Source organism: Burkholderia sp. BCC1993, from assembly GCF_905339865.1.
In the GTDB taxonomy this organism is placed as follows: Bacteria; Pseudomonadota; Gammaproteobacteria; order Burkholderiales; family Burkholderiaceae; genus Burkholderia.
Genome location: NZ_CAJPGZ010000032.1, coordinates 1 through 45739, shown reverse-complemented (window position 1 = coordinate 45739; position 45739 = coordinate 1). Strand labels below are relative to the sequence as shown.

Sequence of the window (45739 nt, the reverse complement as noted above, 5' to 3'; positions counted from 1 at the left end):
CGCGTGCCGTAGTGGCCTTCGTAATACAGGTAGAGCAGCGCGGTGATCAGGCTGAACAGCACGAACACTTCATAGAGGTTCGACACGGGGATGTGGCCAACGTCCACACCGATCAGGTAGGACTCGTACCAGCGCACCATCAGCCCCGTGAAGCCCATCAGCACGGCAACCCAAGTGAGCTTCTGGCCGATCGCCGCACCCGTTTCCGAGCGCGCGAGCAGACCGATCCAGTAGAAGATCGTCGCGAGCACGAACAGCGCGCTCATCCACAGGATCGCGGACTGGCTCGACAGGAAGTACTTGAGGAAGAACGCCGCATCGGCGCGCGCGAGATCGCCCTGGTAGATCTGGATCGACAGCAGCGACAGCACGGCGATCGACGCCATCATCAGCCGCGCCGGCTTCCAGCGCCAGCCGAGCACGACAAGCGCCGGCACGGTGCCGATCATCACCGCCTTGTCGTAGTAATTCATGTGTTCGTTGTAATGCACGAACGCATAGCCCGCGCCGACCACGAGTGCGAGGGCGAACAGCCAGTCGATGACCGACAGGCGCGCGAGGAACGGACGGTCGTCGAACAACGGCGCCGGATTCGAGGCCTGGACCGGCCCCGAACGGGAAGAGGAAACTTGCGTGAGATCCATGATGTTACCGGGTGGAATTCTCGGAATCGCCGCCGGCAGGCGGACGGGCAGTCGCTGCCGCACCGGCGGGCGCGGCGTCGCGCGGTGCGGCGCGCAAGACGGCGCCGGCCGCGTCGCGCGTCTGCACGAATTCTTTCTCGAAATCGAAGGTCTTGCGGGCCGTGGACATCGCCATCACCACATCGACGCCCGAACCGGCATCCTTGAGCCAGAACCAGAGGCGCCGCTCGCGCACGTAGAACATCGAGAAGATGCCGGCGACCAGCAGCAGGCTGCCAAGATACACCAGATTCTTGCCGGGTGCGCGCGTCAACTGAAATACCGAAGCTTGCACCTGCTTGAAGGAGTCAAGCTGCAAATAGACCGGCGATCCATACAAGAAGCTGTCCGATAGCGCATTGATCGCGTTCTGCACGAAGCGGATCGTGTCGGCGCCCTGTTGGGCGGCCGGCTCGCCGGCGCGCTCGCGCGCGATCTGCCAGACCTCCCACATCGAACCCTCGAGCATGCGCAGCAGCAGGCTGGCCGCCTTCTCCTGCTCGGCTTTCGGCACCGAACGATCGATGAAGGTCGCCACCGCCTGGAAGCCGCCCACCGGCTGGCCGTCGGCGCCGCGGCCGACGCTGTCGTCGCTCGCCGCAAAAAGGGTCAGCACCTTGAACGCGCTATCCTGCAGGCGACCGCGCAGCGACGCTTCGGTCGTCGGCAGCGAACGCTGCGCGAAGCGCGCGGCGGCGTCGGCACGCACGGCCGGATCCTCGAGCGCGGCGCGCAGGCGCATCCATTCGCCGATCGAATCCTGGCTGTCGGCCGGAATCCGCATGTAGCGGAACGGATCGTTCGGGCTCGCGCGCACGCCGGCGAGGAACACGCGCGTGCCGCCCATGTCGACGGGCAGCATGTAGTTGTTGAATTCGCGCGCCTGGCCGTCCTTGCCGCGAATCTTGTACTGCACCGACGGGCCGATGTTGTGGAGCTGCACCGGCTTCGACGTCTTCGCGCCCGAACCGAGCCGCTCGTCGAACGCTTCCTTCAGCGACGCCGTCTTCGCGACGCCGCGCACGTCCGGCTTGCCGTTCGCGTCAGCCATGTTCTCGACGTTGATCGCGCGGAAGTCGGAGAACTCGATCGTGTCGCCGTCGCTGCCCGGCATCTGCAACGGCGCCGTGCTGCCGATCGTGCCCTTCACCGCGAAGGTCTTCGCGTTGCCGCCCGTCATCGGGTAGGCCGTCATCTCCATCTGCGAGCCGCCGTCCTGGAAGCTCGACTGGTAGATCGACACGCCCTTGTACGTGAACGGCTTGTTGACCTCGACGCGCGCCGGGATCTTCTGGCCCGTCTCGCGATCGATCACGACGATGTCGCTCGCGAACAGCTTCGGCATCCCCGTCGTGTAGTAGTCGACGATGAACTTGTTGAGCTGGATCGAGAACGGCAGGTCCTGGATCAGCGAGCCGCTCGGCTGGTTCAGGATCGCGGTCGACACGAACTGGCCTTCCGGCACCCACGCGTAGCCGCGGAACGTCGGGTTCGACACGGACAGCCGGTGGTCGGGCGAGATTTCGCTGATCGTCGCGCTCGTGTTGACCGGGCTCTTGCCGAACATCCACATCTGGAATTTGATCGGCAGGTTGCTGTCCAGCAGGCCGCCGATACAGATCACGACGATCGCAAGGTGCGCGGAGATGTAGCCCCACTTCGTCAGCGCGCCGCGCTTCGCGGAGATCAGCGTCGCGCCGTCGGTTTCACGCACGACGTGCTTGTAGCCGGCCTTGGTGACGAACGTGGCGAGCGTGGCCGCGACGGTCGCGCGCGTGCCGGACGCCGAGTATTCGGCCTTGTGGTGGAACGCGCGCAGGCTGCCTTCGCGGACCTTGTCCTTCCAGCTCTTCGCATCGGCCAGCATCTTCGGCGCATTGCGGATCACGCACAGCGAGATCGACACGACGAGGAAGATCAGGATCAGCATGAACCACCACGCGCTGTACACGTTGTACAGGCCCAGCGAGCGGAAGATGTCCGCCCAGAACGGCCCGAACTGGTTCACGTAGTTCGGATACGGGTCGTCCTGCGTCAGGACCGTGCCGACGATGCTCGCGATCGACAGCACTACCAGCAGCGCGATCGCGAAGCGCATCGAGCTCAGCAGCTCGATCGCGCGCCTGGACGCACTTTGACCCGACTTCGACTGCAACCCCGACGTGGTAACGCTCATTCAAACTCCGACTAAGGGGAAACAGCCCCTACGCTCACTATGTTCGTTGCCCCCCAAGGGGGCGGTCAGCACGCTTGGGACGACCCGGCGAGTGCTGACAAAAAAGGGCGAGGCAACCGCAATCACGCGGCGCCCCACCCTTTTTCTTGTTCTGACTCCGGCCGCCCTTCGGGCGCCCGGTCATTCCATTCGCGGCCGTCCGTTCAACGCAGGCCCGCGATGTAATCCGCGACGGCCTTGATCTCGTTGTCCGACAGACGCGCTGCGATCTGATGCATCGCCTCGTTGTTGTTGCGCGCGCCGACACCCTGCTGGAACGCGGTCAACTGGGCAACCGTGTAATCGGCCCATTGCCCCGACAGACGCGGGTACTGGACCGGAATCCCCTGCCCCGTCGGCCCGTGGCAGCTCGCGCAGGCGGGTACACCCTTTTCCGCGATGCCGCCGCGATAGATCTTCTGGCCGATCGGCACGGTCGCCGCGTCGCGTGCGGTGCCGAGCTTCGTCGTCTGCGATCCGTAATACGCAGCGACGTTGCGCATGTCGTCCGCGCTCAACGCGCTCGCGAACCCGACCATCACCGGATTGGTCCGCGCCGGCCCCTTCGCGCCCGGCTGGGCCTTGAAGTCGTTCAACTGCTTGACCAGATAGTCGGGATGCTGGCCGGCCAGCTTCGGGAAACTGCCCGACGCGCTGTTGCCGTCGGCGCCGTGACACGACGCGCAAACTTGCCCGGCAATCGCCTTGCCGCGGTCCAGATCCAGCTTTGCCGCATCCGCCGCATTTGCCTCCGCTACGAAACCTACGAACCCTGCTGCAACCTGAAGCACCATCAGAGACTTGCACAGTCGATTCATTCGCACACCCTGTTTCGTCTTGTGGGAATTTGAGGTTCTGCAAAAAACGACGTCGACCAGTCTACCGCAGAAGCTGCATAAAAGCGCGAGGCAGGCGCCCGCAGCCCTTCGGCAAAACCGCCGTATTGTACAATATCGCGCTGAAAGCTCCCGCGCCTATCGGGGCTACCCCGCCTCCACCAAGCGGCTCGCGCCGCCCCGTCCCACCGGTTTCCCCATGGCCTTTTTGCTCCACCAAGCCCGCTTCTACACGACCGTCAACCATCTGCGCGACCTGCCGCCGACGGTACAACCGGAAATCGCGTTCGCGGGCCGCTCGAATGCCGGCAAATCGACGGCGATCAACGTGCTGTGCAACCAGAAGCGGCTCGCCTTCGCGTCGAAGACGCCCGGCCGCACCCAGCACATCAACTACTTCTCCGTCGGCCCGGCCGCCGAGCCCGTCGCGAACCTCGTCGACCTGCCCGGCTACGGCTACGCGGAAGTGCCGGGGGCCGCGAAGGCCCACTGGGAAATGCTGCTGTCGTCCTACCTCGCGACGCGTTCGCAGCTGTGCGGCCTGATCCTGATGATGGATTCGCGCCGCCCGTTGACCGACCTCGATCGCCGGATGATCGAGTGGTTCGCGCCGACCGGCAAGCCGATCCACACGCTGCTGACGAAGTGCGACAAATTGACGCGCCAAGAGAGCATCAACGCGCTGCGGAACACGCAAAAGGGGCTCGACGCGTATCGCGACCAGGGCGTGAAGGGCAAGCTGACCGTCCAGCTGTTCTCGGCGCTGAAGCGCACGGGCCTCGACGACGCGCACGAGCTGATCGAGAGCTGGCTGCGGCCGTCGGTCGCCGACGAAAATAGCGCGCCTGTAGCAAAATGAGCGGACAACGCGCGGCCGGGTTCGGTCGCGCGCGCCTGACGGTGCCTGCGGATTCGGCCGGCTCATAAAAAAACCCGCCGTTGAACGGCGGGCCAAACAGCCTAATCGAATAACGACAGGCACCCGCTCAGGGAGGAGAAGCGGGGAGCTGCACGCGACGCGTGCCGCTCGATCGCTATCATATACCAACGGTCTCGAAAATGACCTAAGGGTTCCGTAAGGTTCTTCTTGCCCTGATTTCTGCCAAATCGCCATGAGCTTCCATCCGCTTCACCGTCCGCGCCGGATGCGCCGCGACGACTTCTCCCGGCGCCTGATGCGCGAAAACCGCCTGACCACCGACGACCTGATCTACCCGGTGTTCGTCGTCGAGGGCACCAACGAACGCCAGAGCGTCCCGTCGATGCCCGGCGTCGAGCGCGTGTCGGTCGATCTGCTGATGCAGGTCGCCGAGGAGTGCGTCGAACTCGGCGTGCCCGTGCTGTCGCTGTTCCCGGCCATCGAGCCGTCGCTGAAGACGCCTGACGGCCGCGAAGCGGCCAATCCGGAAGGCCTGATCCCGCGCGCGGTGCGCGAGCTGAAGAAGCGCTTCCCCGAACTCGGCGTGCTGACCGACGTCGCGCTCGACCCGTACACGAGCCACGGCCAGGACGGCGTGCTCGACGAGAACGGCTACGTGATCAACGACGACACGATCGAGATCCTGGTCGACCAGGCGCGTGCGCAGGCCGAAGCCGGCGTCGACATCGTCGCGCCGTCGGACATGATGGACGGCCGTATCGGCGCAGTCCGCGAGATGCTGGAAAGCGACGGTCACATCCATACGCGCATCATGGCCTATTCGGCCAAATTCGCGTCGGCGTTCTACGGCCCGTTCCGCGATGCGGTCGGCTCGGCGTCCAATCTGGGCAAGGGCAACAAGATGACCTACCAGATGGATCCGGCGAACAGCGACGAAGCGCTGCGCGAAGTGCGCCTCGACATCGACGAAGGCGCCGACATGGTGATGGTCAAGCCCGGCATGCCGTATCTCGACATCGTGCGCCGCGTGAAGGACGAGTTCCGCTTCCCGACCTATGTGTACCAGGTGAGCGGCGAATACGCGATGCTGAAGGCCGCCGCGATGAACGGCTGGCTCGATCACGACAAGGTCGTGCTCGAATCGCTGCTCGCATTCAAGCGCGCAGGCGCCGACGGCGTGCTCACGTACTTCGCGCTCGATGCCGCGCGTCTGCTGAAAGCGCAGCGCTGAGCCGCGCGCCGGCCGGCACAAGGAAAAACGGCGGGACACTTCGGTGTCCCGCCGTTTTTTTGCACCGTCCGGCCGGCGCAGCAGGCCGCCCGTGCGCCGACGAGCGCGCGTTACACCGTCGGCACCGCCGCGCGATCGAGGCTGCGCAGGAACGTCTCGGCCGCCTGATAACCGACCACGCGGCCGATCTCGTTGCCGTTGCGATCGAAGAAGATGATGCCCGGCGGCCCGAACAGGTTGAAGCGCTTGAGCAGCGCCTGGTCGTCCGGATTGTTCGCGGTGACGTCGGCACGCACCAGGTGAAGCTGCGCGAGCCGCGCCTGCACGCGCGAATCGGTGAACGTCAGATGCTCCATCTCCTTGCAGCTCACGCACCAGTCGGCGTAGAAGTCGAGCATCACGGGCTGGCCCGACGTCTTCAGCAGCGCGTCGAGTTCGCGACTGGAGCGCACCGACGCGAACGCGGGACCCTGCCCTCCGGCCGCCGCACCGGCCGCCGACGCATCGCCCGACGCAACCGTGCGCGCCGCGAGCACGGCCAGCGGCTTCACGGGGTCGTTGGAGCCCGCCGCAAGACCGACGAGCAGCGTTGCAGCCCAGATCGCGAGCGCGGCACCGAGGCCGCGACCGAGACGGCGCCAGATCGATGCGGCGCCGGCATGCGGCGTAAACAAGCCGAGCGCCGCGGCCGCGACGAGCAGCCACAATGCGGCGAGCACCATCTTCAGAGCCCCCGCGAGCACCGGCCACACGATCCACAGCGCGGCGGCAAGCAGCACGATGCCGAAGAACACCTTCACGCCGTCCATCCATGCGCCCGCGCGCGGCAGCACTGTACCGGCTCCGATGCCGACGACGAGCAGCGGCACGCCGAGCCCCAGCCCCATTGCGAACAGCGCGGCGCCGCCGAGCAGCGCATTGCCGGTGTGCGCGATGAACGCGAGCACCGCAAACAGCGGCGCCGTCATGCATGCGCCGACGACCAGCGCCGACAACGCCCCCATCGCGGCGACCGCGACGAAGTGGCCGCCCCGGCGCGCGCTCGAGGCTTCGGCCGCGCCGTTCTGCCAGCGCTCGGGCAGCGCGATGTCCTTGCCGGAAATCAGCGATACGGCGAATGCGGTGAGCAGCACGCCGAATGCGCCGAGCACCCACGGGTTCTGCAGCCACGCGCCCAAGCTCTGGCCGACCAGCGCCGCCGCGATGCCCAGCACCGTATAGACGAGCGCCATGCCGACCACGTACGTCAGCGACAGCGCGAAGCCGCGTGCATGCGTCGCGCGCGTGCCCTGGCCGATGATGATCGCGGACACGATCGGAATCATCGGATACGAGCAGGGCAGGAGACTCAGCACGACGCCGGCGACGAAATACAGTGCGACGATCGTGAAGAAGCCGTGCCCCTCGAGCAGCGACTGCGCGAAATCCGCGCTCGTGACCGTGTCGAACCAGCTGCCCGAAGCCGCCGTGCGATCGACCGGTGCGGCCGCGCCCAGCGCTGCGCCGTCGACCTTCACGACGTGCTCCGCAGGCGGATAGCAGATTCCTTCGTCGGCGCATCCTTGCGACGTCACCGCGAGCTGGAACGGCCCCGCCGCCTGCTTGACCGGCACGTGAATCACGACCTCGTCGCGATAGGTCTCGACTTCCTTCTGGAACGTCTGGTCGAACTTCACGTGGCCGGCCGGGAATTGCGGATCGCCGAGCGTCGCCTGCCCGCCCTTCACCGCGAACGCGAACCGCTCGCGGTACAGGTAATAGCCGTTGGCAACCTTGAAACGGACGTCCACCTGCCCCGGCGATTCGCTCGCGCTGAACTTGAACGCGACCGACGGATCGAGAAAATCGTCGGCCGCGCGCGCGACCGACAGGCCGCCCAGCACGAACATGAACGACATCAGGACTGCGAGGAACCGCAGCGCGCGCACGCGCACGGAAAGCGCCATACCGTTAAACATGAAATAGACGTTGAGTTTCGCTGGTCACCCACTGGCCGTACGCGGCCGTGGCCGTCGCCTGCCACGAGACGATTTCCGGCGTCTCGTACGGATGATGCGCGAGAATAAATCGCTCCAGTTCGAGCGAGCGTCCGGGGCTCGTCTTGAACAGCAACTGGATCTCGTCGGCCGTCTCGACCTTGCCCTGCCAGTGATAGCGCGACTTGATCGCACCGAGCTCCGACACGCACGCGGCAAGCCGCGCGTCGAGCGCGCCGTCGGCGAGCGCCGCGGCCGTCGCCGCATCCGGCACCGTCGTCAGCATCAATACCACCACCATACGCGCCCTCCTGACTGGCCTTTACCGGCTTCCGCCGCCACGAATCGCCCATCGAGGGCCCGCGCCGACAACGTCATATCGTAGCGCAGCCCGCGCGACGCTGCCGGCACCGCGCTGCGACAATCGATCGCAGCCGGGGCGCCGCCAAAAAACAAAAAGGGCCAAGCAATTGCTCGGCCCTTTCGGATACTGCTGCGTACCGGAAGCTTACTCGGCTTCTTGCACGTTTTCCGTTTCGTCGACTTCCGGACGATCGAGCAGCTCGACCAGTGCCATCGGTGCGTTGTCGCCGACGCGGAAGCCGAACTTCAGCACGCGCAGGTAGCCGCCCGGACGGTTCGCGAAACGCGGACCGAGCACGTCGAACAGCTTCGCCACCGAGTCACGATCGCGCAGGCGGTTGAACGCCAGGCGACGGTTTGCCAGCGACGGCTTCTTGCCGAGCGTGATCAGCGGCTCGACGACTTTACGGAGTTCCTTCGCCTTCGGCAGCGTCGTCTTGATGACTTCGTGCTCGATCAGCGAGTTGGACATGTTACGGAGCATAGCCAGACGGTGGCTGCTCGTGCGGTTCAGTTTCCGCAGACCATGACGATGGCGCATTTCAGTTTCCTTGATTCAAAGTTTTGATCCAGCTCTTCTATCGCACCGCTGGGGTGCACGGGCCGGTAGAGAAAAAAGCAAGATGCGGATTTTAAAGGAAAATCCGCATCTTTGCCAACTACAGCGATACCCAGGCTACAACCGGGCTTACTTGTCGAGACCAGCCGGCGGCCAGTTTTCGAGCTTCATGCCCAGCGTGAGACCGCGCGAAGCGAGCACTTCCTTGATCTCGTTGAGCGACTTGCGACCGAGGTTCGGCGTCTTCAGCAGCTCGTTTTCCGTGCGCTGGATCAGGTCGCCGATGTAGTAGATGTTCTCGGCCTTCAGGCAGTTCGCCGAACGAACCGTCAGCTCGAGATCGTCCACCGGACGCAGCAGGATCGGATCGATCTGCGGTGCGCGCGACGGTGCCTCGGCAGCCGTTTCCGTGCCTTCCAGTGCCGCGAACACGGACAGCTGGTCGACCAGGATGCGGGCCGATTGACGGATCGCCTCTTCCGGGGTGATCACGCCGCTCGTCTCGATGTTCATCACGAGCTTGTCGAGGTCGGTACGCTGCTCGACACGTGCGCTTTCAACGGCGTAGCTCACGCGGCGAACCGGCGAGAACGATGCGTCGAGGACGATGCGGCCGATGATCTTGGCCGTGTCTTCGCCGTAGCGACGGACGTTGCCGGGCACATAGCCGCGACCCTTTTCGATCTTGATCTGAACGTCGAGCTTGCCGCCCTTCGACAGGTGTGCGATCACGTGATTCGGGTTGATGACTTCGCAATCGTGCGCCAGCTCGATATCGCCGGCCGTGACGACGCCTTCGCCTTCCTTGCGCAGGGTCACCGTCACTTCGTCACGGTTGTGCAGCTTGAACACCACACCCTTCAGGTTCAGCAGCAGGTTGACGACGTCCTCTTGCACGCCATCAAGCGTCGAATACTCGTGCACCACGCCAGCGATCGTGACTTCGGTCGGCGCGTAGCCAACCATCGACGACAGCAGCACGCGGCGAAGCGCATTGCCCAAGGTGTGGCCGTAACCGCGTTCGAACGGTTCCATGACCACCCTCGCGTGGTTCTCGCCCAGCGATTCCACGGCGATGATCTTGGGTTTCAGCAAACTGGTTTGCATGGGCTTTCCTTTTCAATACCCTCGGCTCGTTACACCGATAAGGCTGACCGGTAACAACCAGAAAATAAACAGCCGAGGCCCCTCCTTGCATAACGCAATCGGGGTACCTCGGCCGTCAATCGGATTAACGCGAATACAATTCGACGATCAGGCTTTCGTTGATGTCGCCTGCGATTTCAGCGCGTTCCGGCATTTGCTTGAACGTGCCTTCGAACTTCTTCGCATCGACTGCAACCCAGCTCGGCATGCCGCCTTGCTCGGCCAGCGACAGCGCTTCGACGATACGCGCCTGCTTCTTCGCCTTTTCGCGGATCGCGACGACGTCACCCGACTTCACTTGCTGCGACGGCACGTTCGCGACGACGCCGTTCACCGTGATCGACTTGTGGCTCACCAGCTGACGCGCTTCAGCGCGGGTCGAGCCGAAGCCCATGCGATACACGACGTTGTCGAGACGCGACTCGAGCAGTTGCAGCAGGTTTTCACCCGTGTTGCCCTTGCGGCGGTCGGCTTCAGCGAAGTAGCGGCGGAACTGACGCTCCAGGACGCCGTAAATACGCTTGACCTTCTGCTTTTCGCGCAGCTGCGTACCATAGTCGGACGTACGTGCGCCCGAGGTACGGCCGTGCTGACCCGGCTTGCTGTCGAGCTTGCACTTGTCGGCGAGCGAGCGGCGCGCGCTCTTCAGGAACAGGTCGGTGCCTTCACGGCGGGACAGCTTGGCCTTAGGGCCGATATAACGTGCCACTTTGCATTCCTTTATCAATCAGTCACGCGGACCGGAATCCGCGCTAGTTCGCGCCCTTTGGGGCGAACGGTGGGCTTAGTCAATCAAAAAAGCAACGCCCGTCGACGCTACGCGGCGACAGGCAAATGCGCCAGCACGAACGTGCCAGCAGCATTCTTAGATACGACGGCGCTTCGGCGGACGGCAGCCGTTGTGCGGAATCGGGGTGACGTCCGAAATCGCGGTGATCTTGATGCCGAGGCCATGCAGTGCACGCACTGCCGACTCACGACCCGGGCCCGGGCCCTTGATCCGCACTTCCAGATTCTTCACGCCGTATTCCATCGCCACGCGACCGGCCGACTCAGCAGCAACCTGAGCAGCGAACGGCGTCGACTTGCGCGAGCCCTTGAAGCCCTGGCCGCCCGACGTCGCCCATGCCAGTGCATTGCCCTGGCGATCGGTGATCGTGATGATCGTGTTGTTGAACGACGCGTGAACGTGAACCACGCCTTCAGCGACGTTCTTCTTAACCTTCTTGCGAACGCGTTGCGCCGCGGTGTTCGAAGCCTTAGCCATTACGTTTTCCTGTAACTGTCAGTTCCGCTTACTTCTTCAGCGCTTGCGCTGCACGACGCGGACCCTTGCGGGTACGTGCGTTCGTACGCGTACGCTGACCGCGCATCGGCAGGCCCTTGCGATGACGAACGCCACGGTAGCAACCGAGGTCCATCAGGCGCTTGATGTTCATCGTCACTTCACGGCGCAGATCGCCTTCAACGATGAACTTGCCCACTTCTTCACGCAGCTTTTCGAGGTCTGCGTCGGTCAGGTCCTTGACCTTCTTCGAGAATTCCACGCCAGACGCCACGCAGATGCTGCGCGAGCGCGTGCGGCCGATACCGAAGATTGCCGTCAGGCCGATCTCGGTATGCTGGTGATTCGGGATGTTAACCCCTGCGATACGAGCCATTGTTTTTCCTCAAACAAAAAGCGCAAACAAACGCGCGGTCAGCCTTGGCGCTGCTTGTGGCGCGGATCCGAGCTGCAGATCACGCGAACGACGCCTTTGCGCTTGATGATCTTGCAATTGCGGCAAATGCGCTTAACCGATGCCATCACTTTCATGATAATACCCTTTTTTCAAATCACTTCGCCCGGAACACGATCCGCGCACGAGACAGATCGTAAGGCGTCAATTCAACCGTCACCTTGTCGCCCGGCAGGATGCGGATGTAGTGCATCCGCATCTTCCCGGAGATATGCCCCAACACGACATGGCCGTTTTCCAGCTTCACACGGAAGGTCGCATTCGGGAGGTTTTCGATCACCTCACCCTGCATCTGGATTACATCGTCTTTGGCCATAGTCCTATTTAACGCATTGGGATGTTGCCGCCCTTGAAGTTTGCCTTCTTGAGCAGTGACTCATACTGTTGCGACATAACGTACGACTGCACCTGCGCCATGAAGTCCATCGTGACGACGACAATGATCAGCAGCGACGTTCCACCAAAATAAAACGGCACGTTCCAGCGCAGCACCAGGAATTCCGGCAGCAGACACACGAAGACGATGTAGATCGCACCGGCCAGCGTCAGACGCGTGAGGATGCGGTCGATATATCGCGCGGTCTGGTCGCCCGGACGAATGCCCGGAACAAACGCGCCGCTCTTCTTCAGGTTGTCCGCGGTTTCCCTGCTGTTGAACACCAGCGCGGTGTAGAAGAAGCAGAAAAACACGATCGCCAGCGTGTACAGCAGCACATAGACCGGCTGGCCCGGCTTCAGCGCCTCCGCGACGTTATGCAACGTGTTGGAGATCCAGCTTCCCGACGGCTGACCCGTGCTGAACCAGCCGAGAATCGTGGCCGGGAACAGGATGATCGACGATGCGAAGATCGGCGGAATCACGCCCGACATGTTCAGCTTCAGCGGCAAGTGCGACGACTGTCCACCGTAGATCTTGTTACCGACCTGGCGCTTCGCGTAGTTCACGAGGATCTTGCGCTGACCGCGTTCGATGAACACGACCAGGTAAGTCACCGCGGCAATCAGAACGACGATGATGATCGCCGAAATGATGCTCATCGAACCCGTACGCACCAGCTCGAACAGCCCACCGACGGCATTCGGGAACCCTGCTGCGATCCCGCCGAAGATGATGATCGAGATGCCGTTGCCCAGACCACGCTCGGTGATCTGCTCACCCAGCCACATCAGGAACATCGTACCGGTAACCAGCGTCACGACCGTCGTCAGCCGGAACAGCATGCCGGGGTCGATCACGAGGCCCGGCTGGTTTTCCAGCGCAGCCGCGATACCGAACGCCTGGAAGGTCGCGAGCACCACGGTGAAATACCGCGTGTACTGCGTGATCTTCCGTTGCCCTGCCTGCCCTTCCTTCTTCAGCGCCTCGAGTTGCGGCGAGACGATCGCCAGCAACTGCATGATGATCGACGCCGAGATGTACGGCATGATCCCCAGCGCAAAGATCGTGAAGCGGGAAAGCGCGCCACCCGAGAACATGTTGAACATGCCCAGGATGCCGCCCGCCTGGCTCTGGAACAGCTTCGCCAGTTGATCCGGATCGATGCCCGGCACGGGGATGTGCGCGCCGATGCGATAGACGATCAGCGCCAGGAGCAGGAACATCGCTCGCCGACGCAGATCGCCGAATTTCGCCGTGCTTCGACCGGGTTTTGCAAGACTCGGGCTGTTAGCCAAGTACCTTCTCCGATGAATGCAAGTAACGACGCGCTACGCGTGTCACTCGGCGAACGAACCGCCAGCCGCTTCGATCGCAGCGCGCGCACCCTTGGTGGCGCCGAGACCCTTCACGACGATCTTGCGCTTCAGTTCGCCCGTCGCGATGATCTTTGCGCTCTTCGTCAGCTCGCCGACCAGGCCGGCTTGCTTCAGTGCGAGCAGATCGATTTCATCGACCGGCAGCTTCTCGAGGTCGCCCAGGCGCACTTCACCGACGAATTCCTTCGTCAGCGACGTGAAGCCGCGCTTCGGCAGACGACGTTGCAGCGGCATCTGACCGCCTTCGAAACCGACTTTGTGGAAGCCGCCCGAACGCGATTTCTGACCCTTGTGACCACGGCCAGCCGTCTTGCCGAGGCCCGAACCGATGCCGCGGCCGACACGACGCTTGGCGTGCTTTGCACCAGCGGCCGGCTTCAGGTTATTCAATTCCATATCAACTCCTTGATCCGTAGGGCCGCTTACGCGATGACCTTAACGAGGTACGAGACCTTGTTGATCATGCCGCGGACCGCCGGCGTATCCTGAAGCTCGCTAACCGAGTTGAGTCGGCGCAGGCCCAGGCCACGCACGGTCGCACGGTGCGATTCGCGGGTCCCGATCAGGCTCTTGACGAGCTGAACCTTGACAGTTTTTTCAGACATGGTGACCACCCGGGCTTAGCCCAAAATATCTTCGACGGACTTGCCGCGCTTCGCCGCGATGTCTGCCGGGGTGGACTGCTTGCGCAGACCGTCCAGCGTGGCGCGAACGAGGTTGTATGGGTTCGTCGAACCGTGGCTCTTCGCCACGACGTTCTGAACGCCCATCACGTCGAACACTGCGCGCATCGGGCCGCCGGCGATCACGCCCGTACCTGCCTTCGCCGGAGCGAGGAGGACAGCGGATGCGCCATGCTTGCCGTGCACTTCGTGCTGCAGCGTGCCGTTCTTGAGCGGCACCTTGAACATGTTGCGGCGAGCTTGTTCCATTGCCTTCTGGACAGCGACCGGCACTTCCTTCGCCTTGCCCTTGCCCATACCGATGCGGCCATCACCATCGCCAACCACGGTCAGTGCGGCGAAGCCGAGAATACGGCCACCCTTCACGACCTTGGTCACGCGATTGACCGAAATCATCTTTTCACGAAGGCCGTCGTCGCGCTCGTCAGCCTGAACTTTCGCTTGCATCTTTGCCATGACGAATTCCTTCCTTAGAACTTGAGCCCAGCTTCGCGAGCTGCCTCAGCCAGCGCCTTGACGCGGCCATGGTAGCGGAAGCCCGAGCGGTCGAAGGCGACGGATTCGATGCCGGCAGCCTTTGCCTTCTCGGCAATACGCTTGCCGATCAGCGTCGCGGCATTAACGTTGCCGCCCTTGCCCGACTTGTCGGCCAGTTCAGCGCGCACTTCTGCTTCGAGCGTCGACGCGCTGGCGAGCACCTTGGTGCCGCAGGGCGAGAACACTTGAGCGTAGATGTGCGTGTTCGTGCGATGCACGGCGAGACGCGCGACCTGCAGCTCAGCGATCTTGATACGCGTCTGGCGAGCGCGGCGCAGGCGAGATTGAGTCTTATCCATGATTGCGCACCCTTACTTCTTCTTCGTTTCTTTGAGGATCACAACCTCGTCGGAATAGCGCACGCCCTTGCCCTTGTAGGGCTCCGGCGGACGGTAACCGCGGACTTCCGCAGCCACTTGACCGACTTGTTGCTTGTTGATCCCCTTGATCACGATTTCGGTTTGCGTCGGGGTTTCAGCCTTGACGCCTTCCGGCATCTGGTGCACCACGGGGTGCGAGAAACCCAGCGACAGGTTCAGCTTGTCGCCTTGCGCTTGCGCACGATAACCGACGCCAACCAGCGTCAGCTTGCGCTCGAAACCCTTGGTCACGCCGTGCACGGCATTCGCGATGATCGCGCGCATCGTGCCCGACAGTGCGTTTGCTTCGCGGCTTTCGTCGACCGGCGACAGATTCAGCGTGCCGTCGTTGTTCGCCACGTTCACGAGCGGATTGATCGCTTGCGTGATGGTGCCCAGCGGGCCCTTGACGGTGATCGCACCGTCGGCCAGCTTGACTTCCGCGCCTTGCAGCGCGATCGGGCTCTTACCTACTCGAGACATGTTTCTCTCTCCTCGGCTTTAAGCAACGTAGCAGATGACTTCGCCGCCGACGCCGGTAGCGCGCGCCTTGCGGTCGGTCATCACGCCCTTCGGCGTCGACACGATTGCCACACCCAGGCCGTTCATGACCTGAGGAATGTCGTTACGGCCGCGGTACACGCGCAGACCAGGCTTCGACACGCGCTCGAGGCGTTCGATGACCGGGCGACCTGCGTAGTACTTCAGCGCGATATTCAGTTCGGACTTCGCACCTTCCGCCTTGACGGCGAAATCGTCGATATAACCTTCGTCCTTCAGGACTTGCGCGATTGCAACCTTGACCTTCGACGAGGGCATCGCAACCGATACCTTCTCGACCATCTGCGCGTTGCGGATGCGAGTCAGCATATCGGCGATAGGATCACTCATGCTCATTTACGTTTCTCCTATTACCAGCTCGCCTTGGTCAGGCCAGGAATCTCGCCACGGAATGCGATTTCACGAATCTTGTTACGCGCGAGGCCGAATTTACGGAACGTGCCACGCGGACGGCCCGTGATCGCGCAGCGGTTACGCTGGCGGGTCGGGTTTGCGTTGCGGGGCAGTTGCTGCAGCTCAAGGCGTGCTTCGTAGCGCTCTTCTTCCGACTTGCTTTGGTCTTCGACGATCGCCTTCAGCGCTTCGCGCTTTGCTGCGAACTTCGCGACCAGGCGGGCGCGCTTCTTTTCACGTTCGATCAGTGCCAGTTTAGCCACGGTAACCTCAGTTTCTGAACGGGAACTTGAAGCTGGCGAGCAGAGCCTTTGCTTCGTCGTCGGTCTTCGCAGTCGTCGTGATGCTGATGTTCAGCCCACGCAGTGCGTCGATCTTGTCGTAGTCGATTTCGGGGAAAATGATCTGCTCTTTCACACCGATGTTGTAGTTGCCGCGGCCATCGAAGGCACGACCCGACACACCGCGGAAGTCACGCACGCGGGGCAGGGCAACGGTCACGAAACGGTCGAGGAATTCGTACATCGCCTGGCCACGCAGCGTCACCATCGCGCCGATCGGGTAACCCTGGCGGATCTTGAAGCCTGCGATTGCCTTGCGTGCCTTCGTGACGACCGGCTTCTGACCAGCGATCTTCGTGAGGTCGCCAACGGCGTTCTCGATGATCTTCTTGTCAGCGATCGCTTCGCCAAGACCCATGTTCAGCGTGATCTTGGTGATGCGCGGCACTTCCATGACCGACTTGTAACCGAACTTCTCGATCAGGCCGGGCACAACCTTTTCTTTGTAAAACTCTTGAAAACGAGCCATTTTTTACTCCGCTGCGTCAGGCGCTCAGTACGGCACCGGTCGTCTTCAGGAAGCGAACCTTCTTGCCTTCCTCGACCTTGATGCCAACACGCGACGCCTTGCCATTCGCGTCGACCAGTGCGACGTTCGAAATATGCAGGGGCATCGTCTTCGCTTCCACGCCACCCGTCGTACCCTTCATCGGGTTCGGCTTCACATGCTTCTTGACGAGGTTGATACCCTCAACCGTCACATGTTCTGCACCGACAGCCAGCACGACGCCGCGCTTGCCCTTGTCTTTGCCAGTGACGACGATGACTTCGTCACCTTTGCGAATCTTGTTCATCGCGACTCCTTACAGCACTTCCGGCGCCAGCGAAACGATCTTCATGAATCGTTCGCTACGCAGCTCACGCGTCACCGGCCCGAAGATACGGGTGCCGATCGGCTCAAGCTTGTTATTCAAAAGCACAGCGGCGTTGCCGTCGAACTTGATCAGCGAGCCGTCTTGACGGCGAACACCCTTGGCGGTGCGGACCACCACGGCGTTGTAGATTTCGCCTTTCTTCACGCGCCCGCGCGGCGTTGCTTCTTTGACGGTCACCTTGATGATGTCGCCAATGCCGGCATAACGACGCTTCGAGCCGCCGAGCACCTTGATGCACATGACTTCACGTGCACCCGTGTTGTCGGCTACTTCGAGCCGAGATTCGGTCTGGATCATGGTTTGTCTTTCCCAACTTAATCCGATTGCACCACCATGATGCATTCGGTCAGTCTTGGTCCCGTCAGCCAATCGGCTGCTTGGGTTGGAACAGCAGCGACGGCAAACGAAACCCGCCATCGCAATTCGGTGAATCTTTCGGACAGGCTGGCGCCAGTCCGCTTCCCCCACCAACTTCGCCCGCGACGGGGCTCCCATAAAGAGGGAAGACCAGGATTATAACAAATAATCCTGGTCACGCAAGCAAAAACTTTGCGATTTCAAGCACTTCGTGGCGAAGTGCTTGTTACTGCCTACTGCGCTGCCCGCTTAGATGACGCGAGCTGCTTCGACGAGGCGCGACACCGTCCAGGCCTTCGTCTTCGAAACAGGACGAGTTTCCTGGATTTCGACGAGATCGCCTTCGTTGCAGGTGTTCGCTTCATCATGCGCGTGGTACTTCTTCGAGCGCACGACATACTTGCCGTAGATCGGGTGCTTGACGCGGTGCTCGATCAGCACGGTGACGGTCTTGTCCATCTTGTTGCTGACGACCCGACCGACCAGCGTCCGCTTCAGCGAGGTTTTCACGCTATCGTTCATTTCTGGTTCGCCTTCTGAGTCATGACGGTCCGCACACGTGCGATGTCGCGACGAACCTTCTTCAGCTGGCTCGTGTTCGTGAGTTGCTGGGTCGCGAGTTGCATGCGCAGGCCGAATTGCGCCTTCAGCAGGTCCGCCAGCTCCTTGTTGAGCGCGGCCTGGTCTTTCTGGAGAAGTTCGGAAGCCTTCATGTTTTCTCCTTAGGCGCCGAGCTGGCGCACGATGAATGCCGTCTTCAGCGGCAGCTTGGCTGCAGCCAGACGGAACGCTTCGCGTGCCAGTTCTTCGGTTACGCCGTCCATTTCATAGAGCATCTTGCCCGGCTGGATCTCGGCGACGTAGTACTCCGGGTTACCCTTACCGTTACCCATACGCACTTCTGCCGGCTTTTGCGAAATCGGCTTGTCCGGGAAGATCCGGATCCAGATGCGGCCGCCACGCTTGATGTGACGCGTCATTGCACGACGCGCCGCTTCAATCTGGCGTGCGGTCAAACGACCGCGACCGATAGCCTTCAGGCCGAAGTCACCGAACGACACTGCGTTGCCGCGCGTCGCCTTGCCGGTGTTACGACCCTTCTGCTCTTTACGATACTTTCTGCGTTTCGGTTGCAGCATCGTTATTCTCCAGTCTTGCCGTCTTCGGGCTTGCCGGCGCCACGGCGCGGTGCGCCACGGCGAGCACCCGGAGCGCCGCCTTCGCCATCACGGCGCGGACGACGGTCGCCCGGACGCGCATTGCGACGCGGACGCTTGTCTTCGGCTACTTCTTCCACCACCGGTGCGTCGTTGCGGCCGAGCGTATCGCCCTTGTAGACCCACACCTTGACGCCGATGATCCCGTAAGTCGTCTTCGCTTCCGAAGTCGCGTAGTCGATATCAGCACGCAGCGTGTGAAGGGGCACGCGACCTTCGCGATACCACTCCGTACGAGCGATTTCGATACCGTTCAGACGGCCTGCGCTCATGATCTTGATGCCTTGGGCACCCAGACGCATCGCGTTCTGCATCGCACGCTTCATCGCGCGACGGAACATGATCCGGCGCTCGAGCTGTTGCGTGATCGAGTCAGCGATCAGCTGAGCATCGGTTTCCGGCTTGCGGATCTCTTCGATGTTGACGTGAACCGGCACGCCCATGCGGCGTTGCAGTTCCGTCTTCAGCTGTTCGATATCCTCGCCCTTCTTGCCGATGACCACACCCGGACGCGAGCTGTAAATCGTGATGCGCGCGTTCTTCGCCGGACGCTCGATGACGACCCGACCGACCGAAGCGTTCTTCAGCTTCTTCTTCAGGTATTCACGAACACCGATGTCTTCCTGCAGCATCGCCGCGAAATTGTTGTTGTTCGCGTACCAACGCGAAGCCCAATTGCGGCTGACAGCCAGGCGGAAGCCAGTCGGATGAATTTTCTGTCCCATCGTATGGCTCCTTAATTCCCGACCGTCACAGTGATGTGACAGGATTGCTTCTCGATGCGGTTACCGCGGCCCTTGGCGCGCGCGGTGAAACGCTTGAGCGATGCCGCCTTGTCGACGTAGATGCTCTTGATCTTGAGCTCGTCGATATCAGCGCCTTCGTTGTGCTCCGCATTCGCGATTGCCGACAGCACAACCTTCTTCACGATGCCAGCCGCCTTCTTCGGCGAGAACGTCAGAACGTTCAGCGCCTTGTCGACCGGCAAACCGCGGATCTGGTCAGCCACAAGGCGCGTTTTTTGCGCCGAGATGCGGGCACCGCGATGAATTGCTTTCACTTCCATCTTGATTGCCCCTTATTTCTTGGCCTTCTTGTCGGCCGCGTGACCCTTGAACGTACGGGTCAGTGCGAACTCGCCAAGCTTGTGGCCGACCATGTTTTCCGAGATGTACACCGGAACGTGTTGACGGCCGTTGTGAACAGCGATCGTCAGGCCGATGAAATCCGGCAGAATCGTCGAGCGACGCGACCAGGTCTTGATCGGCTTTTTGTCGCGCGAAGCTGCAGCCGCCTCAACTTTCTTCAGCAAATGGGCGTCGCAGAACGGACCTTTTTTAACAGAACGTGCCATTGCCTACTCCTTAACGCTTGTGACGGCGCTGGACGATCATCGTCGTCGTGCGCTTGTTGCTGCGGGTACGGTAACCCTTAGCCGGCGTACCCCACGGGCTCACCGGGTCACGACCTGCAGCCGTCTTGCCCTCACCACCACCGTGCGGGTGATCAACCGGGTTCATCGCAACGCCACGCACCGTCGGGCGGATACCGCGCCAGCGGTTCGCGCCAGCCTTGCCGATTTGGCGCAGGCTATGCTCTTCGTTGCCGACTTCACCGATCGTTGCACGGCACTCGATGTGCACGCGGCGGATTTCGCCCGAACGCAGACGAACCTGCGCGTAGACGCCTTCACGTGCCAGCAGCATGGCCGACGTGCCAGCCGAACGCGCCATTTGCGCGCCCTTGCCCGGCAGCATCTCGATGCAGTGGATCGTCGTACCGACCGGAATGTTGCGGATCGGCAGCGTGTTGCCTGCACGGATCGGCGCTTCCGAACCCGACATCAGCTGTTGGCCGACCGTCAGGCCCTTCGGGGCGATGATGTAGCGACGCTCGCCGTCTGCGTAGAGCACCAGCGCGATGTTCGCGCTACGGTTCGGGTCGTACTCGAGACGTTCGACCTTTGCCGGGATGCCATCCTTCGTGCGACGGAAATCGACGATACGGTAGTGCTGCTTGTGACCACCACCCTTGTGACGCGTGGTGATACGACCGTTGTTGTTACGGCCGGCGGTCGAGCTCTGCGAGTCGAGCAGTGCCGCGAACGGCTTGCCCTGGTGCAGATTCTTGTTGACCACCTTGACCATCGCGCGGCGACCCGGCGATGTCGGCTTAACTTTAACGATTGCCATGATTACTTGGCCTCCGCTTCAAAGTTGATTTCCTGGCCGGGCTTCAGGCAAACGTACGCCTTCTTCACGTCCTTACGGCGGCCCATCGAACGGCCGAAGCGCTTTTGCTTGCCCTTCTGAACCAGCACGTTGACCGAATCAACTTCAACCTTGAACAGCAGCTCGACAGCCGCCTTCACTTCCTGCTTCGTGGCGTCCGGTGCGACTTCGAACACGACTTGCTCGTTCTTGTCGGCAACCAGCGTCGCCTTTTCCGAGATCACCGGTGCGAGCAGGACCTGCATCAAACGATGATCGTTCTTGCGAATCTCGCTCATGACAGCAACTCCTCGATCTGGGCGACCGCAGCCTTCGTGACCAGCACTTTCTTGAAGTAGATCAGCGACAGCGGGTCTGCGTAGCGCGGCTCGACAATCGCCACGTGCGGCAGGTTGCGCGAAGCCAGGTACAGGTTCTCGTCGACCGTGTCCGTGATGATCAGAACGGAGTCGAGACCCATGGTCTTGAATTTGTCAGCCAGCAGCTTGGTCTTCGGCGCTTCGAGGATGATGTCCTCGACGACCGACAGACGGCCTTCGCGGGCCAGCTGCGAGAAGATCGAGCAGAGACCTGCGCGATGCATCTTCTTGTTGACCTTGTGCGAGAAGTTCTCTTCCGGCGAGTTCGGGAAGATGCGACCACCGCCACGCCACAACGGGCTCGACGACATACCGGCACGAGCGCGGCCCGTACCCTTCTGACGCCACGGCTTCTTGGTGGTGTGCTTGACTTGCTCGCGGTCCTTCTGTGCGCGGTTACCCTGGCGAGCATTCGCCTGGTACGCGACGACGACCTGGTGGATCAGCGCTTCGTTGTAGTCACGACCGAACACGACGTCCGACGCGTTGACCACTGCACCTTCCTGACCATTTTCATTCAGGAGCTTGAGTTCCATTATTTCGCCCCCTTGGTCTTGACGGCCGGCGTCACGAAAACCTTGCCGCCCTTCGCGCCCGGAATCGCGCCCTTGACGAGCAGCAGCTTGCGCTCTGCGTCGATACGAGCGATTTCGAGGTTCTGCACCGTCACCGTAACGTCACCGAGGTGACCCGTCATGCGCTTACCCGGGAAAACACGACCCGGATCCTGCGCCATACCGATCGAGCCCGGCACGTTGTGCGAGCGCGAGTTACCGTGGGTAGCACGGCCGGAGGAGAAGTTGTAACGCTTGATCGTACCGGCGTAGCCCTTACCGATCGACACGCCTTGCACGTCGACCTTCTGGCCCACTTCGAAAAGATCAGCACCGACCACGGCGCCATTCGACAGCTCAGCTGCCTTGGCCGCGTCAATGCGGAATTCCTTGAGGATTTCACCGGCTTCGACACCGGCTTTGGCGAGATGACCTGCCAGCGGCTTCGTCACGCGCGATGCGCGGCGGGAGCCGAATGCAACCTGCACGGCCGTGTAGCCGTCGGTTTCAACAGTCTTGATCTGCGTCACGCGGTTGTCCGACACGTCCAGCACGGTGACGGGAATCGAATCCCCTTCAGCCGTGAAGATACGGGTCATGCCAACCTTGCGACCTACGAGTCCAAGGCTCATCATTTTCTCCATTCCCGACTGCGATTGGTCGGGGCTGATTTACAAAATGCCGGGCACGCAAGGCCCAACTTTTTTTCGCGAATACACGAAAAGCCAAGCAGTATAGCCCGACTTCTCGATTTCCGCAAGCAATACAAAGACTTAGCGCCACCCAGCAAGCCGATTGGCGCCGAAAGCCTTACTGCAGCTTAATTTCCACGTCGACGCCAGCCGGCAGGTCGAGCTTCATCAGCGCGTCAACCGTCTTGTCGGTCGGATCGACGATGTCCATCAGGCGCTGGTGGGTACGGATTTCGAGCTGATCGCGCGACGTCTTGTTGACGTGCGGCGAACGCAGGATGTCAAAACGCTGGATGCGCGTCGGCAGCGGCACCGGGCCACGGACGATTGCGCCAGTCCGCTTCGCGGTATCGACGATCTCGGCAGCCGATTGATCGATCAGACGATAGTCGAAAGCCTTCAGGCGAATGCGGATTTTCTGTTGCTGCATGACGATTCCTTGAAAAGAGCGAGGCGATGTTGCATCGCCGGACACTAAAAGAACGTGAAACATGTTGCCTGCGGGGAGCGAGGCGACAGGTTCCGAACGGCACTTCCACTGCTAAGCCCGCGATTCTACACGAAAAATCGAAGCGGTGTATGCGTTTGTCAATACGGCAACGCGCACGCCACAAAGAAAAACCGGGTGCCAGATCGAACTGGACACCCGGTTTCGACGGTACGACTGCCTACCGTGGAATCGCGGACCCACGAGGGATCCGCGGATCGTCGATATTACTCGATGATCTTTGCGACGACGCCGGCGCCGACGGTACGGCCACCTTCGCGGATTGCGAAGCGCAGACCTTCTTCCATCGCGATCGGAGCGATCAGGCGAACCGTGATCGACACGTTGTCGCCCGGCATCACCATTTCCTTGTCCTTCGGCAGCTCGATCGAGCCCGTCACGTCCGTCGTACGGAAGTAGAACTGCGGACGGTAGTTGTTGAAGAACGGCGTGTGACGGCCGCCTTCGTCCTTGCTCAGCACGTACACTTCAGCCGTGAAGTGCGTGTGCGGCGTGATCGAACCCGGCTTCGCCAGAACCTGGCCACGCTCCACGTCTTCACGCTTCGTGCCGCGCAGCAGGATACCGACGTTGTCGCCTGCCTGACCTTGGTCCAGCAGCTTGCGGAACATTTCAACGCCCGTGCAGGTCGTCTTCACCGTCGGCTTGATACCGACGATTTCGATTTCTTCGCCGACCTTCACGATGCCGCGCTCGACACGACCCGTCACCACCGTACCACGGCCCGAGATCGAGAACACGTCTTCCACCGGCATCAGGAACGCGCCGTCAACTGCACGCTCCGGCGTCGGGATGTACGTGTCCAGCGCGTCTGCCAGGCTCATGATCGCCACTTCGCCCAGCTCGCCCGTGTCGCCTTCCAGCGCCAGCTTCGCCGAACCCTTCACGATCGGCGTGTCGTCGCCCGGGAAGTCGTACTTCGACAGGAGTTCGCGAACTTCCATCTCGACCAGCTCGAGCAGTTCAGCGTCGTCCACCATGTCGCACTTGTTCAGGAACACGATGATGTACGGAACGCCAACCTGACGCGCCAGCAGGATGTGCTCGCGCGTTTGCGGCATCGGGCCGTCTGCTGCCGAGCAAACCAGGATCGCGCCGTCCATCTGTGCCGCGCCCGTGATCATGTTCTTCACATAGTCAGCGTGGCCCGGGCAGTCGACGTGTGCGTAGTGGCGGTTAGCCGTTTCGTACTCGACGTGTGCCGTGTTGATCGTGATGCCGCGCGCCTTTTCTTCCGGTGCCGCGTCAATCTGGTCGTAAGCCTTCGCTTCGCCGCCGAACTTCTTCGTCAGCACCGTCGTGATCGCTGCCGTCAGCGTCGTCTTGCCGTGGTCAACGTGACCAATCGTACCAACGTTCACGTGCGGCTTGGTCCGCTCGAATTTACCTTTTGCCATGATTCTCTTCTTTCAAAAATAATCGATTGTGATAACGAATTACTTCGTCTTCGCGCTGATGATCGCTTCTGCAACGTTCTTCGGAGCTTCAGCGTAGTGCTTGAACTCCATCGTGTACGTTGCGCGACCCTGCGTCAGCGAACGCAGCGACGTGGAATAGCCGAACATTTCCGACAGCGGCACTTCGGCGCGCACGATCTTGCCGCCGCCCACCATGTCGTCCATGCCCTGGATGATGCCGCGGCGACCCGACAGGTCACCCATCACGTTACCCATGAAGTCTTCCGGCGTTTCCACTTCCACGGCCATCATCGGCTCGAGCAGAACCGGATCAGCGCGGCGCATTGCTTCCTTGAACGCCATCGAACCAGCCATGCGGAACGCATTTTCGTTCGAGTCGACGTCGTGGTACGAACCGAACGTCAGCGTGACCTTCACGTCGACGACCGGGAAGCCTGCCAGCACGCCGCTCTTCAGCGTTTCCTGGATACCCTTGTCAACCGACGGAATGTATTCGCGCGGAATCACGCCGCCCTTGATCGCGTCGATGAACTCGTAGCCCTTGCCCAGTTCGCTGCGCTCGAGCGTGATGACCGCATGGCCGTACTGACCGCGACCGCCCGACTGCTTGACGAACTTGCCTTCGACGTCCGCGGCCGACTTGCGGATGGTTTCGCGGTAAGCAACCTGCGGCTTGCCGACGGTCGCTTCCACGCCGAATTCACGCTTCATCCGGTCAACCAGAATTTCGAGGTGGAGCTCGCCCATGCCCGAAATGATCGTTTGACCCGATTCTTCGTCGGTCTGCACGCGGAACGACGGATCTTCCTGAGCCAGACGGTTCAGCGCCAGGCCCATCTTTTCCTGGTCAGCCTTCGTCTTCGGCTCGACGGCCTGCGAAATCACCGGCTCCGGGAAAATCATGCGTTCGAGCACGATCGGATGTGCCGGATCGCACAGCGTGTCGCCCGTGGTCGCTTCCTTCAGGCCGACCGCAGCAGCGATGTCGCCCGCGCGCACTTCCTTGATTTCTTCGCGCTGGTTCGCGTGCATCTGCAGAATACGGCCGAGACGTTCCTTCTTGCCCTTGGTCGCATTGAGCAGCGTGTCGCCCGAATTGACGACGCCCGAGTACACGCGGAAGAAGATCAGCTGGCCGACGAACGGGTCGGTCATGATCTTGAACGCGAGCGACGAGAACTTCTCGTCGTCGGAAGCACGACGCTCCGTCTTCTCGCCGTTTTCGAGTTCGCCCGTAACCGGCGGAATGTCGACCGGCGACGGCAGGAAGTCGATCACGGCGTCGAGCATACGCTGCACGCCCTTGTTCTTGAACGCGGTACCGCACAGCATCGGCTGGATTTCGCACGCGATCGTACGGTCACGCAGACCCTTCACGATCTCGTCTTCCGTCAGCGAACCTGCTTCCAGGTACTTGTTCATCAGGTCTTCGCTCGACTCGGCAGCGGCTTCGACCATCTTTTCACGCCACTCGCCGCACGTGTCGGCGAGTTCGGCCGGGATGTCGACGTAGTCGAACTTCGTGCCTTGCGACGCTTCGTCCCAAATGATCGCCTTCATCTTGATCAGGTCGACCACGCCCTTGAAGTTTTCTTCCGAGCCGATCGGCACCACGACCGGAACCGGGTTCGCCTTCAGGCGCAGACGGAGCTGGTCGTAGACCTTGAAGAAGTTCGCGCCGGTACGGTCCATCTTGTTGACGAACGCGAGACGGGGCACCTTGTACTTGTTAGCCTGGCGCCACACCGTTTCCGACTGCGGCTGCACGCCGCCCACTGCGCAGTACACCATGCACGCGCCGTCGAGCACGCGCATCGAACGCTCCACTTCGATCGTGAAGTCGACGTGGCCCGGGGTGTCGATGATGTTGATGCGGTGTTCCGGATAGTTGCCGCCCATGCCCTTCCAGAAGGCCGTGGTAGCAGCGGACGTGATCGTGATGCCACGCTCCTGTTCCTGCTCCATCCAGTCCATCGTTGCTGCGCCGTCGTGGACTTCACCGATCTTGTGGTTCACACCGGTGTAAAACAGAATGCGCTCGGTCGTCGTCGTTTTGCCGGCGTCGATGTGAGCGCTAATACCGATATTGCGGTAGCGCTCGATAGGAGTCTTGCGAGCCACTTTGATCCTCTACTGGGATGACATGATGCAGCCCAGCTGCATCATGCTTCAACACAAACGGGCGAGGCGCCTGAAAAGCGCACCCGCCCGGAATTTATTTCCGCAAACAGCCCAGCCAGGCGCTTAGAAACGGAAATGCGAGAACGCGCGGTTGGCTTCTGCCATGCGGTGAACTTCATCGCGCTTCTTCATCGCGCCGCCACGGCCTTCGGCCGCTTCGGAGAGTTCACCTGCCAGGCGCAGAGCCATCGACTTCTCGCTGCGCTTCTTCGCAGCCTCACGCAGCCAGCGCATCGCCAATGCCATACGACGCGACGGGCGCACTTCGACCGGAACTTGATAGTTGGCACCACCAACGCGGCGGCTCTTCACTTCGACCACCGGCTTCACGTTGTTGAGCGCAACCGTGAACACTTCCAGCGGGTCCTTGCCACCCTTGGTCTGGATTTGTTCGAATGCGCCATAAACGATGCGCTCTGCAACCGACTTCTTGCCGGACAGCATCAGCATGTTCATGAACTTGGCAACATCAACGTTGCCGAACTTCGGATCCGGCAACACTTCCCGCTTGGGGACTTCGCGACGACGCGGCATGATTCTTCCTTTACTTGTTCAGTTGGAGCTGGTTCCAGCTCCGCGGCCACCAACAAACCCGATCACATCTTCACGACTAACCAGCTTGGCCGGGTGACCACTTACTCGACAGCACCGGCAATCCGGCACTCCCGCCTTGACCGCCCTGCGGCGATCCCTGATCAAAAACTGCTTACTTGGCAGCCTTTGCACGCTTCGCGCCGTACTTCGAGCGCGCTTGCTTACGGTCCTTGACGCCCTGGGTATCCAGCGAGCCGCGAACCATGTGGTAACGCACACCCGGCAAGTCCTTCACACGGCCGCCGCGGATCAGCACAACCGAGTGTTCCTGCAGGTTGTGGCCTTCACCGCCGATGTACGAAATCACTTCGAAGCCGTTCGTCAGACGAACCTTGGCGACCTTACGGAGTGCCGAGTTCGGCTTCTTCGGCGTCGTCGTGTACACACGGGTGCACACGCCGCGACGCTGGGGGCAGTCCTGCAGGGCCGGGCTCTTGCTCTTCGTCGTTTCCGACTGACGGCCTTTGCGAACCAGTTGGTTGATGGTTGGCATTGTTTATTCCTGAAATTGAACAAAATCTGCACATCGATTTCGGGCAAAGCGAGAATCGACGCACAGTTGACTTCCGAACCGGCGAATCGGGTGCGAGCTTTCGAACGCGACACGGCCCACCGAATACCGGAACCCAGCATGATATTCCGGAAATGCCAACTAAGTCAACGGCTTGCGTGATTTGTCAGCGGCGCGGGCGGTTTACCGGAAGGGTCGGAACAGCTGTGTCACGCCGATTCGACGACGTCGATGATCTCGTCGCCGAAGCGTTCGAGCTTGCGCACGCCCATGCCGGGGATATGGCGCAGGTCGTCGATCGTCTCCGGCGCGTTGCGCGCGATTTCGGCCAGCGTCGCATCGTGGAAGATCACGTAGGCCGGCACGCCGTCGGACTTCGCTGTTTCCGCGCGCCACGCGCGCAGCGCGTCCCAGCGGGCGCGCTCGCGCGTGCCCATGCCGGCGGTCGGGTCGACGCGCGTGCCGCTGCGGCTCGACGACTGGCGCGTGCGCTGCGGCTTCACGTAGCGGCGCAGCGTGACCTTCTCCTCGTTCTTCAGCACCGGCTTCGCGGCCTCGGTCAGCATCAGCGCGCCGAAGCCGCCATGGTCGACCGCGAGATAGCCGTACGCGACGAGTTGCCGGAAAATCGCGCGCCACTCGGGTTCGGACAGTGATGCGCCGATCCCGAACGTGCTGAGCTGGTCGTGGCCGCGCTGCAACACTTTCTCCGTGCGGCCGCCGCGCAGGATCTCGATCAGATGGCTCGAGCCGAAATTGAAGCCGCTCGCGCGCTGCGCGCGGAACACGCACGACAGCGCCATCTGCGCCTCGCGCGTCGCGTCCCACGAATCGGGCGGCTCGAGGCACGTGTCGCAGTTGCCGCACGGCTGGCTCGCCTCGCCGAAGTAGTTCAGGAGCCGCACGCGCCGGCACGAGATCGTCTCGCACAGCCCGAGCAGCGCGTCGAGCTTCGACGTCTGCACGCGCTTGTGCGCGTCGTCCGCATCGGATTCGTCGATCATCTTGCGCTGCTGGACGACGTCGCCGAGGCCGTACGCCATCCACGCGTTCGCCGGCATCCCGTCGCGGCCCGCGCGGCCGGTTTCCTGGTAGTAACCTTCGACGCTCTTCGGCAAATCGAGGTGCGCAACGAAGCGCACGTCCGGCTTGTCGATGCCCATGCCGAACGCGATCGTCGCGCACATCACGATGCCTTCCTCGCGCTGGAACATTTCCTGGTGCTTCTGCCGCACCTCGAACTCCATCCCCGCGTGATACGGCAGCGCGCGCACGCCCTGAGCCTTCAGCCATTCGGCCGTTTCCTCGACCTTGCGGCGCGACAGGCAGTACACGACGCCCGCGTCGGTCGTGCCGTCCGCGTTCGTGTGCTCGGCACGGATGAAATCGAGCAGCTGCGAACGCGCGTTGTCCTTCTCGACGATCCGGTAGCGGATGTTCGGGCGGTCGAAGCTCGACACGAACACGCGCGCATCGTCGAGCGCGAGGCGATGGATGATCTCGTCGCGCGTGATCGCATCGGCGGTGGCCGTGAGCGCGATGCGCGGCACCGACGGGAAGCGCTCGTGCAGCACCGACAACTGGATGTACTCGGGACGGAAGTCATGCCCCCACTGCGACACGCAGTGCGCCTCGTCGATCGCAAACAGGCCGATCTTCGCGCGCTCGAGCAGGTCGAGGAAACGGCCCGTCATCAGCCGCTCGGGCGCGACGTACAGCAGGTCGATCTCGCCCTCGCGCAGCGCGCGCTCGGTCGCCGCGGCCTCGGCGCCCGACAGTGTCGAGTTCAGGTAGGCAGCACGCACGCCGACTTCGCGGAGCGCGGCGACCTGGTCCTGCATCAGCGCGATCAGCGGCGACACCACGATGCCCGCGCCTTGCCCGGCCTCGCGGCGCAGCAGCGCCGGAATCTGGTAGCACAGCGACTTGCCGCCGCCGGTCGGCATCAGCACGAGGCAATCTCCGCCGCCGGCGACGTGTTCGACGATCTCGCCCTGCTGGCCGCGAAATGCGGAGTAACCAAAGACTTCGTCGAGGATTTCGAGGGCGCGGGACATGAATGAGAACGAGGACGGCAGAACGATGACCGCAATTTTAACAACCCGCTCGCGCAGCGCGCGGTGAATCGTGCAACGTTAGCCAATCGGACAGGGTTCGTGCGCGCGCATGACGGGCCTGCGCAACCGTGCGGCAAGCCCGTCATGCACGTGAACGACGGATGAAAAAAAACCGCCCGGCATAACCGGGCGGTTTCGGTGACAGCGCGGTGAGGCGGCTCGCGCCGCCCGCACTTACTCGGCCGTCGGGTGTTGCTGCGGCTCTTCTGCCGGCGCGCTCGGCGTGCCGAAGTCGAATGCTTCTTCCGCTGCGATCTGGTCGAAACGCTCGCGATCCGACGATTCCTTCGCCTTGCGTGCCTTGTGGAACGCGAGACCCGTACCGGCCGGGATCAGACGGCCGACGATCACGTTTTCCTTCAGGCCGCGCAGATCGTCGCGCTTGCCCATGATCGCCGCTTCGGTCAGCACGCGGGTCGTTTCCTGGAACGATGCCGCGGAGATGAACGAGTCGGTCGACAGCGACGCCTTCGTGATACCGAGGAGCACGTTGTCGTACGAAGCCGGGCGCTTGCCCTCGGCGATCATGCGATCGTTCTCGTCCAGCATGTCGGAACGCTCGACCTGTTCGCCCGGGATGAAGCGCGTATCACCGTTGTCGGTGATCTGCACACGACGCAGCATCTGGCGAACGATCACCTCGATGTGCTTGTCGTTGATCTTCACGCCCTGCAGACGATACACGTCCTGCACTTCGTCGACGATGTAGCGCGACAGCGCCTCGATACCCTGCAGACGCAGGATGTCGTGCGGATCGGCCGGGCCGTCCACGATCATTTCGCCCTTGTTGACGACCTGAGCATCGTGGACCAGCACCTGCTTTTCCTTCGCGATCAGGAACTCGTGCTGATTGCCTTCGAGGTCCGTGATGACGAGACGCTGCTTGCCCTTCGTGTCCTTGCCGAACGACGTCGTACCGGTGACTTCCGCGAGAATGCCGGCGTCCTTCGGCGAACGCGCTTCGAACAGTTCCGCCACCCGCGGCAGACCGCCGGTAATGTCACGCGTCTTCTGCGCTTCGGTCGGGATACGTGCAAGCACTTCACCCACCTGCACTTGCTGTCCGTCCTTCACGGTGATCAGTGCGCCGACCTGGAAGCCGATCTGCACTGCGTGCTCCGTGCCCGGGATCTTCACTTCGTCGCCGTTCGCGTCGAGCAGTTTCACCTGCGGACGCACGCTCTTCGAAGCTTGCGAACCACGACGCTTCACGTCGATCACGACCAGCGTCGACAGGCCGGTCACGTCGTCGATCTGCTTCGCGACGGTCACGCCTTCCTCGACGTTCTCGAACTTCACCGTACCACCGTACTCGGTGATGATCGGACGCGTCATCGGGTCCCACGTCGCCAGCTGCGTGCCGGCCTTGATCGTCGCGCCGTCGAGCTGCAGCAGCGTCGCGCCGTACGGCACTTTGTGACGCTCGCGCTCGCGACCGAAATCGTCGGTGATCAGCGCCTCGCCCGAACGCGAAATGACGATCTGCTCGCCCTTCGCGTTGGTGACGTAGCGCATCGTCGCCGTGAAGCGCACGATACCGTTGCTCTTCGCTTCGACCGACGACGCCACTGCCGCACGCGATGCCGCACCACCGATGTGGAACGTACGCATCGTCAGCTGCGTGCCCGGTTCACCGATCGACTGTGCCGCGATCACGCCGACTGCTTCGCCGACGTTCACGAGCGAGCCGCGGCCGAGGTCACGGCCGTAGCAGGCCGCGCACAGACCGTAACGCGTTTCGCAGGTCAGCGGCGTGCGCACGCGCACTTCGTCGATGCCGAGGCGTTCGATTTCCTCGACCGCCGTTTCGTCGAGCAGCATGCCCGATTCGTACACCGTTTCCTGCGTTTCCGGGTTCACGACGTCCGCGACCGCAACGCGGCCGAGGATACGGTCGCGCAGCGCTTCGACGACTTCACCGCCTTCGACCAGAGCCTTCATCGCGACGCCGTTCGACGTGCCGCAATCGTCCTCGACCACCACCAGATCCTGCGTGACGTCGACGAGACGACGCGTCAGGTAACCCGAGTTCGCGGTCTTCAGTGCCGTATCAGCCAGACCCTTACGTGCACCGTGGGTCGAGATGAAGTACTGCAACACGTTCAGACCTTCGCGGAAGTTCGCGGTAATCGGCGTCTCGATAATCGAGCCGTCCGGCTTCGCCATCAGGCCTCGCATACCGGCCAGCTGACGAATCTGAACCGCCGAACCCCGGGCGCCCGAGTCGGCCATCATGTAGATCGAGTTGAACGATTCCTGGCGCGTCTCGTTGCCGTCGCGGTCCGTCACCGGCTCCGTCGACAGCTGCTCCATCATCGCCTTGCCGACCGCTTCCGACGTTGCCGACCAGATGTCGACCACGTTGTTGTAGCGTTCCTGCGCGGTGACGAGACCCGACATGTACTGGCGGTCGTACTCCTTCACCTTCTTCGCGGCGTCGCCGACGATCGTTTCCTTCTGCGGCGGCACGAGCATGTCGTCCACGCAGATCGAAATGCCGGCGCGCGTCGCGAGACGGAAACCCGACTGCATCAGCTGGTCGGCAAACACCACCGTCGCACGCAGACCGCACTTGCGGAATGCGGTGTTGATCAGGCGCGAAATTTCCTTCTTCTTCAGCGGCTTGTTCAGCACCGAGAACGGCAGGCCGTGCGGCAGGATCTCCGACAGGATCGCGCGACCGACGGTCGTCGCGTACAACGAGATCTTCGGCACGAACTGCGGCGCGCCTTCCGACGTGTCCTCGTTGCGGACCATTTCGGTGATCCGCACGTTGACGCGCGATGCGAGCTCGACTTCCTTGTTCTCGTACGCGCGGATCGCTTCCGACACGCCGGTGAACGACAGGCCTTCGCCCTTGGCGTTGACGGCTTCGCGGGTCGCGTAGTACAGACCCAGCACGATATCCTGCGACGGCACGATCGACGGATCGCCGTTGGCCGGGAACAGCACGTTGTTCGACGCCAGCATCAGCGTACGCGCTTCCATCTGCGCTTCGAGCGACAGCGGCACGTGAACGGCCATCTGGTCACCGTCGAAGTCGGCGTTGAACGCCGCGCAGACGAGCGGGTGCAGCTGAATCGCCTTGCCTTCGATCAGGACCGGCTCGAACGCCTGGATACCGAGACGGTGCAGCGTCGGCGCACGGTTCAGCATCACCGGGTGCTCGCGGATCACCTCTTCGAGGATGTCCCACACCACCGGCGTCTGGTTCTCGACTTCCTTCTTCGCAGCCTTGATGGTCGTCGCAACGCCCATCACTTCCAGCTTGTTGAAGATGAACGGCTTGAACAGCTCGAGCGCCATCAGCTTCGGCAGACCGCACTGGTGCAGCTTCAGCGTCGGGCCGACCACGATGACCGAACGGCCCGAGTAGTCGACGCGCTTGCCCAGCAGGTTCTGACGGAAACGACCGCCCTTGCCCTTGATCATGTCGGCGAGCGACTTCAGCGGACGCTTGTTCGCGCCCGTCATCGCCTTGCCGCGACGACCGTTGTCGAGCAGCGAGTCGACGGCTTCCTGCAGCATCCGCTTTTCGTTGCGGACGATGATTTCAGGCGCCTTCAGCTCGAGCAGACGCTTCAACCGGTTGTTACGGTTGATCACTCGGCGATACAGGTCGTTCAGGTCCGACGTCGCGAAACGGCCGCCGTCCAGCGGCACGAGCGGACGCAGTTCCGGCGGCAGCACCGGCAGCACTTCGAGGATCATCCACTCGGGCTTGATGCCCGAGCGCTGGAATGCCTCGAGGACCTTCAGGCGCTTCGCGTACTTCTTGATCTTCGCTTCCGAGCCGGTGTTCTTCAGCTCGGTGCGCAGCGTCTCGACCTGCTCGTCGATGTTGATCGCGCGCAGCAGTTCACGCACGCCTTCCGCGCCCATCTCGGCACGGAATTCGTCGCCGTATTCCTCGACCTTGTTGTAGTAATCCTCTTCGGTCATGATCTGCCGCGCCTTCAGCGGCGTCATGCCCGGTTCGATCACCACATAGGCTTCGAAGTACAGCACGCGTTCGATGTCGCGCAGCGTCATGTCGAGCACCATGCCCAGACGCGACGGCAGCGACTTCAGGAACCAGATGTGCGCGACCGGCGAGGCCAGTTCGATGTGGCCCATCCGTTCGCGACGTACCTTCGCCAGCGTCACTTCGACGCCGCACTTCTCGCAGATCACGCCGCGGTGCTTCAGACGCTTGTACTTGCCGCACAGGCACTCGTAGTCCTTGATCGGCCCGAAGATCTTCGCGCAGAAGAGACCATCGCGTTCCGGCTTGAACGTACGGTAGTTGATGGTCTCCGGCTTCTTCACTTCGCCGAACGACCACGAACGGATCTTGTCAGGCGAAGCCAGACCGATCTTGATCGCGTCGAAAACTTCTTCCTGTTGGACTTGCTTGAATAGATCGAGCAGAGCTTTCATTGCTTTCTCTCCGTAGTCCGATTAATTGCGGTCGAGATCGATGTCGATACCGAGCGAGCGGATTTCCTTCACGAGCACGTTGAAGGATTCCGGCATGCCTGCATCGATCACGTGATCGCCCTTGACCAGGTTCTCATAGACCTTGGTCCGGCCGTTCACGTCGTCCGACTTCACCGTCAGCATTTCCTGCAGCACGTAGGACGCGCCGTACGCTTCGAGTGCCCACACTTCCATTTCACCGAAACGCTGGCCACCGAACTGCGCCTTACCACCCAGCGGCTGCTGCGTGACGAGCGAGTACGGGCCGGTCGAACGCGCGTGCATCTTGTCGTCGACCAAGTGGTGCAGCTTCAGGTAGTGCATGTAGCCGAGCGTCACGCGACGTTCGAACATTTCACCCGTGCGGCCGTCGTACAGGCGGACCTGGTTCTTCGACGGGTTCATTCCGAGCTGTTCAGCGATGTCGTCCGGGAACGCGAGGTCGAGCATCTTGCCCATTTCTTCCTCGGTCGCACCGTCGAACACCGGCGTTGCGAACGGCACGCCTTCGCGCAGGTTCTTCGCGAGTTCGAGGATCTCGTCGTCGGTGAAGCTTTCCAGGTCTTCCTGGCGACCCGAGTCGTTGTAGATCTTCGTCAGGAACGCGCGCATTTCCTCGATCTTCGCCTGACGCTGCAGCATTTCACCGATCCGCCAGCCGAGACCCTTCGCGGCCCAGCCGAGGTGCACTTCCAGAACCTGACCCACGTTCATCCGCGACGGCACGCCGAGCGGGTTCAGCACGACGTCTGCCGGACGGCCGTCGGCCATGTACGGCATGTCTTCGATCGGGACGATCTTCGACACGACACCCTTGTTACCGTGACGGCCTGCCATCTTGTCGCCAGGCTGCAGGCGGCGCTTCACCGCGAGGTACACCTTGACCATCTTCAGCACGCCCGGCGGCAGTTCGTCGCCTTGCGTGAGCTTCTTGCGCTTCTCTTCGAACGCGAGGTCGAACTGGTGACGCTTCTCTTCGATCGAGTTCTTGATCGCTTCGAGCGATGCCGCTGCTTCGTCGTCCGCGAGGCGGATGTCGAACCAGTGGTAGTGGTCGAGATCTTCCAGGTAAGCCTGGTCGATCTTCGTGCCCTTCGCGAGCTTCTTCGGACCGCCGTTCGCGACCTTGCCCACCAGCATGCGTGCGAGACGCTGGAACGCGTCGCCTTCCACGATGCGCAGCTGGTCGTTCAGGTCGAGACGGTAGCGCTTCAGTTCGTCGTCGATGATCTGTTGCGCACGCTTGTCGCGCTGGATGCCTTCACGCGTGAACACCTGGACGTCGATCACGGTGCCGCTCATGCCCGACGGCACGCGCAGCGACGTGTCCTTCACGTCCGAAGCCTTCTCACCGAAGATCGCGCGCAGCAGCTTCTCTTCCGGCGTCAGCTGGGTCTCGCCCTTCGGCGTGACCTTGCCGACCAGCACGTCGCCCGCTTCGACTTCCGCACCGATGTACACGATGCCCGATTCGTCGAGACGGCCGAGCTGGACTTCCGCCAGGTTCGAGATGTCGCGCGTGATTTCTTCCGGTCCGAGCTTCGTGTCGCGTGCAACGACGTTCAGCTCTTCGATGTGGATCGACGTGTAGCGATCGTCCGCGACAACCTTCTCCGAGATCAGGATCGAGTCTTCGAAGTTGTAGCCGTTCCACGGCATGAACGCGATCAGCATGTTCTGGCCGAGCGCGAGCTCGCCCAGGTCCGTCGAGGCGCCGTCGGCCAGCACGTCGCCGCGCGAGACCTTGTCGCCCATCTTCACGATCGGACGCTGGTTGATGTTCGTGTTCTGGTTCGAACGCGTGTACTTGATCAGGTTGTAGATGTCGACACCGACTTCACCCGCGACCGCTTCGTCGTCGTTCACGCGAATCACGATACGGCCTGCGTCGACATAGTCGACGACGCCGCCGCGGAACGCCTGAACCGTCGTGCCCGAGTCGACCGCGCAGGTGCGCTCGATGCCCGTACCGACGACCGGCTTTTCCGGACGCAGACACGGCACGGCCTGACGCTGCATGTTCGAACCCATCAGTGCACGGTTCGCATCGTCGTGCTCGAGGAACGGGATCAGCGAAGCTGCAACCGACACGATCTGCGACGGCGCGACGTCCATGTACTGGATACGGTCCGGCGTGACCATCATCGTTTCGCCGGCTTCACGCGACGACACGAGTTCGTCGATCAGCGTGCCGTTCTCGTCGATCGCGGCGTTCGCCTGCGCGATCATGTAGCGGCCTTCCTCGATCGCCGACAGGTAGTCGATCTGGTCGGTCACCTTGCTGTCCACGACCTTGCGGTACGGCGTCTCGAGGAAGCCGTACTCGTTCAGGTGCGCATACAGTGCGAGCGAGTTGATCAGACCGATGTTCGGACCTTCCGGCGTTTCGATCGGGCACACGCGGCCATAGTGGGTCGGGTGCACGTCACGCACTTCGAAGCCTGCGCGTTCGCGCGTCAGACCGCCCGGGCCGAGTGCGGAAACACGGCGCTTGTGCGTGATTTCCGACAGCGGGTTGGTCTGGTCCATGAACTGCGACAGCTGCGACGAACCGAAGAACTCGCGGATCGCCGACGAAATCGGCTTCGAGTTGATCAGGTCGTGCGGCATCAGGTTTTCGCTTTCGGCCTGGCCGAGGCGTTCCTTGACCGCGCGCTCGACACGCACGAGACCCGCGCGGAACTGGTTTTCCGCCAGTTCGCCGACGCAACGCACGCGACGGTTGCCGAGGTGGTCGATGTCGTCCACTTCGCCCTTGCCGTTGCGCAGCTCGACGAGGATCTTGATCGTCGCGAGGATGTCGTCGTCCTGCAGCGTCATCGGGCCGGTGATCTCGTCACGGCTGACACGGCGGTTGAACTTCATACGGCCGACCTTCGACAGGTCGTACGCTTCTTCGCTGTAGAACAGACGGTTGAACAGCGCCTCGACCGCTTCTTCGGTCGGCGGCTCGCCCGGACGCATCATGCGGTAAATCGCGATGCGCGCGGCCGTCTTGTCGGTCGTTTCGTCGACACGCAGCGTCGACGAGATGTACGGACCCTGATCCAGATCGTTCGTGTAGAGCGTCTGGATGTCCTTGATGTCCGCTTCGCGCAGCTTCTCGAGCACGCTTTCCGTGACTTCGTCGTTCGCGCTCGCGATCACTTCGCCGGTGTCGCCGTCGACGACGTTCTTCGCCAGCACGCGGCCGAGCAGATAGTCTTCCGGCACCGAGATGAACTTGGTCTTCGCGGCTTCGAGGTCGCGAATGTGCTTCGCGTTGATCCGCTTGTCCTTCTGGACGATGACCTTGCCATCACGATCCGTGATGTCGAAGCGCGCGACTTCACCACGCAGGCGCTCGGGCACGAACTCGAGTTGCGCGCCTTCGCCCATCAGCGTGAAGTTGTCGAACACGAAGAAGTTCGCGAGGATCTGTTCCGGCGTGAGGCCGATGGCCTTCAGCAGGATCGTGACCGGCATCTTGCGGCGACGGTCGACGCGGAAGTACAGGATGTCCTTCGGATCGAATTCGAAGTCGAGCCACGAGCCGCGGTACGGAATGATCCGAGCCGAGAACAGCAGCTTGCCCGAGCTGTGCGTCTTGCCCTTGTCGTGTTCGAAGAACACGCCCGGCGAACGGTGCAGCTGCGAGACGATGACACGCTCGGTGCCGTTGATGACGAATGAGCCCGTCGGCGTCATGAGCGGAATTTCGCCCATGTACACTTCCTGCTCCTTCACTTCCTTGACGACCGGCTTGTTCGGCGATTCCTTGTCGAGGATGACGAGGCGGACCTTCGCGCGCAGCGCGGAGCAGTACGTCAGGCCACGCTGCTGGCATTCCTTGATGTTGAATGCCGGCGAGGACAGCGCATAGCTCACGAACTCGAGGCGCGCGAAGCCGTTGTGCGAAACAATGGGAAATACCGACGTGAATGCGGCCTGCAAACCTTCAGGCTTGCGTTGCGCGCCAAGCACATCGGCTTGCAGAAACGTGCTGAATGATTCAAGCTGGGTGGCCAGCAAGAACGGAACTTGGTGAACGATGGGGCGCTTCGCGAAACTCTTGCGAATGCGCTTCTTCTCGGTGAAGGAATATTGCATACGATCTCCGAATCACGGCGGGTGCTGTCGAGGCGGAATACCTGGACGTTTCAAACCCGAGTGTTCACCGACTGAGACCCGATGGCCGTCCAACGGCTTGAACGAGCCGAGAAGCTTGGTGGTTGGCCGCTACCAACCGCTGGCTGACGGCAGCGGATGCCTGTGTTGCCCGCTACCCGACCAAACTTGCCTTCTGCAGTCGCTTCAGAAGACAAAGAGAAACGCCAATCGATGCATTGACAACGATTTGGCGGTTTTCTTTGGCTTCTGGGGCCGATTATTCGGGCTCCCGAATGAGTGCCAGAATAACGTCCCCACAAAGCACAAAAAGGCCGGCGGTGAAAATACCGCCAGCCTTCGCACAGCGCGTCGAAACTTACTTGACTTCGACCTTCGCGCCAGCTTCTTCCAGCTTCTTCTTGGCTTCTTCAGCAGCAGCCTTGTCGACGCCTTCCTTGACAGCCTTCGGTGCGCCGTCAACGACGTCCTTCGCTTCCTTCAGGCCCAGGCCCGTCAGTTCGCGAACTGCCTTGATGACTGCAACCTTGTTGCTGCCTGCTTCAGTCAGAACGACCGTGAATTCGGTCTTCTCTTCTGCTGCAGCAGCAGCGCCGCCGCCTGCCGGGCCAGCGACTGCCACCGCAGCTGCCGACACGCCAAACTTCTCTTCGAACGCCTTGACCAGTTCGTTCAGTTCCAGAACGGTCATCCCTTCGACTGCTGCCAGGATGTCTTCTTTTGCGATTGCCATTTGAAATACTCCTAAATTGAATTCGGATACAGCCAGCGATCAGTAACGCTGATGCACGTTCGCTTACGCAGCTTCCGCTTGCTTCTTCTCGGCGAGCGCGGCCAGAGCACGCGCGAAGCCCGAAACAGGCGATTGCATAACGAACAGCAGCTTCGAGAGCAGTTCTTCGCGGCTCGGGATGCTTGCCAGCGCTTGCACGCCAGCCTTGTCCATCACCTTGCCATCGAACGAACCAGCCTTGATGACCAACTTGTCATTGCTCTTGCTGAAGTCGTGAACGACCTTCGCAGCGGCAATTGCATCTTCCGAGATGCCGTAGATCAGCGGACCAGTCATCTGCTCTGCCAGCGGAGCAAAAGGCGTACCTTCAACAGCGCGACGCGCCAGCGTGTTCTTCAACACGCGCAGGTAAACCTGTTGCTCACGCGCTTTCGCGCGCAGCTTGGTCAGATCGCCAACCGCAATTCCACGATACTCAGCCAGCACAACGGTCTGGGCCTTCGCGACTTGCGCGGAAACCTCAGCGACGACGGCTTGCTTGTCTTCTCTATTAAGCGGCACGGTTAGCCTCCAGAAACGATACGTTCGGCACGAAACCTCACGTACCTCGTTCAACAACGGCGTCCGACCTCGTTAGGAGTATTTCCACCTCACGCCGTGAATCGCTTCACGACCTGCGGCTTCACCACTGCAAAACTTTTTCGGGTTCGCCATCTGCGTTGGCTTGAATTAAGGGATCACCTGCCTGCTGCGTCCCACCAACGGTCTTTGATAACCGGTTGCCCGCCCAACTGCACGAACAACCGCCCAAAGCCCATGTAGGCCGCTTCGCGAACGAAGCAGCCCGAATACTTTCTTACGCTGCCAGCGTAGCCTGGTCGACACGCACGCCGACGCCCATCGTGCTCGACAGTGCGATCTTGCGCAGGTAGACGCCCTTGCTCGTTGCCGGCTTGGCCTTCTGCAGCGCTTCGATCAGCGCCGACAGGTTCGAACGCAGTGCGGTCGATTCGAACGATGCACGGCCGATGGTCGCGTGGATGATACCGGCCTTGTCGACACGGAATTGCACCTGACCAGCCTTCGCGTTCTTGACGGCGGTTGCGACGTCCGGCGTGACCGTGCCGACCTTCGGGTTCGGCATCAGGCCGCGCGGGCCGAGGATCTGACCGAGCGTACCGACGATACGCATCGTGTCCGGCGAAGCGATCACGATGTCGAAGTCCATCTGGCCAGCCTTGATCTGCTCAGCCAGGTCTTCCATACCGACGATTTCCGCGCCTGCTGCACGAGCCTGCTCGGCCTTCTCGCCTTGCGCGAACACGGCAACGCGAACCGACTTGCCCGTACCTGCCGGCAGAACGACCGAACCACGAACGACCTGGTCCGACTTCTTCGCATCGATGCCGAGCTGGACTGCGACGTCGATCGATTCGTTGAACTTCGCGCTCGCGCATTCCTTCACGAGTGCCAGTGCGTCTTCGATCGCGTACAGCTTCTGACGGTCGACCTTGGCGGCAAATGCCTGACGGCGCTTGGAGATCTTAGCCATTTACACGCCCTCCACAGTGATGCCCATCGAGCGTGCGCTACCAGCGATGGTGCGAACGGCTGCGTCCAGATCAGCTGCCGTAAGGTCCGGCATCTTGGTCTTCGCGATTTCTTCGGCTTGAGCGCGCGTGATCGAACCGACCTTGTCGGTGTGCGGCTTGCTCGAACCCTTGTCCACCTTCGCCGCCTTCTTGATCAGGACGGTCGCCGGCGGCGTCTTCATCACGAACGTGAAGCTCTTGTCAGCGTATGCCGTGATGACCACCGGCACCGGCAGACCCGGTTCCATGCCTTGAGTCTGCGCGTTGAACGCCTTGCAGAACTCCATGATGTTCAGGCCGCGCTGGCCCAGTGCCGGACCGACCGGCGGCGACGGGTTGGCTTTACCTGCAGGAATCTGCAGCTTGATAAAGCCGACAATCTTCTTTGCCATTTGTAAACCTCGTTGGAACGCCAGACGACGTTCGGTGAGTGATAACGCGCGTTCGCCGCTGGCTACTGACGCTCCTCAACGGCCATGACGCGGACCGTAAGCGCGAAGGTGGGCAGCCGAGGCTGCCCACCGAATCGGGATCAAACTTTTTCGACCTGGCCGAACTCGAGTTCGACCGGAGTGGATCGGCCAAAGATCGTGACCGACACACGCACGCGCGATTTTTCGTAGTTGACTTCTTCGACCGTGCCGTTGAAGTCCGTGAACGGACCTTCCTTGACACGCACCATCTCGCCAACTTCGAACAGGGTCTTCGGGCGCGGCTTCTCGACGCCTTCCTGCATCTGCGACATGATCTTTTCGACTTCCTTCGGGGAAATCGGTGTCGGGCGGTTGCGTGCACCGCCGACGAAACCCGTGACCTTCGCCGTGTTCTTCACGAGGTGCCACGTTTCGTCCGTCATTTCCATTTCCACCAGCACGTAGCCGGGGAAGAAACGACGCTCGGTTACTGCCTTGTGGCCACCTTTGACTTCGACCACTTCTTCGGTCGGAACCAGGATCTGACCGAATTTATCCTGCATGCCAGCACGTTCGATGCGCTCCTGAAGCGCACGCTGCACGCTCTTCTCCATACCGGAGTAGGCGTGCACGACGTACCAACGCTTTCCGCTCGGGGATGCCGGAGTATCGCTCATATCATTTCCAACCCAGAATCGCCGAGAAAATCACCCATTCGATCGATTTGTCACTCAACCAGAGGAAAATCGCCATCACGAGCACGAAACCAAACACGACGAGTGTGGTTTGCGTTGCTTCCTTGCGGGTGGGCCAAACGACCTTGCGGACTTCCTTGTACGAATCCTTGGCAAACGCGATGAGGCTCTTGCCAGGCGCGGACATCAGGCCGACGGCCACGCCGGCGATGATACCTACCGCCAATGCGGCACCGCGGACATACCACTGCTGGTTGGCCAGCCAGAAGAAGCCCACGAATCCGGCCAAGACCAGCAATACGCCCAGGGCCAGCATCAGCTTATCGCCGGAGGTATTTACAGTTTCGACGGATGGATTCGCCATAACACCTTAAAACAAATGCCACGTGGGACACGTGGCGATTTTTGGCAGGGGCAGAGGGAATCGAACCCCCAACCTTCGGTTTTGGAGACCGACGCTCTGCCAGTTGAGCTATACCCCTAAACCATGCTGGGGCCGGCTGTTGCCAGCCCCAAAACTGTCGATCAACGAATAACTGGCTTACTCGATGATCTTTGCGACGACGCCGGCGCCGACGGTACGGCCACCTTCGCGGATTGCGAAGCGCAGACCTTCTTCCATCGCGATCGGAGCGATCAGGCGAACCGTGATCGACACGTTGTCGCCCGGCATCACCATTTCCTTGTCCTTCGGCAGCTCGATCGAGCCCGTCACGTCCGTCGTACGGAAGTAGAACTGCGGACGGTAGTTGTTGAAGAACGGCGTGTGACGGCCGCCTTCGTCCTTGCTCAGCACGTACACTTCAGCCGTGAAGTGCGTGTGCGGCGTGATCGAACCCGGCTTCGCCAGAACCTGGCCACGCTCCACGTCTTCACGCTTCGTGCCGCGCAGCAGGATACCGACGTTGTCGCCTGCCTGACCTTGGTCCAGCAGCTTGCGGAACATTTCAACGCCCGTGCAGGTCGTCTTCACCGTCGGCTTGATACCGACGATTTCGATTTCTTCGCCGACCTTCACGATGCCGCGCTCGACACGACCCGTCACCACCGTACCACGGCCCGAGATCGAGAACACGTCTTCCACCGGCATCAGGAACGCGCCGTCAACTGCACGCTCCGGCGTCGGAATGTACGTGTCCAGCGCGTCGGCCAGGCTCATGATCGCCACTTCGCCCAGCTCGCCCGTGTCGCCTTCCAGCGCCAGCTTCGCCGAACCCTTCACGATCGGCGTGTCGTCGCCCGGGAAGTCGTACTTCGACAGGAGTTCGCGAACTTCCATCTCGACCAGCTCGAGCAGTTCAGCGTCGTCCACCATGTCGCACTTGTTCAGGAACACGATGATGTACGGAACACCAACCTGACGCGCCAGCAGGATGTGCTCGCGCGTTTGCGGCATCGGGCCGTCTGCTGCCGAGCAAACCAGGATCGCGCCGTCCATCTGCGCTGCGCCCGTGATCATGTTCTTCACATAGTCAGCGTGGCCCGGGCAGTCGACGTGTGCGTAGTGGCGGTTAGCCGTTTCGTACTCGACGTGTGCCGTGTTGATCGTGATGCCGCGCGCCTTTTCTTCCGGTGCCGCGTCGATCTGGTCGTAAGCCTTCGCTTCGCCGCCGAACTTCTTCGTCAGCACCGTCGTGATCGCTGCCGTCAGCGTCGTCTTGCCGTGGTCAACGTGACCAATCGTACCAACGTTCACGTGCGGCTTGGTCCGCTCAAATTTACCCTTGGCCATTTTCGACTCCCAAAAGGAATTTCACAGGTTGCGCCGCGCGCAAACAAGACACTGACTTTTTACTGCTGGTGCCCATGGGCAGGATCGAACTGCCGACCTCTCCCTTACCAAGGGAGTGCTCTACCACTGAGCCACATGGGCGCTTTACGCTTCAACTTAGCGGTCTGGAGCGGGTGAAGGGAATCGAACCCTCGTCGTAAGCTTGGAAGGCTTCTGCTCTACCATTGAGCTACACCCGCACGGGCCACTAACGATTCCTTACCGCTCACTGCGCTGATATCTTGGTGGAGGAGGTTGGATTCGAACCAACGTAGGCGTAAGCCAACAGATTTACAGTCTGCCCCCTTTAGCCACTCGGGCACCCCTCCGTAGAGAACTGACGATTATGGGGGTGCATCGCACTCTTGTCAAGCACATCTGGAAGATTATTTTCATTCTCTTCCAGCGCGCCGCGCGACTCACCCGACACCCGCGCCCGCCCGGCTGAGGCAAGCACGAGAGGATCGCCGATCGGCGCCCACATCTTCGTCAGACTCCGCCTTCAGCTTCGATTTGCATCTTTGCTGAAAACGAAAGACCGCCATCATACGACCTCCCGCGCATAACGCCAAGGGGTAGACGCAAAAAATTTGCAATTTCCATGCCGGTGAGTTGATGGACGCCGCCATCAGGGGTTGAGACGGGCTGACAATCGATTGATGCTGACGTGCAAACGCATGCCAAGCAAAGGGGCAGGCGGCTTCCACGCAACGGTTGCCAACACGCCAGCACTGAGCCTGGATTCGCGAGTAAAGCCTTGCAGCTCTCCCCGCTTCACCTCAATACCGGAATCGATCCTGCAGAACGAAGTCGCCTCCGGTCGCCGCTCGCTTCATCATTCGGAACGAAAGACAGGCGCGGCACCATTCCGTGTCGCGCGATCGCACCGAGCCATCCCCTGCGTCTCTGCCGCCCCAAGCAAAATCCAACCTCCCTTCTTGCCGCCGCACTGATCTTCGCCAATCCCATGGCGCATGCGGACGGTACCGAAAGCTCGCGGTGCCGCACGGAAAGGATCGCGAGGATCTGGCAGCAGACGCTTCCCTGGAGCCATGCCGCCGGAGGATAGGCAAGCCCCGGCGGCACGTATTGCGTACGACGCGTTGAAACCGGCCGTCGATGCTGATTGCTTCACTGCGGCCTGCAACAAGGCAACGTCAGAGAACGCGGCGCCCCGGGAGCGAGCGAGTTGACATGGCTACCAAAGGATGCTTCAACCTACCTTAGCGCCGCCGGCAGCGAGGAGGCAGCCCCCGGGACGACACCGGCAACCGAGCCTGTCTTGATACGCTGCGTCCGCTGATACGCGACTATCTGCGGATGCGCGAATGGCGACCGCATAGCGCCTGCACGTTGCCGTAGCACCCAATGTGCAGCAATTCATCGCGCATCGCATCGAACCGTCGTGAAAGCGGGGCCACATGACGCTTGGTCGGCCTAACGCAGCGAAGCTGCTCTGTGCACGTGACATCAGGCACGTCGATAAGACGCGCCTCCTCCAGTTGAGCGCGGATACCTGCGTTGGTCGGCTTTAACCCAGGCGCATATGCGATGTGTCATACGGATGAGGACACGGGGAGGCCGACATGCGACACGAGCTCGTCGGCGTCGGCCACTCGTTGTCCGGCGATGCTCGATCCATCAATTCAAGCTATTAATCGTCTTATCTCTGCGATCCGCGTTCAACGTCGGCGATTTTGATTGCGAGTTCGATGAGTAATTCGCGTGTGTCACGGCGAATCCGCGGGTATCTGCGTCGACTGGCTGGCCGCGCAATACGCAGGATCCGCCCGCCGGTTAGATCCCGTCGGAAGTCCGCGCTGTTGCTTTTCGCGAGCACGGGTTGGCCTCCATCGACGAAAACAACTCAGCGTCGATTCAGCTCACGTACTGCGAATAGCACAAGGGCGTTCTTCGCCGAGTCGCCGTGAATCACTCTTTTGACCGGAGATGCGAGCAATAGTCGATGAAAGACTCAGGATGGTGAAACGCGCAGGATGCGCGTGCAGCGCTTGAGTAGCGCACGCTTCGAGCGCCCAAGTGACCTTTCCCCTCCGAAGTATCCCACTGTAAAGTTAGTGGCAAGGCCGCAGGAGAAT

The 45739-nt window shown here is 61.5% G+C and carries 49 protein-coding genes, 4 tRNA genes and 1 pseudogene; 2 read left to right on the top strand and 52 right to left on the bottom strand.

What is annotated here, in order from left to right; genetic code table 11:
• The 3 genes and pseudogenes from U4Y91_RS35490 to U4Y91_RS35480 all read right to left on the bottom strand — a co-directional run.
• Nucleotides 1–644: pseudogene (locus tag U4Y91_RS35490) on the bottom strand (c-type cytochrome biogenesis protein CcsB); the annotation flags it as partial.
• A 4-nt stretch (nucleotides 645–648) separates the two neighbouring features.
• Entirely contained in the window at nucleotides 649–2859 is a 2211-nt protein-coding gene (locus U4Y91_RS35485) for a cytochrome c biogenesis protein ResB (protein WP_321808955.1), read from the bottom strand.
• 203 nt (nucleotides 2860–3062) lie between these two features.
• Nucleotides 3063–3716, bottom strand: a complete 654-nt coding sequence (locus U4Y91_RS35480; protein ID WP_321808956.1) for a c-type cytochrome — start codon at nucleotides 3714–3716, stop codon at nucleotides 3063–3065.
• Nucleotides 3717–3933: 217 nt separating this feature from the next.
• Here U4Y91_RS35480 and yihA point away from each other — a divergent pair, with 217 nt between their 5' ends.
• Together yihA and hemB are read left to right on the top strand one after the other, a co-directional pair.
• A complete protein-coding gene (gene yihA, locus U4Y91_RS35475) occupies nucleotides 3934–4593 on the top strand; it encodes a ribosome biogenesis GTP-binding protein YihA/YsxC (protein ID WP_321808954.1) in 660 nt (219 codons plus the stop codon).
• Nucleotides 4594–4846: 253 nt separating this feature from the next.
• On the top strand, nucleotides 4847–5845 hold the full coding sequence (gene hemB, locus U4Y91_RS35470) for a porphobilinogen synthase (RefSeq protein WP_321808953.1): 999 nt from the start codon (nucleotides 4847–4849) through the stop codon (nucleotides 5843–5845).
• Between the two features lie 110 nt (nucleotides 5846–5955).
• Here the strand turns inward: hemB and dsbD are convergent, their stop codons facing one another.
• The 49 genes from dsbD to U4Y91_RS35225 form a co-directional block, all read right to left on the bottom strand.
• The gene (gene dsbD, locus U4Y91_RS35465; protein ID WP_321808952.1) at nucleotides 5956–7803 is read right to left on the bottom strand and encodes a protein-disulfide reductase DsbD; all 1848 of its coding nucleotides are present in this window, start codon (nucleotides 7801–7803) and stop codon (nucleotides 5956–5958) included.
• Entirely contained in the window at nucleotides 7796–8122 is a 327-nt protein-coding gene (gene cutA, locus U4Y91_RS35460) for a divalent-cation tolerance protein CutA (protein WP_257775651.1), read from the bottom strand. Before cutA ends, dsbD begins: the two co-directional genes overlap by 8 nt.
• Before the next feature lie 207 nt (nucleotides 8123–8329).
• Nucleotides 8330–8725: a 50S ribosomal protein L17 gene (rplQ, locus tag U4Y91_RS35455; RefSeq protein ID WP_006477175.1), complete on the bottom strand. Its 396-nt coding sequence runs from the start codon at nucleotides 8723–8725 to the stop codon at nucleotides 8330–8332.
• A gap of 147 nt (nucleotides 8726–8872) precedes the next feature.
• Nucleotides 8873–9850 (bottom strand): DNA-directed RNA polymerase subunit alpha, encoded by a 978-nt coding sequence (locus U4Y91_RS35450; protein ID WP_006477176.1) that lies wholly within the window; start codon nucleotides 9848–9850, stop codon nucleotides 8873–8875.
• Between the two features lie 124 nt (nucleotides 9851–9974).
• Complete coding sequence (gene rpsD, locus U4Y91_RS35445) at nucleotides 9975–10598, bottom strand: 30S ribosomal protein S4 (protein WP_011350679.1); 624 nt, start codon at nucleotides 10596–10598, stop codon at nucleotides 9975–9977.
• 156 nt (nucleotides 10599–10754) lie between these two features.
• The gene (gene rpsK / locus U4Y91_RS35440) at nucleotides 10755–11156 is read right to left on the bottom strand and encodes a 30S ribosomal protein S11 (protein ID WP_004197937.1); all 402 of its coding nucleotides are present in this window, start codon (nucleotides 11154–11156) and stop codon (nucleotides 10755–10757) included.
• Between the two features lie 28 nt (nucleotides 11157–11184).
• Nucleotides 11185–11550, bottom strand: coding sequence for a 30S ribosomal protein S13 (gene rpsM / locus U4Y91_RS35435; RefSeq protein ID WP_014898353.1), 366 nt, complete (start codon nucleotides 11548–11550; stop codon nucleotides 11185–11187).
• A 38-nt stretch (nucleotides 11551–11588) separates the two neighbouring features.
• Nucleotides 11589–11705 carry a 50S ribosomal protein L36 gene (gene rpmJ, locus U4Y91_RS35430; RefSeq protein WP_004199844.1) on the bottom strand — a complete coding sequence of 39 codons (117 nt, stop codon included), beginning with the start codon at nucleotides 11703–11705 and terminating at the stop codon, nucleotides 11589–11591.
• Between the two features lie 20 nt (nucleotides 11706–11725).
• A complete protein-coding gene (infA, locus tag U4Y91_RS35425) occupies nucleotides 11726–11944 on the bottom strand; it encodes a translation initiation factor IF-1 (protein ID WP_004521905.1) in 219 nt (72 codons plus the stop codon).
• A gap of 8 nt (nucleotides 11945–11952) precedes the next feature.
• Nucleotides 11953–13302, bottom strand: coding sequence for a preprotein translocase subunit SecY (gene secY / locus U4Y91_RS35420; RefSeq protein ID WP_006400642.1), 1350 nt, complete (start codon nucleotides 13300–13302; stop codon nucleotides 11953–11955).
• A 42-nt stretch (nucleotides 13303–13344) separates the two neighbouring features.
• Nucleotides 13345–13779: a 50S ribosomal protein L15 gene (gene rplO / locus U4Y91_RS35415; protein WP_006482880.1), complete on the bottom strand. Its 435-nt coding sequence runs from the start codon at nucleotides 13777–13779 to the stop codon at nucleotides 13345–13347.
• Nucleotides 13780–13805: 26 nt separating this feature from the next.
• A complete protein-coding gene (gene rpmD / locus U4Y91_RS35410) occupies nucleotides 13806–13988 on the bottom strand; it encodes a 50S ribosomal protein L30 (protein WP_006400644.1) in 183 nt (60 codons plus the stop codon).
• Between the two features lie 15 nt (nucleotides 13989–14003).
• Nucleotides 14004–14522 (bottom strand): 30S ribosomal protein S5, encoded by a 519-nt coding sequence (rpsE, locus tag U4Y91_RS35405; protein ID WP_006752931.1) that lies wholly within the window; start codon nucleotides 14520–14522, stop codon nucleotides 14004–14006.
• A 14-nt stretch (nucleotides 14523–14536) separates the two neighbouring features.
• Entirely contained in the window at nucleotides 14537–14902 is a 366-nt protein-coding gene (gene rplR / locus U4Y91_RS35400; protein WP_006477183.1) for a 50S ribosomal protein L18, read from the bottom strand.
• A 12-nt stretch (nucleotides 14903–14914) separates the two neighbouring features.
• Nucleotides 14915–15445: a 50S ribosomal protein L6 gene (gene rplF, locus U4Y91_RS35395; RefSeq protein WP_006758786.1), complete on the bottom strand. Its 531-nt coding sequence runs from the start codon at nucleotides 15443–15445 to the stop codon at nucleotides 14915–14917.
• A gap of 18 nt (nucleotides 15446–15463) precedes the next feature.
• Nucleotides 15464–15859 (bottom strand): 30S ribosomal protein S8, encoded by a 396-nt coding sequence (gene rpsH / locus U4Y91_RS35390; protein WP_006477185.1) that lies wholly within the window; start codon nucleotides 15857–15859, stop codon nucleotides 15464–15466.
• Between the two features lie 14 nt (nucleotides 15860–15873).
• The gene (rpsN, locus tag U4Y91_RS35385; protein ID WP_006482884.1) at nucleotides 15874–16179 is read right to left on the bottom strand and encodes a 30S ribosomal protein S14; all 306 of its coding nucleotides are present in this window, start codon (nucleotides 16177–16179) and stop codon (nucleotides 15874–15876) included.
• A gap of 7 nt (nucleotides 16180–16186) precedes the next feature.
• Entirely contained in the window at nucleotides 16187–16726 is a 540-nt protein-coding gene (gene rplE / locus U4Y91_RS35380) for a 50S ribosomal protein L5 (protein WP_006477186.1), read from the bottom strand.
• A 16-nt stretch (nucleotides 16727–16742) separates the two neighbouring features.
• Nucleotides 16743–17051: a 50S ribosomal protein L24 gene (gene rplX, locus U4Y91_RS35375; RefSeq protein ID WP_006477187.1), complete on the bottom strand. Its 309-nt coding sequence runs from the start codon at nucleotides 17049–17051 to the stop codon at nucleotides 16743–16745.
• Between the two features lie 9 nt (nucleotides 17052–17060).
• Nucleotides 17061–17429 carry a 50S ribosomal protein L14 gene (gene rplN, locus U4Y91_RS35370; RefSeq protein WP_006752929.1) on the bottom strand — a complete coding sequence of 123 codons (369 nt, stop codon included), beginning with the start codon at nucleotides 17427–17429 and terminating at the stop codon, nucleotides 17061–17063.
• Between the two features lie 309 nt (nucleotides 17430–17738).
• Complete coding sequence (rpsQ, locus tag U4Y91_RS35365; protein WP_006752928.1) at nucleotides 17739–18011, bottom strand: 30S ribosomal protein S17; 273 nt, start codon at nucleotides 18009–18011, stop codon at nucleotides 17739–17741.
• Complete coding sequence (gene rpmC / locus U4Y91_RS35360) at nucleotides 18008–18202, bottom strand: 50S ribosomal protein L29 (RefSeq protein WP_006400652.1); 195 nt, start codon at nucleotides 18200–18202, stop codon at nucleotides 18008–18010. The genes rpsQ and rpmC overlap by 4 nt, the downstream gene beginning before the upstream one ends.
• 9 nt (nucleotides 18203–18211) lie before the next feature.
• Complete coding sequence (rplP, locus tag U4Y91_RS35355; RefSeq protein ID WP_006752927.1) at nucleotides 18212–18628, bottom strand: 50S ribosomal protein L16; 417 nt, start codon at nucleotides 18626–18628, stop codon at nucleotides 18212–18214.
• A 2-nt stretch (nucleotides 18629–18630) separates the two neighbouring features.
• Nucleotides 18631–19431, bottom strand: a complete 801-nt coding sequence (rpsC, locus tag U4Y91_RS35350; RefSeq protein WP_006482899.1) for a 30S ribosomal protein S3 — start codon at nucleotides 19429–19431, stop codon at nucleotides 18631–18633.
• A gap of 11 nt (nucleotides 19432–19442) precedes the next feature.
• The gene (rplV, locus tag U4Y91_RS35345) at nucleotides 19443–19772 is read right to left on the bottom strand and encodes a 50S ribosomal protein L22 (RefSeq protein ID WP_004199272.1); all 330 of its coding nucleotides are present in this window, start codon (nucleotides 19770–19772) and stop codon (nucleotides 19443–19445) included.
• 12 nt (nucleotides 19773–19784) lie between these two features.
• Complete coding sequence (gene rpsS / locus U4Y91_RS35340; RefSeq protein ID WP_004199273.1) at nucleotides 19785–20060, bottom strand: 30S ribosomal protein S19; 276 nt, start codon at nucleotides 20058–20060, stop codon at nucleotides 19785–19787.
• Nucleotides 20061–20070: 10 nt separating this feature from the next.
• Nucleotides 20071–20898 (bottom strand): 50S ribosomal protein L2, encoded by an 828-nt coding sequence (gene rplB / locus U4Y91_RS35335; protein ID WP_006482900.1) that lies wholly within the window; start codon nucleotides 20896–20898, stop codon nucleotides 20071–20073.
• A gap of 2 nt (nucleotides 20899–20900) precedes the next feature.
• A complete protein-coding gene (rplW, locus tag U4Y91_RS35330; protein ID WP_004199275.1) occupies nucleotides 20901–21215 on the bottom strand; it encodes a 50S ribosomal protein L23 in 315 nt (104 codons plus the stop codon).
• Nucleotides 21212–21832, bottom strand: a complete 621-nt coding sequence (gene rplD, locus U4Y91_RS35325) for a 50S ribosomal protein L4 (RefSeq protein ID WP_006477192.1) — start codon at nucleotides 21830–21832, stop codon at nucleotides 21212–21214. The genes rplW and rplD overlap by 4 nt, the downstream gene beginning before the upstream one ends.
• The gene (gene rplC, locus U4Y91_RS35320) at nucleotides 21832–22482 is read right to left on the bottom strand and encodes a 50S ribosomal protein L3 (protein ID WP_006752926.1); all 651 of its coding nucleotides are present in this window, start codon (nucleotides 22480–22482) and stop codon (nucleotides 21832–21834) included. Before rplC ends, rplD begins: the two co-directional genes overlap by 1 nt.
• Before the next feature lie 178 nt (nucleotides 22483–22660).
• Nucleotides 22661–22972: a 30S ribosomal protein S10 gene (gene rpsJ / locus U4Y91_RS35315; RefSeq protein ID WP_004199280.1), complete on the bottom strand. Its 312-nt coding sequence runs from the start codon at nucleotides 22970–22972 to the stop codon at nucleotides 22661–22663.
• A gap of 284 nt (nucleotides 22973–23256) precedes the next feature.
• Nucleotides 23257–24447 carry an elongation factor Tu gene (tuf, locus tag U4Y91_RS35310; RefSeq protein WP_321808946.1) on the bottom strand — a complete coding sequence of 397 codons (1191 nt, stop codon included), beginning with the start codon at nucleotides 24445–24447 and terminating at the stop codon, nucleotides 23257–23259.
• Between the two features lie 39 nt (nucleotides 24448–24486).
• Nucleotides 24487–26589, bottom strand: a complete 2103-nt coding sequence (gene fusA, locus U4Y91_RS35305) for an elongation factor G (protein ID WP_321808951.1) — start codon at nucleotides 26587–26589, stop codon at nucleotides 24487–24489.
• Between the two features lie 123 nt (nucleotides 26590–26712).
• Nucleotides 26713–27183, bottom strand: coding sequence for a 30S ribosomal protein S7 (gene rpsG / locus U4Y91_RS35300; protein WP_006477195.1), 471 nt, complete (start codon nucleotides 27181–27183; stop codon nucleotides 26713–26715).
• Between the two features lie 172 nt (nucleotides 27184–27355).
• Nucleotides 27356–27736, bottom strand: a complete 381-nt coding sequence (gene rpsL, locus U4Y91_RS35295; protein WP_006400662.1) for a 30S ribosomal protein S12 — start codon at nucleotides 27734–27736, stop codon at nucleotides 27356–27358.
• A 227-nt stretch (nucleotides 27737–27963) separates the two neighbouring features.
• On the bottom strand, nucleotides 27964–29811 hold the full coding sequence (gene recQ, locus U4Y91_RS35290) for a DNA helicase RecQ (RefSeq protein ID WP_321808950.1): 1848 nt from the start codon (nucleotides 29809–29811) through the stop codon (nucleotides 27964–27966).
• A 234-nt stretch (nucleotides 29812–30045) separates the two neighbouring features.
• Nucleotides 30046–34290 (bottom strand): DNA-directed RNA polymerase subunit beta', encoded by a 4245-nt coding sequence (rpoC, locus tag U4Y91_RS35285; RefSeq protein ID WP_321808949.1) that lies wholly within the window; start codon nucleotides 34288–34290, stop codon nucleotides 30046–30048.
• A 21-nt stretch (nucleotides 34291–34311) separates the two neighbouring features.
• Complete coding sequence (gene rpoB / locus U4Y91_RS35280) at nucleotides 34312–38418, bottom strand: DNA-directed RNA polymerase subunit beta (RefSeq protein ID WP_321808948.1); 4107 nt, start codon at nucleotides 38416–38418, stop codon at nucleotides 34312–34314.
• Between the two features lie 376 nt (nucleotides 38419–38794).
• On the bottom strand, nucleotides 38795–39169 hold the full coding sequence (rplL, locus tag U4Y91_RS35275) for a 50S ribosomal protein L7/L12 (RefSeq protein ID WP_174926523.1): 375 nt from the start codon (nucleotides 39167–39169) through the stop codon (nucleotides 38795–38797).
• 63 nt (nucleotides 39170–39232) lie between these two features.
• Nucleotides 39233–39730 (bottom strand): 50S ribosomal protein L10, encoded by a 498-nt coding sequence (rplJ, locus tag U4Y91_RS35270; RefSeq protein WP_321808947.1) that lies wholly within the window; start codon nucleotides 39728–39730, stop codon nucleotides 39233–39235.
• Nucleotides 39731–40025: 295 nt separating this feature from the next.
• Nucleotides 40026–40721: a 50S ribosomal protein L1 gene (rplA, locus tag U4Y91_RS35265; RefSeq protein WP_044849038.1), complete on the bottom strand. Its 696-nt coding sequence runs from the start codon at nucleotides 40719–40721 to the stop codon at nucleotides 40026–40028.
• Nucleotides 40722–41153 carry a 50S ribosomal protein L11 gene (rplK, locus tag U4Y91_RS35260; protein WP_006400671.1) on the bottom strand — a complete coding sequence of 144 codons (432 nt, stop codon included), beginning with the start codon at nucleotides 41151–41153 and terminating at the stop codon, nucleotides 40722–40724.
• A 140-nt stretch (nucleotides 41154–41293) separates the two neighbouring features.
• Nucleotides 41294–41851, bottom strand: a complete 558-nt coding sequence (gene nusG / locus U4Y91_RS35255; RefSeq protein WP_006400672.1) for a transcription termination/antitermination protein NusG — start codon at nucleotides 41849–41851, stop codon at nucleotides 41294–41296.
• A 1-nt stretch (nucleotide 41852) separates the two neighbouring features.
• Nucleotides 41853–42233 (bottom strand): preprotein translocase subunit SecE, encoded by a 381-nt coding sequence (gene secE / locus U4Y91_RS35250; protein ID WP_006482892.1) that lies wholly within the window; start codon nucleotides 42231–42233, stop codon nucleotides 41853–41855.
• Between the two features lie 42 nt (nucleotides 42234–42275).
• A tRNA-Trp gene (locus U4Y91_RS35245) sits at nucleotides 42276–42351 on the bottom strand.
• Nucleotides 42352–42410: 59 nt separating this feature from the next.
• A complete protein-coding gene (gene tuf, locus U4Y91_RS35240; RefSeq protein ID WP_321808946.1) occupies nucleotides 42411–43601 on the bottom strand; it encodes an elongation factor Tu in 1191 nt (396 codons plus the stop codon).
• 66 nt (nucleotides 43602–43667) lie between these two features.
• A tRNA-Thr gene (locus U4Y91_RS35235) sits at nucleotides 43668–43742 on the bottom strand.
• Nucleotides 43743–43766: 24 nt separating this feature from the next.
• Nucleotides 43767–43840 (bottom strand) — tRNA-Gly (locus U4Y91_RS35230).
• A gap of 43 nt (nucleotides 43841–43883) precedes the next feature.
• Nucleotides 43884–43969: transfer RNA gene (locus U4Y91_RS35225), tRNA-Tyr, on the bottom strand.
• Nucleotides 43970–45739: the final 1770 nt, after the last annotated feature.

Excerpts from the sequence above, each read along its gene's own strand:
- U4Y91_RS35485 (WP_321808955.1), bottom strand. The coding sequence starts at position 2,859 with ATGAGCGTTACCACGTCGGGGTTGCAGTCGAAGTCGGGTCAAAGTGCG.
- U4Y91_RS35480 (WP_321808956.1), bottom strand. The coding sequence starts at position 3,716 with ATGAATCGACTGTGCAAGTCTCTGATGGTGCTTCAGGTTGCAGCAGGG.
- yihA (WP_321808954.1), top strand. The coding sequence starts at position 3,934 with ATGGCCTTTTTGCTCCACCAAGCCCGCTTCTACACGACCGTCAACCAT.
- hemB (WP_321808953.1), top strand. The coding sequence starts at position 4,847 with ATGAGCTTCCATCCGCTTCACCGTCCGCGCCGGATGCGCCGCGACGAC.
- dsbD (WP_321808952.1), bottom strand. The coding sequence starts at position 7,803 with ATGTTTAACGGTATGGCGCTTTCCGTGCGCGTGCGCGCGCTGCGGTTC.
- cutA (WP_257775651.1), bottom strand. The coding sequence starts at position 8,122 with ATGGTGGTGGTATTGATGCTGACGACGGTGCCGGATGCGGCGACGGCC.
- rplQ (WP_006477175.1), bottom strand. The coding sequence starts at position 8,725 with ATGCGCCATCGTCATGGTCTGCGGAAACTGAACCGCACGAGCAGCCAC.
- U4Y91_RS35450 (WP_006477176.1), bottom strand. The coding sequence starts at position 9,850 with ATGCAAACCAGTTTGCTGAAACCCAAGATCATCGCCGTGGAATCGCTG.
- rpsK (WP_004197937.1), bottom strand. The coding sequence starts at position 11,156 with ATGGCTAAGGCTTCGAACACCGCGGCGCAACGCGTTCGCAAGAAGGTT.
- rpsM (WP_014898353.1), bottom strand. The coding sequence starts at position 11,550 with ATGGCTCGTATCGCAGGGGTTAACATCCCGAATCACCAGCATACCGAG.
- rpmJ (WP_004199844.1), bottom strand. The coding sequence starts at position 11,705 with ATGAAAGTGATGGCATCGGTTAAGCGCATTTGCCGCAATTGCAAGATC.
- infA (WP_004521905.1), bottom strand. The coding sequence starts at position 11,944 with ATGGCCAAAGACGATGTAATCCAGATGCAGGGTGAGGTGATCGAAAAC.
- rplO (WP_006482880.1), bottom strand. The coding sequence starts at position 13,779 with ATGGAATTGAATAACCTGAAGCCGGCCGCTGGTGCAAAGCACGCCAAG.
- rpmD (WP_006400644.1), bottom strand. The coding sequence starts at position 13,988 with ATGTCTGAAAAAACTGTCAAGGTTCAGCTCGTCAAGAGCCTGATCGGG.
- rpsE (WP_006752931.1), bottom strand. The coding sequence starts at position 14,522 with ATGGCAAAGATGCAAGCGAAAGTTCAGGCTGACGAGCGCGACGACGGC.
- rplR (WP_006477183.1), bottom strand. The coding sequence starts at position 14,902 with ATGGATAAGACTCAATCTCGCCTGCGCCGCGCTCGCCAGACGCGTATC.
- rplF (WP_006758786.1), bottom strand. The coding sequence starts at position 15,445 with ATGTCTCGAGTAGGTAAGAGCCCGATCGCGCTGCAAGGCGCGGAAGTC.
- rpsH (WP_006477185.1), bottom strand. The coding sequence starts at position 15,859 with ATGAGCATGAGTGATCCTATCGCCGATATGCTGACTCGCATCCGCAAC.
- rplE (WP_006477186.1), bottom strand. The coding sequence starts at position 16,726 with ATGGCTCGTTTTCAAGAGTTTTACAAAGAAAAGGTTGTGCCCGGCCTG.
- rplX (WP_006477187.1), bottom strand. The coding sequence starts at position 17,051 with ATGAACAAGATTCGCAAAGGTGACGAAGTCATCGTCGTCACTGGCAAA.
- rplN (WP_006752929.1), bottom strand. The coding sequence starts at position 17,429 with ATGATCCAGACCGAATCTCGGCTCGAAGTAGCCGACAACACGGGTGCA.
- rpsQ (WP_006752928.1), bottom strand. The coding sequence starts at position 18,011 with ATGAACGATAGCGTGAAAACCTCGCTGAAGCGGACGCTGGTCGGTCGG.
- rpmC (WP_006400652.1), bottom strand. The coding sequence starts at position 18,202 with ATGAAGGCTTCCGAACTTCTCCAGAAAGACCAGGCCGCGCTCAACAAG.
- rplP (WP_006752927.1), bottom strand. The coding sequence starts at position 18,628 with ATGCTGCAACCGAAACGCAGAAAGTATCGTAAAGAGCAGAAGGGTCGT.
- rpsC (WP_006482899.1), bottom strand. The coding sequence starts at position 19,431 with ATGGGACAGAAAATTCATCCGACTGGCTTCCGCCTGGCTGTCAGCCGC.
- rplV (WP_004199272.1), bottom strand. The coding sequence starts at position 19,772 with ATGGAAGTGAAAGCAATTCATCGCGGTGCCCGCATCTCGGCGCAAAAA.
- rpsS (WP_004199273.1), bottom strand. The coding sequence starts at position 20,060 with ATGGCACGTTCTGTTAAAAAAGGTCCGTTCTGCGACGCCCATTTGCTG.
- rplB (WP_006482900.1), bottom strand. The coding sequence starts at position 20,898 with ATGGCAATCGTTAAAGTTAAGCCGACATCGCCGGGTCGCCGCGCGATG.
- rplW (WP_004199275.1), bottom strand. The coding sequence starts at position 21,215 with ATGAGCGAGATTCGCAAGAACGATCATCGTTTGATGCAGGTCCTGCTC.
- rplD (WP_006477192.1), bottom strand. The coding sequence starts at position 21,832 with ATGGAACTCAAGCTCCTGAATGAAAATGGTCAGGAAGGTGCAGTGGTC.
- rplC (WP_006752926.1), bottom strand. The coding sequence starts at position 22,482 with ATGAGCCTTGGACTCGTAGGTCGCAAGGTTGGCATGACCCGTATCTTC.
- rpsJ (WP_004199280.1), bottom strand. The coding sequence starts at position 22,972 with ATGCAGCAACAGAAAATCCGCATTCGCCTGAAGGCTTTCGACTATCGT.
- tuf (WP_321808946.1), bottom strand. The coding sequence starts at position 24,447 with ATGGCAAAAGGTAAATTCGAGCGGACCAAGCCGCACGTGAACGTTGGT.
- rpsG (WP_006477195.1), bottom strand. The coding sequence starts at position 27,183 with ATGCCGCGTCGTCGCGAAGTCCCCAAGCGGGAAGTGTTGCCGGATCCG.
- rpsL (WP_006400662.1), bottom strand. The coding sequence starts at position 27,736 with ATGCCAACCATCAACCAACTGGTTCGCAAAGGCCGTCAGTCGGAAACG.
- recQ (WP_321808950.1), bottom strand. The coding sequence starts at position 29,811 with ATGTCCCGCGCCCTCGAAATCCTCGACGAAGTCTTTGGTTACTCCGCA.
- rpoC (WP_321808949.1), bottom strand. The coding sequence starts at position 34,290 with ATGAAAGCTCTGCTCGATCTATTCAAGCAAGTCCAACAGGAAGAAGTT.
- rpoB (WP_321808948.1), bottom strand. The coding sequence starts at position 38,418 with ATGCAATATTCCTTCACCGAGAAGAAGCGCATTCGCAAGAGTTTCGCG.
- rplL (WP_174926523.1), bottom strand. The coding sequence starts at position 39,169 with ATGGCAATCGCAAAAGAAGACATCCTGGCAGCAGTCGAAGGGATGACC.
- rplA (WP_044849038.1), bottom strand. The coding sequence starts at position 40,721 with ATGGCTAAGATCTCCAAGCGCCGTCAGGCATTTGCCGCCAAGGTCGAC.
- rplK (WP_006400671.1), bottom strand. The coding sequence starts at position 41,153 with ATGGCAAAGAAGATTGTCGGCTTTATCAAGCTGCAGATTCCTGCAGGT.
- nusG (WP_006400672.1), bottom strand. The coding sequence starts at position 41,851 with ATGAGCGATACTCCGGCATCCCCGAGCGGAAAGCGTTGGTACGTCGTG.
- secE (WP_006482892.1), bottom strand. The coding sequence starts at position 42,233 with ATGGCGAATCCATCCGTCGAAACTGTAAATACCTCCGGCGATAAGCTG.
- tuf (WP_321808946.1), bottom strand. The coding sequence starts at position 43,601 with ATGGCCAAGGGTAAATTTGAGCGGACCAAGCCGCACGTGAACGTTGGT.